Annotated in this window: 48 protein-coding genes (2 of these 48 cut by a window edge); 32 read left to right on the top strand and 16 right to left on the bottom strand. The window is 39.3% G+C overall.

Going from position 1 to position 57,671, the window contains the following annotated elements:
• The 5 genes from DC498_RS10185 to DC498_RS10165 form a co-directional block, all read left to right on the top strand.
• Nucleotides 1-1,759 carry the 3' portion of a PAS domain S-box protein gene (locus tag DC498_RS10185; RefSeq protein WP_116874036.1) on the top strand. It extends 1,748 nt beyond the left edge of the window, so only the last 1,759 of its 3,507 coding nucleotides appear in the window; the start codon falls outside the window, past its left edge; the stop codon is at nucleotides 1,757-1,759.
• Nucleotides 1,760-2,071: 312 nt separating this feature from the next.
• Complete coding sequence (hisC, locus tag DC498_RS10180; RefSeq protein WP_116874035.1) at nucleotides 2,072-3,175, top strand: histidinol-phosphate transaminase; 1,104 nt, start codon at nucleotides 2,072-2,074, stop codon at nucleotides 3,173-3,175.
• A 650-nt stretch (nucleotides 3,176-3,825) separates the two neighbouring features.
• Nucleotides 3,826-6,522 (top strand): TonB-dependent receptor, encoded by a 2,697-nt coding sequence (locus tag DC498_RS10175; protein WP_165813809.1) that lies wholly within the window; start codon nucleotides 3,826-3,828, stop codon nucleotides 6,520-6,522.
• Between the two features lie 10 nt (nucleotides 6,523-6,532).
• Complete coding sequence (locus DC498_RS10170; RefSeq protein ID WP_116874033.1) at nucleotides 6,533-7,279, top strand: GLPGLI family protein; 747 nt, start codon at nucleotides 6,533-6,535, stop codon at nucleotides 7,277-7,279.
• 209 nt (nucleotides 7,280-7,488) lie between these two features.
• On the top strand, nucleotides 7,489-8,505 hold the full coding sequence (locus tag DC498_RS10165; protein WP_116874032.1) for a zinc-binding alcohol dehydrogenase family protein: 1,017 nt from the start codon (nucleotides 7,489-7,491) through the stop codon (nucleotides 8,503-8,505).
• A gap of 77 nt (nucleotides 8,506-8,582) precedes the next feature.
• Here DC498_RS10165 and DC498_RS10160 read toward each other — a convergent pair whose 3' ends face one another.
• Nucleotides 8,583-9,269 (bottom strand): Crp/Fnr family transcriptional regulator, encoded by a 687-nt coding sequence (locus DC498_RS10160; RefSeq protein WP_116874031.1) that lies wholly within the window; start codon nucleotides 9,267-9,269, stop codon nucleotides 8,583-8,585.
• A gap of 243 nt (nucleotides 9,270-9,512) precedes the next feature.
• On the bottom strand, nucleotides 9,513-10,265 hold the full coding sequence (cobA, locus tag DC498_RS10155) for a uroporphyrinogen-III C-methyltransferase (RefSeq protein WP_116874030.1): 753 nt from the start codon (nucleotides 10,263-10,265) through the stop codon (nucleotides 9,513-9,515).
• Nucleotides 10,266-10,454: 189 nt separating this feature from the next.
• Between cobA and nirB the strand changes: the two genes are divergently transcribed.
• The 4 genes from nirB to DC498_RS10135 all read left to right on the top strand — a co-directional run bounded on the left by nirB (nucleotide 10,455) and on the right by DC498_RS10135 (nucleotide 15,790).
• Nucleotides 10,455-12,974 carry a nitrite reductase large subunit NirB gene (gene nirB, locus DC498_RS10150; protein ID WP_116874029.1) on the top strand — a complete coding sequence of 840 codons (2,520 nt, stop codon included), beginning with the start codon at nucleotides 10,455-10,457 and terminating at the stop codon, nucleotides 12,972-12,974.
• A gap of 49 nt (nucleotides 12,975-13,023) precedes the next feature.
• Complete coding sequence (gene nirD / locus DC498_RS10145; protein ID WP_116874028.1) at nucleotides 13,024-13,383, top strand: nitrite reductase small subunit NirD; 360 nt, start codon at nucleotides 13,024-13,026, stop codon at nucleotides 13,381-13,383.
• Nucleotides 13,384-13,507: 124 nt separating this feature from the next.
• Nucleotides 13,508-14,332 (top strand): formate/nitrite transporter family protein, encoded by an 825-nt coding sequence (locus DC498_RS10140; RefSeq protein ID WP_116874027.1) that lies wholly within the window; start codon nucleotides 13,508-13,510, stop codon nucleotides 14,330-14,332.
• 93 nt (nucleotides 14,333-14,425) lie between these two features.
• Nucleotides 14,426-15,790: an alginate export family protein gene (locus DC498_RS10135; protein WP_116874099.1), complete on the top strand. Its 1,365-nt coding sequence runs from the start codon at nucleotides 14,426-14,428 to the stop codon at nucleotides 15,788-15,790.
• Nucleotides 15,791-16,048: 258 nt separating this feature from the next.
• Here DC498_RS10135 and DC498_RS10130 read toward each other — a convergent pair whose 3' ends face one another.
• Nucleotides 16,049-16,399 carry a GIY-YIG nuclease family protein gene (locus DC498_RS10130; protein WP_116874026.1) on the bottom strand — a complete coding sequence of 117 codons (351 nt, stop codon included), beginning with the start codon at nucleotides 16,397-16,399 and terminating at the stop codon, nucleotides 16,049-16,051.
• Between the two features lie 406 nt (nucleotides 16,400-16,805).
• On the opposite strand from DC498_RS10130, the gene DC498_RS10125 reads away from it, so the two are divergent.
• The 3 genes from DC498_RS10125 to DC498_RS10115 all read left to right on the top strand — a co-directional run bounded on the left by DC498_RS10125 (nucleotide 16,806) and on the right by DC498_RS10115 (nucleotide 19,784).
• Entirely contained in the window at nucleotides 16,806-18,191 is a 1,386-nt protein-coding gene (locus DC498_RS10125) for a sugar porter family MFS transporter (RefSeq protein ID WP_116874025.1), read from the top strand.
• Between the two features lie 125 nt (nucleotides 18,192-18,316).
• Nucleotides 18,317-19,369, top strand: coding sequence for a polysaccharide deacetylase family protein (locus DC498_RS10120; protein WP_116874024.1), 1,053 nt, complete (start codon nucleotides 18,317-18,319; stop codon nucleotides 19,367-19,369).
• 190 nt (nucleotides 19,370-19,559) lie between these two features.
• Nucleotides 19,560-19,784, top strand: a complete 225-nt coding sequence (locus tag DC498_RS10115) for a hypothetical protein (protein ID WP_133176817.1) — start codon at nucleotides 19,560-19,562, stop codon at nucleotides 19,782-19,784.
• Nucleotides 19,785-19,822: 38 nt separating this feature from the next.
• On the opposite strand, the gene DC498_RS10110 is transcribed toward DC498_RS10115, so the two are convergent.
• The 7 genes from DC498_RS10110 to DC498_RS10075 all read right to left on the bottom strand — a co-directional run bounded on the left by DC498_RS10110 (nucleotide 19,823) and on the right by DC498_RS10075 (nucleotide 25,163).
• Complete coding sequence (locus DC498_RS10110; protein WP_116874022.1) at nucleotides 19,823-20,224, bottom strand: c-type cytochrome; 402 nt, start codon at nucleotides 20,222-20,224, stop codon at nucleotides 19,823-19,825.
• A gap of 319 nt (nucleotides 20,225-20,543) precedes the next feature.
• On the bottom strand, nucleotides 20,544-20,759 hold the full coding sequence (locus tag DC498_RS10105) for a hypothetical protein (protein ID WP_133176816.1): 216 nt from the start codon (nucleotides 20,757-20,759) through the stop codon (nucleotides 20,544-20,546).
• A gap of 148 nt (nucleotides 20,760-20,907) precedes the next feature.
• The gene (locus tag DC498_RS10100) at nucleotides 20,908-21,564 is read right to left on the bottom strand and encodes a MarC family NAAT transporter (protein ID WP_116874020.1); all 657 of its coding nucleotides are present in this window, start codon (nucleotides 21,562-21,564) and stop codon (nucleotides 20,908-20,910) included.
• Between the two features lie 107 nt (nucleotides 21,565-21,671).
• Nucleotides 21,672-21,917, bottom strand: a complete 246-nt coding sequence (locus tag DC498_RS10095; protein WP_206197583.1) for a hypothetical protein — start codon at nucleotides 21,915-21,917, stop codon at nucleotides 21,672-21,674.
• Nucleotides 21,918-22,677: 760 nt separating this feature from the next.
• On the bottom strand, nucleotides 22,678-23,505 hold the full coding sequence (locus tag DC498_RS10085; RefSeq protein ID WP_116874018.1) for a TlpA family protein disulfide reductase: 828 nt from the start codon (nucleotides 23,503-23,505) through the stop codon (nucleotides 22,678-22,680).
• A gap of 106 nt (nucleotides 23,506-23,611) precedes the next feature.
• Nucleotides 23,612-24,004 carry an SWIB/MDM2 domain-containing protein gene (locus DC498_RS10080; RefSeq protein WP_116874017.1) on the bottom strand — a complete coding sequence of 131 codons (393 nt, stop codon included), beginning with the start codon at nucleotides 24,002-24,004 and terminating at the stop codon, nucleotides 23,612-23,614.
• Nucleotides 24,005-24,167: 163 nt separating this feature from the next.
• Nucleotides 24,168-25,163: a nucleoside hydrolase gene (locus DC498_RS10075; protein WP_116874098.1), complete on the bottom strand. Its 996-nt coding sequence runs from the start codon at nucleotides 25,161-25,163 to the stop codon at nucleotides 24,168-24,170.
• A gap of 308 nt (nucleotides 25,164-25,471) precedes the next feature.
• Between DC498_RS10075 and DC498_RS10070 the strand changes: the two genes are divergently transcribed.
• The 6 genes from DC498_RS10070 to DC498_RS10040 all read left to right on the top strand — a co-directional run bounded on the left by DC498_RS10070 (nucleotide 25,472) and on the right by DC498_RS10040 (nucleotide 33,303).
• Complete coding sequence (locus DC498_RS10070) at nucleotides 25,472-26,587, top strand: lipase family protein (RefSeq protein ID WP_116874016.1); 1,116 nt, start codon at nucleotides 25,472-25,474, stop codon at nucleotides 26,585-26,587.
• Nucleotides 26,588-26,796: 209 nt separating this feature from the next.
• The gene (locus tag DC498_RS10065; protein ID WP_116874015.1) at nucleotides 26,797-27,819 is read left to right on the top strand and encodes a sensor histidine kinase; all 1,023 of its coding nucleotides are present in this window, start codon (nucleotides 26,797-26,799) and stop codon (nucleotides 27,817-27,819) included.
• A gap of 41 nt (nucleotides 27,820-27,860) precedes the next feature.
• On the top strand, nucleotides 27,861-28,571 hold the full coding sequence (locus DC498_RS10060) for a LytR/AlgR family response regulator transcription factor (protein ID WP_116874014.1): 711 nt from the start codon (nucleotides 27,861-27,863) through the stop codon (nucleotides 28,569-28,571).
• A 96-nt stretch (nucleotides 28,572-28,667) separates the two neighbouring features.
• Nucleotides 28,668-31,238 (top strand): TonB-dependent receptor domain-containing protein, encoded by a 2,571-nt coding sequence (locus tag DC498_RS10055; RefSeq protein ID WP_116874013.1) that lies wholly within the window; start codon nucleotides 28,668-28,670, stop codon nucleotides 31,236-31,238.
• 476 nt (nucleotides 31,239-31,714) lie between these two features.
• Entirely contained in the window at nucleotides 31,715-32,722 is a 1,008-nt protein-coding gene (locus DC498_RS10045; RefSeq protein WP_165813808.1) for a metal-dependent hydrolase, read from the top strand.
• A 14-nt stretch (nucleotides 32,723-32,736) separates the two neighbouring features.
• Nucleotides 32,737-33,303, top strand: a complete 567-nt coding sequence (locus tag DC498_RS10040; protein ID WP_116874010.1) for a hypothetical protein — start codon at nucleotides 32,737-32,739, stop codon at nucleotides 33,301-33,303.
• 5 nt (nucleotides 33,304-33,308) lie between these two features.
• On the opposite strand, the gene DC498_RS10035 is transcribed toward DC498_RS10040, so the two are convergent.
• A complete protein-coding gene (locus tag DC498_RS10035; protein ID WP_116874009.1) occupies nucleotides 33,309-34,418 on the bottom strand; it encodes a hypothetical protein in 1,110 nt (369 codons plus the stop codon).
• A gap of 181 nt (nucleotides 34,419-34,599) precedes the next feature.
• Between DC498_RS10035 and DC498_RS10030 the strand changes: the two genes are divergently transcribed.
• From DC498_RS10030 to DC498_RS10010, 5 genes are read left to right on the top strand one after another with little or no spacing between them, the layout of a single operon-like run.
• Complete coding sequence (locus tag DC498_RS10030) at nucleotides 34,600-35,934, top strand: B12-binding domain-containing radical SAM protein (protein ID WP_116874008.1); 1,335 nt, start codon at nucleotides 34,600-34,602, stop codon at nucleotides 35,932-35,934.
• A 14-nt stretch (nucleotides 35,935-35,948) separates the two neighbouring features.
• Nucleotides 35,949-37,283: a cytochrome P450 gene (locus DC498_RS10025; RefSeq protein WP_116874007.1), complete on the top strand. Its 1,335-nt coding sequence runs from the start codon at nucleotides 35,949-35,951 to the stop codon at nucleotides 37,281-37,283.
• 1 nt (nucleotide 37,284) lies between these two features.
• On the top strand, nucleotides 37,285-38,811 hold the full coding sequence (locus tag DC498_RS10020) for a B12-binding domain-containing radical SAM protein (RefSeq protein ID WP_116874006.1): 1,527 nt from the start codon (nucleotides 37,285-37,287) through the stop codon (nucleotides 38,809-38,811).
• On the top strand, nucleotides 38,808-40,037 hold the full coding sequence (locus DC498_RS10015) for a peptidogalycan biosysnthesis protein (RefSeq protein WP_116874005.1): 1,230 nt from the start codon (nucleotides 38,808-38,810) through the stop codon (nucleotides 40,035-40,037). Before DC498_RS10020 ends, DC498_RS10015 begins: the two co-directional genes overlap by 4 nt.
• On the top strand, nucleotides 39,970-42,654 hold the full coding sequence (locus DC498_RS10010) for an aminotransferase class III-fold pyridoxal phosphate-dependent enzyme (RefSeq protein ID WP_165813807.1): 2,685 nt from the start codon (nucleotides 39,970-39,972) through the stop codon (nucleotides 42,652-42,654). The genes DC498_RS10015 and DC498_RS10010 overlap by 68 nt, the downstream gene beginning before the upstream one ends.
• Before the next feature lie 9 nt (nucleotides 42,655-42,663).
• Here DC498_RS10010 and DC498_RS10005 read toward each other — a convergent pair whose 3' ends face one another.
• Nucleotides 42,664-43,008, bottom strand: a complete 345-nt coding sequence (locus DC498_RS10005; RefSeq protein WP_133176815.1) for a hypothetical protein — start codon at nucleotides 43,006-43,008, stop codon at nucleotides 42,664-42,666.
• Nucleotides 43,009-43,249: 241 nt separating this feature from the next.
• On the opposite strand from DC498_RS10005, the gene DC498_RS10000 reads away from it, so the two are divergent.
• The 9 genes from DC498_RS10000 to DC498_RS09960 all read left to right on the top strand — a co-directional run bounded on the left by DC498_RS10000 (nucleotide 43,250) and on the right by DC498_RS09960 (nucleotide 53,753).
• Nucleotides 43,250-43,552, top strand: coding sequence for a hypothetical protein (locus tag DC498_RS10000; RefSeq protein WP_133176814.1), 303 nt, complete (start codon nucleotides 43,250-43,252; stop codon nucleotides 43,550-43,552).
• Between the two features lie 307 nt (nucleotides 43,553-43,859).
• Nucleotides 43,860-44,309 carry an OsmC family protein gene (locus DC498_RS09995; protein ID WP_116874001.1) on the top strand — a complete coding sequence of 150 codons (450 nt, stop codon included), beginning with the start codon at nucleotides 43,860-43,862 and terminating at the stop codon, nucleotides 44,307-44,309.
• 74 nt (nucleotides 44,310-44,383) lie between these two features.
• Complete coding sequence (locus tag DC498_RS09990; RefSeq protein ID WP_116874000.1) at nucleotides 44,384-44,590, top strand: YgaP family membrane protein; 207 nt, start codon at nucleotides 44,384-44,386, stop codon at nucleotides 44,588-44,590.
• Nucleotides 44,591-44,628: 38 nt separating this feature from the next.
• A complete protein-coding gene (locus tag DC498_RS09985) occupies nucleotides 44,629-45,243 on the top strand; it encodes a c-type heme family protein (protein WP_116873999.1) in 615 nt (204 codons plus the stop codon).
• Entirely contained in the window at nucleotides 45,236-45,424 is a 189-nt protein-coding gene (locus DC498_RS09980) for a DUF6132 family protein (RefSeq protein ID WP_116873998.1), read from the top strand. Before DC498_RS09985 ends, DC498_RS09980 begins: the two co-directional genes overlap by 8 nt.
• Before the next feature lie 335 nt (nucleotides 45,425-45,759).
• Entirely contained in the window at nucleotides 45,760-48,846 is a 3,087-nt protein-coding gene (locus DC498_RS09975) for a PVC-type heme-binding CxxCH protein (RefSeq protein ID WP_116873997.1), read from the top strand.
• Between the two features lie 371 nt (nucleotides 48,847-49,217).
• Nucleotides 49,218-51,749 carry a TonB-dependent receptor gene (locus tag DC498_RS09970; protein ID WP_116873996.1) on the top strand — a complete coding sequence of 844 codons (2,532 nt, stop codon included), beginning with the start codon at nucleotides 49,218-49,220 and terminating at the stop codon, nucleotides 51,747-51,749.
• Nucleotides 51,750-51,761: 12 nt separating this feature from the next.
• Nucleotides 51,762-52,169 (top strand): hypothetical protein, encoded by a 408-nt coding sequence (locus DC498_RS09965; RefSeq protein ID WP_116873995.1) that lies wholly within the window; start codon nucleotides 51,762-51,764, stop codon nucleotides 52,167-52,169.
• 21 nt (nucleotides 52,170-52,190) lie between these two features.
• Nucleotides 52,191-53,753 carry a PepSY-associated TM helix domain-containing protein gene (locus DC498_RS09960; protein ID WP_116873994.1) on the top strand — a complete coding sequence of 521 codons (1,563 nt, stop codon included), beginning with the start codon at nucleotides 52,191-52,193 and terminating at the stop codon, nucleotides 53,751-53,753.
• Between the two features lie 251 nt (nucleotides 53,754-54,004).
• On the opposite strand, the gene DC498_RS09955 is transcribed toward DC498_RS09960, so the two are convergent.
• The 4 genes from DC498_RS09955 to DC498_RS09940 form a co-directional block, all read right to left on the bottom strand.
• Nucleotides 54,005-54,910 carry a helix-turn-helix domain-containing protein gene (locus DC498_RS09955; RefSeq protein WP_116873993.1) on the bottom strand — a complete coding sequence of 302 codons (906 nt, stop codon included), beginning with the start codon at nucleotides 54,908-54,910 and terminating at the stop codon, nucleotides 54,005-54,007.
• A 231-nt stretch (nucleotides 54,911-55,141) separates the two neighbouring features.
• The gene (locus tag DC498_RS09950) at nucleotides 55,142-55,558 is read right to left on the bottom strand and encodes an EamA family transporter (RefSeq protein ID WP_116873992.1); all 417 of its coding nucleotides are present in this window, start codon (nucleotides 55,556-55,558) and stop codon (nucleotides 55,142-55,144) included.
• 16 nt (nucleotides 55,559-55,574) lie between these two features.
• Nucleotides 55,575-56,354, bottom strand: coding sequence for a phosphatase PAP2 family protein (locus DC498_RS09945; protein WP_116873991.1), 780 nt, complete (start codon nucleotides 56,352-56,354; stop codon nucleotides 55,575-55,577).
• A gap of 109 nt (nucleotides 56,355-56,463) precedes the next feature.
• Nucleotides 56,464-57,671, bottom strand: partial view of a TonB-dependent receptor domain-containing protein gene (locus DC498_RS09940; protein WP_116873990.1) — the 3' portion only. Its footprint extends 1,204 nt past the window's final position; the window shows 1,208 of its 2,412 coding nt (coding positions 1,205-2,412); the start codon falls outside the window, past its right edge; it ends in the stop codon at nucleotides 56,464-56,466.

Genomic DNA, 57,671 nt, shown 5'->3' with positions numbered 1-57,671 from the left:
CCGTGGTGAAGATTTTGTAATAGAAATGGCTAATACAGTGATGTTTGAAAAAATATGGAGGCGGAAAGAAGAAGAGGTTGTAGGAAAGAAAGTAACAGATGCTTTTCCGGAATTGGTTGAACAGAAGTACCCGGAATTATTGAGAAAAGTATTTACTTCAGGCAAACCACACCAGGAAGCGGAGTCTGTTGCGTATGTAATGGGCAGTGATGGTATGAGCAAATTTTATCTTGACTTTGAATATGCCCCCTTATTCGAAACAGACGGACGCGTTTCGGCTATCATGATAACTGTAAATGATGTAACGGAAAAAGTGAATGCAAGGAAAAAAGTTGAAGATGCTGAAGAAAGATTACGAATTGCGCTGGAATCGGCGGAACTGGCAACCTGGGACCTTGATTTAAGAACGAAGCGCCTTATTTATTCGCCGAGGCTTAAAGAAATATTCGGACTTGAAACATTAAATGAAGTTACCCATCGGCAACTGCGGTCACTGCTTCATCCGAAAGATCTGAAAGAAATAGTAGAAAAAGCTTTTGAACTGGCGATGACTACCGGCATTTATACTTATGAGACACGGATCATAAGGGCTGATGGTATTTTGCGGTGGATCAGGGTGCAGGGAAAAGTTTTTTATGAAGAGGGAATACCTTCTAAAATAATCGGTATCCTCCGCGATATAACCGAAGATAAATTTTATGAGCAGGAATTAGAAGAACGGGAACAAAAATTCAGGCTGCTTGCAGATTCAATGCCTCAATTGATATGGACAAGTGATGAAAAAGGAAATATTAATTATTATAACAGCGCCGTGTATGATTATAGTGGATTAAGCTTCCAGGATCTTCGCGGAGATGGTTTATTAAAAATAGTTCATCCTGATGAGCAACAGGAAAATTCAAGGCTGTGGCAGCATTCGGTTTCAACGGGTGAGGATTTTATTTTTGAACATCGGTTCAGGAGATTTGACGGGGAATACAGGTGGCAGCTCAGCAGGGCTATTCCGCAACGTGACGCTGATGGTGTGATACAAATGTGGGTGGGAACCAGCACTGATATACATGATATAAAAGAAATAGACCAGCAAAAAGATTATTTTATCAGCATGGCAAGCCATGAATTAAAAACACCGGTTACCTCGCTGAAAGGATACACGCAGTTACTACAGTCAAAGTATGAAAACAGCGGAGATAATTTCCTTATTACTTCATTAAATGTTATTGATAAACAAACCGTCCGGCTAAATAAACTTATCTCTGAGCTGCTGGACCTGTCGAAAATAAAACTTGGAAATCTTGTTTTTGAAGAAGAGGATTTTGATTTGAATATGTTTCTCTCAGAAATAATGGAGGAAAAAAGAATGATCAACCCGGGATTTGTAATAAATTATGAGTATAAGCAACCGGCATTCATTTATGCGGATAAGGACAGGATAAGACAGGTGATAGCCAATCTTATTAATAACGCGGTTAAATATTCTCCGTCTTCAAATATTATAGATGTAAAAAGTGAAATTACAGACAACGAGGTAGTAGTTACGATTAAAGACAATGGTATTGGTATCTCGAAAAAAGACCAGGTTAAAATATTTGAAAGATTTTACAGAGTGCCAAATAAAAATACGAAAACCTATCCCGGGTTTGGTATAGGTTTATATATAGCTTCTGAAATTATAAAACGCAGCCGTGGTACAATTGGTGTAACAAGTGAATTGGGAGAAGGTTCAACTTTTTATTTCTCACTTCCGTTAAAAGCCTGAGGCTTCTAATCGATGCTGGTTTGCTGTACGAAGTCTTCAGATTTCGTACAAATTATGTTCTTCAGAGACTTTGTCTCTGCTAAAAGTTACCGATTGTTTTGCAGCGGCACGTTGCTGAATAGCGTTACCGGACGTACAAGTGAGTGACACAACAGGCGCTGATAGTAGTAGCTAAGTTTGTAACATACCGGTTAAATTCTTCTATTTCCTGTTTTGAGCCGTATAAAGTAAATTTATACCGCTATGTAACATTGCGTACATTTTAACGACTTATTGCCTGCACTTTTCCCAATAATTTTAAACACTGCAATTATGAGATCAAACAGAAGAAGCTGGCTGAAACAAATAGGTTTAGGCGTAGCCGGCTTAACCATTTCCAGACTGGAAACTATAGCCTCACCTTCACATTCATTCACAAGGGAATTTATAGTTGATAAGCCCATTCGTTTGTCATCAAACGAAAATCCTTATGGACCATCGCCACTGGCACGTAAAGCAATGGCTGATCATTTGCTGGAGAGTAACAGGTATGGTGGCGCCCGCACGAATGAACTGGTGTCGGCAATTGCACAAAAGTATGATCTCACCGGTGACAATGTTTTGATGGGTGCAGGCTCAACTGAAATACTTGATATTGTTGCACGGTATTCAGCATTGAAAGGCGGCAGTTTTGTAATACCTGTGCCAACATTTGCTTTCTGGGCTAATATGATTGAGAAAACAGGATTTAAAAAAATAACAGTGCCGCTCACCACAGATAAGAAAATTGATTTGCCTACAATGATGGCTGCAATACAGGATGATACCAGGCTGGTGTATATATGCAATCCGAATAACCCTACAGGTACTATGTTAGAAAGAGATAAGCTGGTTGAATTTGTGAAAAAAGTTTCTGAAAAATCCCTGGTGCTGGTGGATGAAGCTTATATAGATTTCACGGAACAGCCTTCTTTGTGCGGCCTGGTGTCAGAACACAGGAACATTATTATTGCCAAGACATTTTCTAAAATTTATGGTATGGCAGGAGCAAGAGTAGGATATGCGCTTGCACATAAGGATACTATAAATGAAATCAGCCAGGTTACTACCTGGGCAAACGGCAGTTGCAGTGTACCATCAGTTGCTGCGGCTATCGCTTCTTTAAAAGATGAAAAATTTGTGAGGGGAACCTACGATAAAATTCATGAGGTAAGAAGATATACTATAGACGAAATGGAAAAGTTGAATATCAGGTGTATCCCTTCCAATACTAACTTTATTTATTTTACACTGGCTGATTATAAGAAAGATTATTTTGATTTGCTGAAACGCAATAATATTTTGGGAACCGGTATTTATGAAGAAGAAGGTAAGTGGTCAAGAATTACCGTAGGTACCAAAGAAGAAATGCAGCAATTTATAAAGATACTATCTTAATATTCCGGGAGTATAACCGGCGATCAGGGATGAGCTTTTAGAATAGCGTTTTATATCTCAAAAGACCAATCACATAGTTAAGCAATAAAAGAAGTTGAGGTTGCTTTTCCCGTAGGTACACGAGTGCAAAGAGCTGGCGTTGGAAATTACAAACTTTGCTTTAGTGCTGACAGTAAAATATAAAAACTCTGCCGCGTCATTTCGATCCCGCCTTATGAAGATTGAATTAAAGGTATGTTATGGCGGGAGAGAAATCTGTTAGGCAGTAATTCAAATGTTGAGCATTAGTATTATTGCCCGGCAGATATCTCACTCGCGCCAAAACGATGATAGTAAAGCCTCGTGTTGCTCGTTCGATATGACGATGTCCTCAGCCGGGTACGTCAGTAAGAAGATTTGATTTCATCACAGTATATCAGCGTTCATCACATTTTTTAATTTCATTTATGGAAAATAGCATTGGTTTGCATCACACACGATATGATGCAGAACGGATATTTTTTAACGTAATATTATCACCATAAATATTTATTTGGGTAGTATTTATTACACTTTTACACCTTCAACCAATGCTTTAGCCACTAATGCTCAAACCAATAACCTGCTTATTGCTTGCTATATGTTGTATGCAATGCATTAAAGCGCAAGATGTGTCTATAACCGGAACCGTTACCGACACTGCTAACAACAAAAAACTCCAACATGCTGTTGTTGCTGTAATCAACAAATCCGATTCTACCTTTCTTAAATTTACCCGCACAGATAAATCCGGGAATTTTAGTTTAAATGATTTACCGGTTGGAAATTTCCTGCTGATGATATCTTACCCATCTTTTGCAGATTATGTGGATGATATACAACTGGAAGCGGGAAAACCGCTTGCTCTTGGCAATATCAATCTCATCAATAAAGCCACTTTGCTTAAAGAAATTGTGATAAAACAGAATAATGCGATGAGGATTAAAGGAGATACCACAGAATTTACAGCAGATAGCTTTAATGTTCGCCCTAATGCCACTGCGGAAGATTTATTGAAAGTATTGCCGGGTATACAGGTTGATAAAAACGGGAAAATAGTAGCCCAGGGACAGGAAGTGCAGAAAGTGTTAGTTGATGGTGAAGAGTTTTTCAGTGATGACCCTACCGTTGCTACGCGTAATATAAGAGCAGATGCCGTTGACAAAGTACAGGTGTTTGACAAAAAAAGCGACCAGGCAGCATTTACAGGCATTGATGATGGAGAGAAAACAAAAACCATAAACCTCAAATTAAAAGAAGATAAGAAGAATGGCTATTTCGGAAAAGTGAGCGCGGGTGGAGGCTTAAAGGATAAGTACAACAATGAGGCTATGATCAATTTCTTTAAAGGTAAAAGGAAGATTGCAGCGTTTGGTACAATGTCTAATACCGGGCAGACAGGTTTGAACTGGGAAGACAACAGGAAATACGGAGGTGAAGACGATGATATTGAGTTTGATGAGAACAGTGGTTTTTTCTATTCCTTTGGTAATAACAATGATTTTTATTTTAATGGTAACGGGTTACCGCAGGCATGGACCGGCGGCGCTCATTTTTCTAATAAATGGAATGAAGACAAGAACAACTTTAATGTAAGCTACCTGTATAAAAAACTTAATATAAACGGTATTGACCAAACCAAAACACAGTATATCCTTCCTGATACATTGTATTACATGAACCAGAGGAATAATAATTTTTCCCAACGCTTACGCAATACCTTAAGCGGGAAATATGAAATACAACTCGATTCTTCCTCTTCTTTAAAATTCACTTTTAGTGGTTATAAAGGAAAGTCGGAGAACAACAGTGACTTTTATTCAGAAGCATTAAACGATAAATCACAACCTGTAAACCAAAGCCACCGTAATACTTCTTCGGAGTCAGATGAAGCATCATTCAACAGCAGTATACTATGGCGGAAAAAATTTAAGAAAGCCGGACGGACTATTTCGGCTCGTGTTGAACAAAAATTCAACGATAATGATTCAGAAGGATATCTTGATGCCGTTAATGATTATTATAATACTAATGGAGATATTTACCAGGTTGATACCATCAATCAAAGAAAATATAACCACAGCAAGTTGTTTACATTAAACGCCAAAGTAACCTATACCGAGCCTTTGGGAAAAAATAATTTCCTGGAAGTAAATTACGGCTACTCCAACACAACCAGCAGCGCAGACAGAACTACGTACAATTATGACGATGGTAAATATGATAAATTAGACAGTTTACTTACCAATGATTATGATTTTCTTATCAACACAAACGCCGGAGGCGTAGCATACCGTATAGCAAAGAAAAAATATAATTTTTCTTTTGGGGGGGATGTGGTTAACCAGGCTTATCGCCAGGTTGATAACCGTAAGGATTCTACCATTCGTTATAATCGTGTCAATCTTCTTCCGAAAGTAAATTTCAGGTATAATTTTAAACCGCAAACAATGCTGTCTTTAAGTTATAATGGTAATACACAGCAACCCACTATACAACAGATTCAGCCTGTTCCTGAAAATAATGATCCGCTGAATGTTTTCATTGGTAATCCTGATATTTCACCTGCATTTAACCACCGTTTCTTTATGTTCTTTAATGATTATAAAGTGCTTAAAGAAAGAGGGATGTATGTAAACGCGAGCTTTAATCTTACTGACAATACCATTACCAACAGCAACACAGTTGATAAGCAGGGACGCAGGGAATATCAATCTGTAAACGCGGGCACTACTTATAATTACTGGTCGTACATGGGATATAATATGAAAATTGCTCCTATCAAAACAAGGATTGGGCTTAATCTCCAGGCTAATGGCAGCAGGTTCACCAATTTTGTAAATGAAGTACAGAACATTACTAATAACACTAATTACGGTTTAGGCTTAAATACATATTATTCTATTGACAATAAACTGGGTATAAGCTTAAGGGGAAATGTAAATTATAATACTTCTGTTTCTTCTATAAGAGAAGATGTGAAAACCCGGTACTGGACGCAATCCTATAATGCAGATATTTATATCGCATTGCCTTATAAATTTGATTTTAATACAGACGCGGATTTTAATGTGCGGCAGGCAACCAGTGTGTTTGATCAAAACAGGAATGTATTACTGTGGAATGCCTCAATAAGTAAAAGATTGCTTAAGGAAAAATGCAATTTGAAATTTTCAATCAATGATATTCTTAATCAAAACATAGGTTTCAGGAGAGATATACAAAGCAATTTCGTGAGTGAAAATACTTATACAACATTGCGCAGATTCTGGATGCTGAGCTTTACCTGGAACTTTACAAAGAATAACGCTGAAGTGAAAAAACCATAAATCGACAGTTATGAAAAGAATTTGCCTTGTATTATTTGTATGCATTGGCTCCATACAATTTGCCGGCGCTCAATTTATCCTTAAAGGGAAAATTGAGTTTGAAAAAACAGTTAACCAGCATAAGCAATTAATGTCGTCTGTTGATGAAGAAGATATGGACTGGATAAACACGATGAAAAAGCAGATCCCGGAAAATAAGCATACTTATTTTAACCTGCTTTTTTCTGATGGTAAAGCAAGATACGAGCCCGGGCGTGAAAGCAATGATAAACCTACTCCGTTTGGAGAACCACCGGCAAATGATAATATCATCTATTCTGATTTTAATACCGCGCATACTACTGCCGCCAAGCAGGTATTTGATGAATCGTTTTTAATCCAGGACAGCCTGAAAAAATACAAATGGCGTATTACTAATGATACCAGGAAGATAGCGGGTTTTGAATGTCGCAGGGCTACCACAGTGATCATGGATTCTGTTTTTGTTGTTGCTTTTTACACAGATGAGATTGTAGCGCCTGGCGGCCCTGAATCTTTTAACGGGTTACCGGGAATGATATTGGGAGTAGTTATTCCCCGCTTGTACACCAGTTGGTATGCTACAAAAGTTGAACTGTCTGGGATAAAGGAAACAGCCATTGCCCCTCCCAAAAAAGGCAAAACCACTGATTATAAAGGAATGGAAAAAACGGTGCAGAACAGCCTGAAGCGTTGGGGCAAATGGGGCGCAAGATATATCTGGCAGATCATGATCTGATAAAGCTCAATAGTTGAACTGTTCTTTCGATCCCGCCTCATGAAGATTGAACAAAAAGTATGTTGCGGTTGCATTCCAAATTTTGCATATAGATACTCCTGTTACGGCATCTGCACATGATTGCCCAACACGCGAAAATTTAAATGCGTCCTGTACCAGTGTTTTCCATCCGCTATATTCGTTTAATAGTTTGGTGTAATATTGCGGGCATGAAAGCATTGGTATGTTTAAAACCCGGTGAATTTGAGTATACACAAATTGAAGAGCCCCGGTTACAACCGGGATACAGTATGCTAAAAATTAAACGCATTGGCATTTGTGGTACTGATCTGCATGCCTACCGCGGCACACAACCTTATTTTAATTACCCAAGAATTTTAGGTCATGAGCTTGCTGCTGAATTTGTAACCTCCAATGATGACACAGGCTTTTCTCCCGGAGAATCACTCACTTTTATTCCTTACCTGAGTTGCAAAAAATGTATCGCCTGCCGAAGCGGTAAAACAAATTGCTGTTCTTCAATACAGGTTATTGGTGTGCATACTGATGGCGGAATGACCGATTATATATCTATCCCCAACGACTTGCTATTAAAAAGTAAAGGATTAAGCTATGATGAGCTTGCACTGGTTGAGCCACTGGCGATTGGCGCACATGGTGTACGGCGTGCAGATATAAAAGCCGGAGAATTTGTTTTGGTATCAGGCGCCGGGCCAATAGGATTGGGTACGATTGCATTTGCAAAAATTGCCCGGGCTAAGGTAATCGTTACTGATATGAATGAAGACCGGCTGAAATTCTGTAAAGAACAATTGAATGTTGAGCATACCATTAATGCCTCAACCGAAAATGTAACGCAGCGTTTACAGGATATTACTTCTGGGGACATGCCAACGGTAATTTTTGATGCCACCGGCAACCAGGCAGCTATTAATAATGCTTTGCAATACCTTGCGCACGGCGGCAGGTATATATTGATCGGGTTACAAAAAAATGAGCTCATTTTCAGTCATCCTGAATTTCATAAAAGGGAAACCACATTAATGAGCAGCCGTAATGCTACCAGACAGGATTTTGAGTATGTGATTCAATGCATCAGTAATAAAGGAATTGATCCGCTTGCATTGATTACGCACAGGGTGAAATTTGAAGAAGTAAAAAATGTATTTGAGCAATGGCTTGATCCGGCATCAGGAGTAATAAAAGCTATTGTTGAAAATGATTAAGCGTTTTTAAAGGTTTTCGGCACCGCGATGCAGCCCGGTACCTTATAGATTTGGAATACGTAAAGCCCGCATTATTTTTATCTCGTCAGTTGCAGTAAAGCATCGTTATTAAGAATAGCGATGCGTTTACCATCCGTTTTTATATAACCTGATTCTGTAAATTCGGTAAGCAGTTTATATACTGTTTCATAAGCAGCGCCTGTATATGCCGCTATATCCTGCCGCGTAATCGCAAAACCTATAAACCCTTCCTGGTCTTTCCCGAACTTATCTTCTATTACCAGCAAAGCCCTGGCAACCCTTCCTTTAACCTGCATATGAGCCAGGTTCCGCATTCTTTGTTCCGACAACAGCAGCTCGTCTGCAAAAAACATCATGAAATCATACATGAAGCCGGTATTTACGGTAAGGGTTACCCGAAAAAAGTCAAGCGTTAAAAAAAGTATCGTAACATCCGATAGCGCGGTTGCAGTAATAGGGTAGGTGATTGAATGTGTAGAGAGTCCCCTGTGCCCTAAAATATCATCTTCCGCAGCAAATCGTATAATCAGTTCTTTATCATCTGTCCAGTGCTTATGCACTTTTACTACTCCGTTCAGCATAAAAAAAACACCTTCCACGGTATCACCTTCTTTAAAAAGTGTTTCTCCTTTTTTATAATGTATGATCCTGCGGTTGGAATCAAGCGCCGGCCACCATTCTTTTAAACATTTTCTGTAAATAAAAGACTGCGTGGCATCGTAGTATCCTTTCTCTTTTTTCATTGGGATAAAGATAAAGACTCGGAAACAATTCTGCGATATGTCTTCGCTGCGATAATTCATTATATCATAAGTATGCCACAGTCCCCTCGTGCCTCGGGGTGACAAACTGTAGCGCGGTTGTTCAGCATTTGTACAAGTGTTCAGCAGGAGTACCTTTGCTAAATATAGTTCCTATTGCTTGTCACCCCGAGGCACGAGGGGACTGTTATGAAGAATCTCGTGAATTTCCGAAAGCGGTGTACATCAAATCATAGCAGCCTGATTTAGGTATTGCTTCACCGCCAAAGATTGCAGGTTCACCACATCACCTATAATAATAATAGCAGGGTTTTCCAGTTCTGCGTGTTGTACCCTGAAATAAATGTCTTTTACTTTGCCGGTTACCATTTTCTCATTCGGCAATGTACCATTCTGAATAACTGCAGCGGCGGTCTCCGCTTTGCCGTATTGGGCAAATATTTCGGCAATGGTTTCGAGCTTACTCATGGCCATTAATATTATTACCGTAGCAGATGATTGGGCAGCCAGGTAAATATCTTTGGAAATATCGCCTGTTTGGGTGGTGCCGGTTACAACCCAAAAGCTTTCATTAATTCCCCTGCAGGTTACGGGTATCATTTTAGATGCAGGAACAGCAATAGCGCTGGTAATTCCCGGAACAATTGCTATATCCATACCTGCCTCAGTAGCGGCAACAATTTCCTCATGCGCTCTTCCAAACACAAAAGGATCTCCTCCCTTTAAGCGTACGATATTATGGTAGCGTTTTCCAAAATCAATAATAAGATGGTTGATTTCAGATTGACTTAATGCGTGGCAGCCAAATCTTTTGCCTACAAATTGTTTTACGGCAGCCTTGTCTGCATATTGGAGAAGCGCTTCGTTTGCCAGCGCATCATATAATACCACATCAGCTTTTTGCAGTGCTTTTATTGCTTTTAATGTTATTAAATCCGGATCTCCGGGACCTGCACCAACCAGAATTAGTTTTGACATTTTAATATTATTAAAATATATATGTAATATTATTTAGATAAAAATAGAAAAATTTAATTCTTAAACATTTATATTTACAATATATTTTTATTTATAATTAATTTTATTGATGAATTATTAATTATAATAAACATATTTTATATTTTAATTTGATTGCTTGCCATTTTTCCTGACACTTAAAATCATTATATGAAAGTAGTTGTTGTTGGAAATGGCATGGTAGGCTATAAGTTTTGCGAAAAGCTAATTGCAAAGAAATTACCTGATCTTGAAATCATCGTTTTTGGTGAGGAACAGTATCCTGCTTACGACCGCGTTCACCTCAGCGATTTTTTTAATGGTAAAAATGCAGATGACCTGGCACTTGCTCCTGCATCCTGGTATAAGGAAAACGGGATACAACTGCACCTGGGTGACCCGGTTCAATATATCAGAAACTCCATAAAGCTGCTGCAAACCTTTAAAGGTTATGTATTGCATTACGATATACTGGTAATGGCAACAGGTTCATCACCTTTTGTTCCCCGTATAGATGGCATTGAAAAAGATGGTGTGTTCCTGTATCGTACAGTTGAAGATCTGCACCTCATTAAATCTTATGCAAAAAAAGCAAAACGAGGCGCAGTGATCGGTGGCGGATTACTTGGGCTTGAGGCCGCCAAAGCATTGCTTGATCTTGGCATTGAAAATCCTGATGTAATTGAATTTGCGCCACGGCTGATGCCCAGGCAACTCGATGAAGCCGGCGCGGAAATGCTGGCGTCTACATTAACCAATATCGGTTTGAATATTCATACCAATAAAAATACCGCTAAAATAACCGGTGATGAGTGTATAACAGGCATGCAGTTTACAGATGGAACATCTTTGCAAACAGATATACTTGTGGTTTCTGCAGGTATTAAACCCCGTGGCGAACTGGCTGCTGAATGTGGTTTGGAAACAGGGATGAATGGTGGTATTGTGGTAAATGATTATATGCAAACCAGCGATGAGTTTATTTATGCCATAGGCGAATGTGCTTTATATAATGAAATGATTTACGGTTTGATAGCGCCGGGTTATGAAATGGCGGATGTAGCAGTTCATGAAATCTGTCGCATTCATTCTGCGTCTCCGGTAAAAACAAAAGCTTTCACCGGCTTTGATATGAGCACAAAATTAAAATTGGTGGGCACAGATGTGGCAAGCTTTGGCGATCCCTTTGCCAATGGAGATAATGTGCGCAATATTATTTTAAGAGATACCGCTAAAGGTGTTTACAAAAGAATGAATGTATCTGCCGATGGTAAATACCTGCTCGGCGGTGTTTTGGTGGGAGATGCGACGCAATACAATATTTTATTGCAAACCTGCAAAAACAAACTCATTCTTCCGCCCAATCCTGAAGATATGATCTTGCCTGCCCGTGAGAGTAAAAAAGAAGAAGGCGCAGGTATAGTAGCACTGCCTGATGATGCGTTGATATGCAGTTGCGAAAGTGTTAATAAGGCGGCTATTTGTAAAGCTGTAAGTGAACAGGGTTGCGAAACCGTGGATGCTATAAAAAAATGTACAAAGGCTGGTACAGGTTGCGGCGGTTGTTTGCCAATGGTTAAAGACCTGATGGTATATACCATGAAGCAGCAGGGTAAATACATCAGGAATGTATTGTGTGAGCATTTTGCTTACAGCAGGCAGGAGTTATTTGATCTTGTAAAACTGCATGAATTAAAAACATATGATGATGTGCTTGATCAATTGGGTAAAGGCGACGGATGCGAGGTGTGCAAGCCTGCCATCTCATCAATACTGGCAAGTTTGTGGAATGAGATGGTGCTCAAAAAGGGGAATGATACTTCGCAGGATAGTAACGACCGCTTTCTTGGCAATATCCAGAGAGGGGGCACTTACTCCGTTGTGCCACGTATACCCGGTGGAGAAATTACGCCTGAAAAACTGATTGTTATTGGACAGGTGGCGCAGAAATATGGATTATATACCAAAATAACCGGCGGGCAGCGTATTGACCTGTTTGGTGCACATGTAGGTGATTTACCACTGATATGGAGTGAACTGATTGCGGCTGGTTTTGAAAGTGGTCATGCTTATGGTAAAGCGTTGCGTACGGTAAAAAGTTGCGTGGGCAGCACCTGGTGCAGGTTTGGTTTGCAGGATAGTGTAAGCTTTGCCATACAGGTGGAAGAAAGGTATCGTGGATTGAGAGCTCCGCATAAAATCAAATCTGCAGTATCTGGTTGTATAAGAGAATGCGCTGAAGCACAGAGTAAAGACTTTGGTATTATCGCTACAGAAAAAGGATGGAACTTATATGTATGCGGAAACGGTGGAAGCAAACCACAGCATGCATTGCTGCTGGCAACAGATGTTGACAGTGAAACCTGTATTAAATATATTGACCGGTTCCTGATGTTTTATATACGCACTGCAGATCCGCTAACCCGCACCGCTACCTGGCTTAATAAAATGGAAGGTGGTATAAATTACCTGCGTAATGTAGTGGTGAATGATAGTCTTGGAATGGCCGCGCAATGGGAACTGGAAATGCAGGGTTTGGTAGATGCTTATGTGTGTGAATGGAAAGTAGCGATAGAAACACCTGAAATAAGAAAAAGGTTTAACCACTTTATTAATGCCCCGGGAGAAAAAGATCCTACTGTAAAATTTGATGCTCTGAGAGATCAGAAAAAAGCTGCCAACTGGAAGTAAGCAGCTATACGATTGCCTGCCATTTTTCTACAATTACAATTCTGCAAGTATGATAAAACAAAACGACACTGCTGTACAAAACGCTCATTGGTTTGCCGCCTGCCGTGTAGAGGATGTGGTGGAAAATGGAGGTGTATGTGTAAAATATGGTGATGAGCAAATCGCGCTTTTCTATTTTACACGCCGCAATGAATGGTATGCTACACAAAATGAGTGCCCGCATAAAAAACAGATGGCGCTGAGCCGCGGCATGATAGGAACAAAAAATAATGAGCCCAAAATTGCCTGCCCGTTTCATAAAAAAACATTTTCATTAACTACAGGTGAATGCCTGAGCGGAGATGAATGCAGTATAAAAACCTATCCCGTAAAAGTAGAAAACGGGAATGTGTATATCTATGTTGAATAGCGCTATGTTAATCGTGAGAAGAGAGGAGGTAAACGTGAGCTTTCACCTCTGATGTCTCACTTCTCACTATTGTAATGCGTCCTGATAATCTTTTTTATAATAACCAACACTTAAAATCAACTGTATGGACTACGTAACTCCAAAAGAAGTAGCAGGCAATATGCTGAATGCTGCTGTAACAAAAGCTTCATTAGGTACAAAAGACCTTTTAATACGCGGAATACTTTCCGGCGCGTTGCTTGCCATTTCTGTAACACTGGCATATGCGGCAGTTACGCAAACCAAAATTGCATTAACAGGCGCAATTGTTTTTCCTGTTGGATTTGTGATTATCGTTATTCTGGGGCTGGAACTGGTAACCGGAAGTTTTGCATTAATACCCCTCGCTTATTTTGAAAAGAAAATAAGCAGGGCAACCATGCTTAAAAACCTGTCATTAGTGTTCTTAGGTAACCTTATCGGAAGTTTGCTATACGCGGTATTGTATTGGGCGGCAGCTTCAGAAGTAGGAACAATCGCATCCGTTGGCGCTATAGATCAAATGCTGGTTACTGTTGCAGAGAAGAAAACGATCGGCTATGCGCAACACGGGGCTCCCGGTTTATTTGCGGCATTTGTAAAAGCTATTCTTTGTAACTGGATGGTTTGTATGGGCGTGGTAATGGCAATGACATCTAAATCAACGCTCGGAAAAATCCTTGCTGCAGGCATTCCCATTTTTATATTTTTTGCTTTGGGATACGAGCACGCTGTTGTAAATATGTTTGTTATTCCAGCCGGAATGCTGTTTGGCGCTAAAGTATCTATCACAGACTGGTGGTTGTATAACCAGCTTATTGTTACTGCCGGAAATATAGTGGGCGGGCTGCTCTTTACAGGCATGGCTATATATTATACTTACGGCCGCCAGGCAAAAACCGAATTAAATGCTTTGCAGAAAGTAGCATAGTCTCACAAAACTTATCTCTTATTTTATCAAAAAAACATGGTGCGCTTTTTCTAAAAAATGCGCATAGGGGAATCTTTATTCAATACAATTTATATGAAACTAACATTAAGCGGCATATACTGCATCATATTATTGCTGGTATGTCATACCGAAACTACTGCACAGGTTAGCCTGTCGGCTCAATTGCGTACACGAACTGAATTGCGGGACGGACAGGGTGCTCCACTTCCCGAAAGCTCAGATCCTGCTTTTTTTACTTCACAACGTACAAGGCTAAGTGCAGGGTTTGCTACCTATCGCTTAAAATTTGGATTAACCGTACAGGATGTGCGTATTTGGGGGCAGGACGCATCTACCATAAATAAAACAACCACCCAGGATAACAATGGCATGATGCTACACGAAGCATGGGCTGAAATAGGGTTAACAGATACTACCAACAAGCGGTATAATCTTGCATTAAAACTTGGCCGGCAGGAACTGATGTACGATGATCAGCGGCTTATTGGCAATCTCGACTGGCTGCAGCAGGCACGCCGCCATGATGCCGCGGTAATTCAATTTAGTTCGCCTGGTTTAGTGGTGCATGGCGGATTTGCCTATAATCAAAATAAAGAAAATGCCAGCGGCACAAAATATAATCAAACACCCCCGGGCAATTATACAGGCAATACCAATGCCGGCAGCATGTATAAAAGCTTTGAATACCTGTATGCCAACCGGAAATATAAAACCGGAAATGTTTCATTCCTGTTTTTCGCCGACCAGTTTAATAAATATCATATCAATATAGAAAACAACGTTCCGGTTAAAACCTGGGACAACGGTGCGTGGAGCAGGTTTACAACCGGCTTGCATACTATGAATAATTTCGGTAAAACAGATATTACTGCCTCAGTGTATTACCAAACCGGGCATACATCAGCCGGACAAAAACTTTCCGCAGCATTATTAGCAGCCAGCCTGTTGTATAATGTAAATAATAAGTGGAGTATTGGTCCCGGCATTGATTACACAACAGGAGGGGCGTCAGGAAATATCAGCCACGCATTTGATCCTTTGTATGGAACAGCACATAAGTTTTGGGGATTTATGGATTACTTCTATGCCGCAAGTGCTTTTGGAAATAAAGGTCTTACAGATTGCTATGTTAAGACAAGGTTCAAGCCTTCCCCATTATTACAACTATCCGGGGATGTGCACCAGTTTTTTAGTGCAAGTGCAGTGTATAATAATACAGGAAATACATTGACAAGAAATTTTGGAACTGAAGTAGATGTGGTAGCCAGCTATAGCCTGACTAAGATCATTGGCTTTGAAGCCGGGTATAGTCATTTTTTTAGTACAGCTTCTTTGTCATCAGCCGGCGTAAAAAATATTACGGACGCTAAAAAAAATAATAACTGGGCATATATAATGGTGAATATTAAACCTGCATTTATATTCAATGCGCGGTAATGAAGTTTTCAGGGATGGCATCAATAATGAGTATACCCCCACCGCAGTCTGCCATGACGAGGCACGAAGCATCTGAATTGTCCTTTGTTATGGTTTGTATATAGGTGTCATGTTCTAACAGATTCCTCCTTTAGTCGGAATGACAGACTGTGGTGCAATGCCGGGCTAAATACAAATGATGGACAGTAGCAATACTGCTGGGTATTATCCTGCAGTTTGTCATGTCGACCTAAGGAGACATCTATTGTGCAAACAGCGTTATAGCATATCTTTTCTATGATGCATTTCTTTTGGCGGCCATTCATCAAAAAGTTCAGTATTCAGAAATTTCATTTCGGAATTAAATGAACGGATTAAGGCCATCTTCTTAGCCCTGCGCCATCCTTTAATTTCTTTTTCCCGCATAATAGCATCATTTACATATTTAAAATCTTCGTAGTAAAGTAAATAGAAGCAATTGTATTTACCGGTAAAACTACTTTGATTTCCCCTGGCTAAATAATGTTCAATAATTCTTTGTGGAAGATTATTTGTTATACCTGTATACAAAACAGTTTTTGTAAAATTGGTTAAAATGTATACATAGTATAAAGAATTTGCTGCTGGCATAGGAGGTTAGCTTTAATGTGAAATTAATTCATTTGAGAAGAATTGATTCCTTCTTAGGTCGGAAGGGTGCATCTCAAATTTCCTGTATATGGTAATCTTATACGGATGCCTCGTGCCTCGGCATGACAGGCGGAAGAATGTATTTGAATAATAGTACCAATGTCAACAATAGTCCTGATACCGAACACAGCACTGCGGTTTGTTATGCTGAGGCACGAAGCATCTGAACTGAGTTTTGTTACGGTTTATATATTAGGTGTCGGGTTGTAATAGACTCCTCTTTTGGTCGGAATGACAGACTGTGGAGCAGTGCTGGAAAAAATACAAGCATAAACAATAGCAATATCACTGAAATACACAATTTCAACATAATCCCAAAAAACAACTATATTCATTACAAAAAAACATGCAACTGTCCTCTAACGATGCTTCAGCCGCAAAAGGCGGTGTTAGTTTATTTGGTATTTCATTGATCGCTGCTCTTGCCGGTTTTATTTTTGGATTTGATACAGTAGTTATTTCAGGCGCCAATCTTCCTATTAAGGAGTTGTGGCCATCTTCTCCTTTATTTCATGGTTTTTTTATTATGTCGATGGCATTGTGGGGCACAGTAATTGGTTCAATTTTCGGAGGCATGCCCACTGAGGTATATGGCAGAAAGAAGGTTTTATTTTGGATAGGCATATTATTTTCGGTTTCAGCCTTTGGCTCAGCATTGGCGCAGGATCCCTATACATTTTCATTTTTCAGGTTTATTGGTGGGGTAGGTATTGGCGTTTCATCCGTAACGGCTCCTACCTATATATCAGAAATTTCAACCCCGGCTACAAGGGGCAGACTGGGGGCAATGTACCAGTTCAATATTGTACTAGGTGTTTTGATTGCCTTTCTCTCAAATTATTTTTTTAAAGGTGTGGGAGGGGAAAATGACTGGCGCTGGATGCTTGGTATTATGGCATTGCCTTCTCTTATTTATACTGCAATGGTTATAAAAATACCGGAAAGCCCCAGGTGGTTGATAGCAAGAAAGAAGGATAATAAGACTGCCATTACAATAATGCAAAAACTGGGTATACAAAATCCTGAAGAAGAAGCTTCCGCCATCTCAGAAAGCCTTCGGCACGAAAACCAGTCAAAAGGAAAAGGCTTCTTCAGCGCGAAATACAGCAGGATTATATGGCTGGCTTTTATGGTAGCTTTTTTTAATCAATGGTCAGGAATAAACTTTGTATTATATTATGCACCTGAAATTCTAGAGCGTGCGGGTTTAGGGGCAAAAGAATCTCTTTTTAATTCAATAGCTATTGGCGGTTCAAATCTTCTTTTCACCTTCGTTGGACTGTATCTTATTGACAGGGTAGGCAGGAGAATGTTGCTTATCATTGGTTCTTTCGGGTATATTCTCAGCCTTTCGATGGTTGCCTATGCTTTTTATGTAGGCTCAAGCCCTTCTTTTTTACTTTTTTCTTTACTGCTTTTTATTGGTGCACATGCTATGGGGCAGGGCGCTGTAATATGGGTTTTCATTTCTGAAATATTTCCCAATAAAGTGCGTGCGCTGGGTCAATCATTCGGAGCGAGTGTGCACTGGGTGTTTGCTGCTATTATTACGCTTATCACACCGATATTTCTTGATGAAAAAGATGGTATTTTCGGTCAAAACCCATGGCCCATTTTTGCATTTTTTGCATTTATGATGGTGTTGCAACTGGTATGGGTACTAACCGCTATGCCTGAAACAAAAGGAGTATCACTGGAGGAACTTGAAAAGAAATTGGTGAAAGAAGAATAGTAACATCCGCGTATTCCGTGTGCTGGTTAGTGTGCAGATCTGAGTTATTCTGGTTATATCTAAATTACAGATATAATGAGTATTCGTTTTTTGCTAATGCCTCTTTTTTGTAACATCTCACCATTATGAAATACAGTTTTCTTGTTTTATCACCCCTGCTCATAAGCATAATATCATCAGCCCAGGAACCCACGTATGCCGAAAAGCTCGGCTGGCCAAAAGGCGCTAAAGTAATAGTACTACATGTAGATGACGCAGGTATGTCATTCGACTCCAATGAAGGTGTTAAAAATGCTATTGATAAAGGTGTTGCATCCTCCTTCAGCGTAATGATGCCATGCCCCTGGGTACCGCAGGTGGTAAAGTATATCAAAGCAAATCCTAAGCACGATGGCGGATTGCATCTTACCCTTACCTCAGAATGGAATAATTACCGTTGGCCGCCGTTGATGGGTAAACCTGCAACGCCAGGCCTGGTAGATGAGGAAGGCGCTATGTGGCATGAAGCGGAAGACGTTGTGCAACACGCCTCGCCTGAAGAAGTGGATAAAGAAATAAGGGCGCAGTTAGACAGGGCTATTACCATGGGTTTTATACCAACGCATATGGATTCGCATATGGGAACATTATTTGCCTCTGAAGCATTCCTGGAAAAGTATATAAAGCTTGGCATTGAAAAGAAAATTCCGGTCATGTTGCCAGCCGGACACAATACTTACCTCCGTGCAGATTATATAGAACGGCAGAAAAATGAATTGCAAAAAGCGGGCAAATGGAAAGAAGGCATGGAGTTGAAAGCGCCGGCAATATTAGACAGGGCAGAAGCCATTGGCAAAATGGTTTGGAATGCAGGCTTGCCCGTACTGGATGATCTGCATAATAACAGCGGCACCTGGGATATACCCGAAGAAGCTAAAAAATCAGACAAAGCCTTGCAGGCATTTTACACAAAAAAATATTCAGAAACTATTGCTTCCTTAAAGCCCGGGCTGACTATGGTATTAATGCATTGCACCAATCCTTCTGATATCTTTCAGCATATATCAGGCTCGGGTACCCGAAGAAAGGGAGATATGCTGGCGATGATGGACCCGCAGTTTAAAAAGAGCCTGGAAAAAGAAGGTATTATTATTACAACGTGGAGGGAGATTATGGAAAGGAGGGAGGAGGTGAAATGAGAAACCAGCTTGCGTTTGTATTTTTCTGTCATTATACATGCAACGATCTCATTTTCCGGGAAGTCAACATTTAAAGCATAGAGAAATGCAAGTCAAACAATTCGGCTTGTTTTCCATATTACTACTGTTAATATTTTTTCTCTCTTGCAAAAAGCATAACACATATTTGCATAATGCTGAAATAATTGGTATGGACGGAAGATATTGCGGTGGCTGTTGTGGTGGATATATGATCGTGATAGATGGGAAACAACCTTCTAATGGAGATTCGTTCTTTTTGATTTCTGAAATGCCTTCCGCTTATAATATCACCAATAACACAATATTTCCTGTTAAAGTAAAAATTGATTTCTCTATTGACGAAGGGAGATGTTCGAATAATTTCGTCAAAATTTCAAGAATTACTGCTATGTGAGTTTGTAACTTCCGCAATGCGTAATGTATTATATCCCACTATCGCAAATATGCTATCAGGTCATCAAGTTCTTTTTTTGAGTATTTAAAATTGTGGCTATTTGCCATTTTGTATTCTTCCTTTAACTGCATTGCATAAGGGTCTTTAATATTTGTAAGAGAGTCTTGCCTGGTGATATAAAGTCTGAGATAGTTTTCTCCTAATCTATCAACTATTCCGGCAAATTTATAATGTAATTGCGTTTTTGTTGAATGGCATACATTACAATTTTTTTTGAATGTTGTCATTCCTCTTACAATAGCAGAATCAACAGGCGGAGGTTTAATTACAAGAATCGCCGGAGGAGTATTAATTGTTTTAATAATGAAGATGGTAAGCACGGTAATTAAAATCATTACTGTAATAACAATTGCATTAACCTGGCTTTTTAAATTCAGCATACGCGTGGAAAATTATTGCCAATAAAACCGACCGTCAAAATAATTTCTCCTTGGGAGGTTTTACACCTGCAAGGCAAATGTATATGATAGTTTGCCTCTGTAATGTGTTTGGTGTTTAAAGGCATTGTTCAATGCCTGTGTTCTGCTCATTTCAAACCTGCCGTCAAAAAGTTTTTTTTCGGCTAATTGATTGCTGACTGAGCCCTTACAAAAAAGAAAAACCAAATGTAAAGCAAATTATGGAAGTAGGTTGTTTGATGTTCATAGCTTCTTTTCTTTAAGTATATAATAATCGGGTCACCTCCTCCTTAGAACTTTCTCACACCACATGCTGATACACTGCAAACAATTTCCAGAAAGTCATCTGCTTTTTAAAATCAAACTTATGTTTTTTGAAATCATTTAATACCAGGTCAACAAGCACGTTCTTTATTTCGTACCTGCCAATCATGATCTCTCTTTCTTCCGTATATAATCCAAATTTCTGCTGACAGAGATGAATATTCTGTTGCGTAACTTGTTCAAAAATCAGCACATCATGAATTTTGAGTAGGTGATCATGGGAAAGCACTTTTTGGATTACTATACAGTAAGATACAAAATGTAAAATATTTTACAAGTTAGGCTATAAAGAATATATTAACATGATTTCTGAAATTGGAATTTATTGCTATAAAAGAGCCTTAACGACTCTGCCCAAAAGACTGTATAAACGTCTTTACCTCTTCACCCGTCAATACTCCCAGCACACCGGTAACAACAAACTGCACACCAACACAAAGGATGATGAAGCCCATAATTTTCGTCATGGCGTGCAGGCCGTTTACGCCTAATAATTTTACCAGCCTGTTTGATGAACGCAGTGTGAGATATACAATTGCTGCTACTACCAATATACCTATGGCAATGTATACATAATCCATAAATGCTCCTTTGGCTACAGAGCTCATGCCAATAACAACAGAAATAGCACCGGGACCGCTGAGGCTTGGCATGGCAAGCGGCGTAAATGATATATCTCTTTTTGCAACGGCTTCCGCCCTTTCAGCATCGGTATGCTCACTGTCTTTGGGTTTTAACATGCCCATGCCCACACCGGAAACCAATATACCGCCGGCAATACGCATGCCTGGCAATGAAAGCCCGAAAAAATTCATAATGAATGTGCCGGCTATCAGGAACACCAGTAATATACAGGTCATATATATTACACCTTTCTTAGCCTGGTTATTACGCTCTGCGTTGCTATACCCTTCGGTAAGTGAAATAAACATTGGCGCTGTACTGAAAGGGTTGATAATTGGCAACAGGGCAGCTATGGTTCCGAAGATTAATTCCATGCATTAAAGTTACGATTTACGTAAAGCATAAAGATAATTATATCTGGCATGTAATTATTCTGGTTTGGAAGTGCAGAAAAAGGAAGATGCAACTATGACATTTAGTTTTATCTCGTGAGATTTTTATTAAGCAATTCAACCGGATTTAAGTAAAACATTTTTTTCCATCCCTGTTTGCTTTTATCTATTCTCCAGGGATAGGGAATAATTGTTTTTATAGTATAGTGCAGGTGTGGCGGCTTTCCTGCAGCATTGCCTGTAGCGCTTACAATGCCAATGATTGTTTTGTAGGAAACTAATGAAAATGCATTTGTTTTAATACTATCTAAATGACATAATAGTGAATGCACCATTTAGGACCGGGTACCATCACTACATTTCCTCCCATTTTAATATTGCCTTTGTAAATATGGAATGATTGAGGGAACAAATATCAATTGTCAGGAGTATGAGTATGAAAAGAGCAAACCTTCTGAATTTTTTTCTCATGGGCGATCCTGTTTAACATTAGATGCCCATTAACAAGTTTTTTACGCAGTTTATGTTGTTTGGAAATTGCTGGCCTGACTAAATTTCTAAATAGTGATTTACGATCCTTTTATTCTTAATCTCTTCAATGCTGGCGATAGATGATTTTTGGTTTGAAAAGTTGCTTCATTTTCATTTATATATTGTACAAGTGTTTGATTAACTATATCGCCCAGAAATATAACTGACGTTTTTCTTTTGTTTTGCCACTTTGAAATACCTGTTAAAATAAAAGTAGTATTTGTTGTCCATACAACATCTTCAATCCATTGAACGGAAGAACTACAAAAATATATACGGTTCCAGTACTTATTTTTCGGAATGCATAACAACACAGCCTGATCTGATTATAATTTCTAAAGTCCTGTTGAAGATCGTTTTCAAAAATTAAAGTACCCTCTGGCTTGAAATCAGGAAGATTGAAATTGTTAAATGTGTTTATCCACGTTTTTAGTTTAAGTTCAAAAAGCGGTTTGTATTGCAGGAGCGTGTTTTTTTGACAATAGGTATATTGTGCTACAATAGAGAAAAAGAATAAAATCCGGTATCTCGTTACTGTTGCATGATTGATTTATAGTCCGGTAGCTAAATCGTTTCTTTTTCTGCCTCCTTTTTTAAGAAAGGTTTCAATTCTTTAAGTGAGTTGACCACTTTTTTTATTTTCCCGCTTTTATCAACAAGTATATGGGTTGGATACATGCTGATAGCTAACTTTTCAGTTATATAATCCTGCACTTCCGGAATTGTTGCATATTTAAATCTTTTCTTTTGCAGAAAATTTTTAAGGTTGCTTTTTTTATCGCTGGCAAGGCTTATAAAAAGTATATCGTCTCTGCCGGAGTATTCATCAACTAATTTATTACAATCAGGAAACTCCTCAATGCAGGCATGACAGGCAATAAACCAGCATTTTAATACCATTATTTTACCTCTTACAGATGTTTCATTATATTTTACGCCTTTCAGATCAATAAAATCAAATGAAGGAATTTGCATACCCTCCATCTTGTAGTAATTCATTTCAATTTCGGCAAGATGGGCTGCTGTAGAAGCGATATTTTTGTTTAACGTACTAAGTTTATATAATTTATACACCGCTGTTCCCTGATACAATTTCACTTTCAGGGATATTACATTTCCTTTCATCAAATTTTCCAGGAATCTTGTTTTATCAATCACGGTCGAGTCAATATCCAATCCTATAAAATCCTGTGATAACGGAGCATTGAAATAAGTATAATTATACCAAGTTTGAAAATCCTTTAATATAACGGCAGGATTAATATTGAAGCTTTTATTCAGGCTATCTTCATTAATGCCTGTTGAATGTCCGGCCTTATCTGATTTATTATTGTTGGGGCTTGAGCAGGAGAGTAAAACCAAAGAAAAAAATATTGACAGGACGAGTTTCATACAGCAATCAATGTTCAGGTTTATTCTCAGATCCAAAAAAACAGATATTCCATAAAAATAAAAAACTCCGGCATTACCGGAGTTTTATGTTGCAATTTAGATGGGTTTATTTCAGATGTTTGTTGATGATTTTTGCAAGATCAAACATGGATACCTGGGATTTACCATCAAATAATGCTTTCAGCTTACTGTCGGCATTAATATTTCTTTTGTTGGTAGCATCCTGTAATTTGTTCTTCTTGATATAATCCCATATTTTTTTGATTGCTTCAGTACGTGCAACCGGTTTAGCGCCGATTACTTCTCCGAGAGTAGCGCTGGGAGTGAGAGGAGCCATGAAGGCTGCATTTGGTTTACGTGCTGATTTCTTTTTAGGAGCCGCTTTTTTTGCTGCTTTCTTAGGAGCTGCTTTTTTGGGGGCTGCTTTTTTTGCTGCTTTCTTAGGAGCTGCTTTTTTTGCCGGAGCTTTTTTTGCTGCTTTTTTTGGTTTGGCAGGCATGTGTGCTGAATTTAATAGTTAGGAAATTTGTTTAGATTTTGTTTAATGTACAAAGTAAGCGAATAGTTTTATACAGTTATAAGCAGTTATGCACACTTTGTGGAGAACCTATGCGTTTTTCCCTCTGAAAATTGCTGAAAATGCTGATTTTTCTCTCGTAAGGCTATTTATTGTTCTTTGGCTCATGCATCATCATATTATTGATCAGCTCTTCAACCACGGCAGATGGTGTTTTTTCTACCAGTTTATAGTGTGTTCCCCGGGTATTTCTAATCCAGGTATTGCTTCCGTCCGCAGCGTTTACGGTTAATATACCCTGTTCAAGATCATACCATGGCTCATATCCGGCAATGGCAACAAGCACGGCTGTTTCATCCCAACTCATTCTGCCGGCACTATCCTGCGGGGACAAAGGGATAGATATGCGAAAAGCATCTTTGACCGGGCTGTTTTGTATTTTTTCACTGCGGATGAGGGGGATGCCTGTCTTGATATTCTTGCCAATTTCAAATCCGCTTATGATAATTTTGGTTGGCCATTGCTCAAATACATACCTGGCAGCTTCTTTATCCCTTACTACATTGAATTCAATTCCCGTGGGAAACATACCCGCCATACTTACCAATTGTTTTACTTTTTGCTGAACAAGCTCCCGCCCGGTAAGCAATGAATATTCATCAGGCTTACTCCGCAGCAATCCGGACAGGTTGGTAAAGAATCCAACCGTTACTATAGTTACACTTTTGTTCTTTTGTGCTGATAGTATTTTCCTGTATAGCTTAACAGCGTCTTCTGCCTCATCATTATTTTTAATATGGTGGGGGTATTTACTGATCAATGAATCTGTCCAGTGCTGGAAATCCCTCATCGTATCGGCCGGGGCTTTGGGAACACCAACAGGTATTTCCGGCCTTTTAAAATACGTATTTAATACGCTGAGTGTAGCAGCAATATTGCTATGGCTGCTGCTTGCCATTGTTGCTAAAATTGTTGTATTGCCCTTGTCTTCAAAATAATGCAGTAATGCAATCGCACCAACATCATCATAGTCCGGCCCCATATCCGTATCAAATATTACCGGTATATTTTTAGGTCTCTGTGCATGCAGTAATGAAGTAAAGCTAAGAGAGAGCGTAAGAAGCAGGATGATTTTTTTCATGTTATCAGTAATACAGTTTTTTGCAAAATATGTAATTGCAGCCGTTAAGCCATCCTGCCTGTACCGGGGTAGTAACATAAAAGGCTCCATTGAAATGGAGCCCCGTAAGGTTTATCCCTAAACCCTTTTGAAGTAGGGCGCAATTTAAGGATGTCACAAGGTTTTTTCTATCGTAGAAATACTCAGTATTTATCAATGTGAATAAAAAATATCATGATAATTTTCTGTTGACATACTATTTCATACATTGTTGTAACATCGTTTTGCCTCATCTTTGTTGCATGCTGCCTTTACTTTAAACGTATGATATGAATTTTTCAAAAATTGCATTCATTCTATATATATGTTTTTGCTGCATTATCTGCCGGGCATTCAGCCAGCATTTGCAGCCTGGCTTTGATAAGCAGGAATATATTGAGACCTTAAAAATTAACCAGAAAGTACATTTAGATACTGCAAAATGGGCCGCAGATTCCGTTATTGCTTCTCCTGAACATTATCACCTGGTTTACCGCTCTCCTAAAATTGCTTTTGATAATGCATGGGATTTATGGATGAATAATGAAAAGCCTGTAGCGCTTATTGCTGCAAGAGGTACTATAGCCACAGAGGCGAGTTTTCTTGCCAATTTTTATGCTGCAATGATACCGGCTAAAGGTCAGCTGGAATTAGATACTAACCTCACTTTTGATTATGAGTTAACAGATAATCCTAATGCTGCTGTGCATGTGGGATGGTTTGTTGCAATGGCATATATGTCATCCGGAGTGGTGCATAAAATTGATTCCTGCTATAAAGCCGGTATTAAAGATTTTATTTTAACCGGACACAGCCAGGGTGGAGGTATCACTTATTTATTAAACGCTTATTTGCACAGTTTGCAGCAGCAGCAAAAGCTGCCGGCAGATATAACTTTTAAAACTTATTGCAGTGCCGCTCCTAAACCGGGAAACTTATTCTTTGCCTATGCGTATGAAAATATGAACAGCGGAGGATGGGCGTTTAATGTAGCGAATACGGCAGACTGGGTGGTTGATGTACCATTTTCCGTACAAACGGTTGATGATTTTACAGAAGTGAATCCGTTTACAAATGCAAAGACAATTATTAAAAAACAAAAATTTCCTAAAAATCTTGTTTTAAGGCATGTATATAACCGGCTTAGCAAACCAAGTAAAAGGGCTCAGAGAAATTACCAGCGATACCTCGGGAAAATGGTTTCAAAGACGGTAGGAAAACAATTGCCTTCTTTCCGCATTCCAGAATATTATAAGAGTAACTATTATGTGAGAACAGGAAATACCATTGTGCTTTATGCAGATAGCGATTATTATTCAGCGTATAAACCAGAAACCGGGCAATTTGCAATATGGCAGCATCATCAGCCATACCGGTATTTGTACTTGGCGCAGAAGCTCCCGTAAGGATTTTGCTGCAGTGTGTAATGAAAGTTGCATGCTGGTAATACCTATTAAGTATTTAGAAAATTAAGCAGGAACTTAAGTATACTTAACTTCTTAATGGTTTACAAGAGCAAGCAACTATAATCCATTTTGTATCAAAAAAATCCCTGTTTATCGCAGCATTTTTGCCTGAGTGCCTTATACTGCGGATTAGTTGCTACTTTTCCGGAATGAAATCGGTTTGGTATACAAAAAGGGGATGGATAGTGTTGATACATGCCATTGTCTGGATTGCCTTATTTTCTCTTCCGTTTTTACTTAGGCCGGATAAACACGACTATACATTGCGGGATATTCTCTCGTATGTAGCAGGTAATGCTGTTTGGATAATTTTTTTTTACTGCAATGCATTATTATTTATTCCCCGCCTGCTCAATAAAAATCTTTATGGAAGGTATATAGTAATGCTGTTGTGTGCTTACCTGTTCATTTTGGTTATACAGGCTGTTTTGTTTTATTATAAGTCAGGAGAAGTACAACGCCTTCAGTTAAGAACACATCTTATTTTTAATTTTCTTTTATTCCTGTTTTTTGCCGCCAGTAGCCTTGCGTACAGGCTTATTGTTGATAAAACCCGCGCAGATAGTCTTGCAAAAGACAGGGAAAATGAAAATCTTAAAACAGAATTATCGCTGCTGCGCTCACAGGCAAGCCCTCATTTTATGTTCAATGTGCTGAACAATATGGTAGCGCTGGCAAGAAAAAAATCTGATCTTTTAGAGCCTTCTCTCATTAAGCTCTCATCACTCATAAGATACACTGTTTATGAAGCTGATGAAGAAACCGTACAGCTGGATAAGGAAATTGAATACCTCGAAAGCTATATTGACCTTCAGCGGCAGCGTTTTGGCAACAACGTTCTGTTCAATATCATTTTACAGGAGCCATCACAGCCTTATGCAATTGAGCCAATGCTGCTGATACCTTTTGTAGAAAATGCGATTAAACATGGAACCGGTTTTGTGGAAAACGCGCATATTATTGTAGATTTAAAAGTGGAAAAGAATACATTATTCTTCTACGTTAAAAACAAGTATAGTGAGGTAACGGAAGAAGTGAAAGATAAAACATCGGGAATAGGGCTGGCAAATGTGCAGCGACGCCTGAATTTATTATATAATCATAATCATGATTTGCAGATTGAGAAAAAAGACGGTTGGTTTTCGGTGTTGCTTACATTGAATTTGCATTAACAAAAATGCCATATGCCTTACACCTTATACCATTATAAATTATGCTGCGTTGCCTTGCAATAGATGATGAACCACTTGCGCTTGAATTATTGGAAGATAATATCAGCAAAGTGCCGTTTTTGGAGTTAACTGCCACATGTAGTAACCCGGTGGAGGCTATGAAGGTTTTGCAGGAAAAGCAGATTGACCTGATATTTCTTGATATACAGATGCCGAGGCTTACCGGTCTGCAGTTTTTGCAGAGTCTTGTGCAGAAGCCGATGGTTATTATGATTACGGCTTACGAAAAATACGCGCTGGAAGGATTTAATCTTGATGTGGTGGATTACCTCGTGAAACCGGTATCATTAGACAGGTTTATAAAATCGTGCAATAAGGCGTGGGAACTGCATCAGCTTAAAGAAAAAGCAAAATCCGCAACTGCTGCACAGCTTGATTATATTTTCGTAAACGCGGATTACAGCCTTATAAAAATAGTGTTATCAGATATTACCTGGATAGAAGGGCTTAAAGATTACCTGAAAATCAACCTGCACAGTACCAATAAACCATTTATTGTAAGAATGGGCATGAAAAATATAGAAGATATGCTGCCTGCCGCCCAGTTTATCCGTATTCACCGCTCCTATATTATCTCAAAAAAATATATAACAGCGGTTCGTAAAAACTCCATATTTCTTGGGCAGATTGAGCTGCCCATCAGCAGTAATTACCGTGATGCCGTTTCCGCCATTACCGGTTTTATAGGCTGATTTTTCCGTTTGTCGCTGTTTTTTTTGATCTCATCTCATTTATATAATAGTTCGGTTTTTACAGATTTATTTTGCAGTCGTTTTAAAGTTAATTACATGAAAAAGTTATTACTCCTGGTTTTATTGATGAATGGTTTATTTGCGGTAGCACAAGTGCCGGGTGGGCAGATGCCACGTGGTGGCGGAAAGCCTGCTAATATTGGTCATTTGTACGGCAAAATTATAGATGCTGACGGCAAAGGCATTGCCGAAGCGTCTGTTTTGCTCCTTGTGGCCAAAATGGATTCAGTTTCAAAAAAGAATAAAGACGTTTTACTGAAGGGCATGACTACCAAAAGCAATGGGGAGTTCAACCTGGAAGAATTACCCATAATGGGCAAATTGAAGTTAAAAATTTCTGCAGTAGGTTATAAAGTATTTGAGCAGGAGTTTAATAACCTTGCAATGGGGGGCAATTTTGACAGAGATCTTGGCAATATTAAATTAGAATCAGATGCAAAGCAGTTGGAAACAGTAGTAGTTACTGCTACCAAGCCAATGATGCAGATGGATATTGATAAAAAAACATTTAATGTAGAAAAGAATATTGTTACCGCAGGCGGTACTGCGGTAGATGTAATGCGTAATGTGCCTTCTGTACAGGTTGATATTGATGGCAATGTAAAACTCCGTAACGCAGCGCCGCAGATATATGTGGATGGACGCCCTTCTACATTATCGCTCGACCAGATACCTGCAGATGCTATAGAAAGTGTGGAAGTAATTACCAATCCTTCCGCGAAATATGATGCCTCCGGCGGTAATGCGGGTATATTGAACATTGTATTGAAGAAAAACAAAAAATCAGGGTATAACGGAAATATAATGGCCGGGATAGACAGGAGGGGTGGATGGAACCTGGGTGGAAATATTAACCTGCGCCAGGATAAATTTAATTTTTCGGCTGCATTGATGAGCAACCAGATGAGAAACAGAACTACCGGAACCGTTGACAGGTATAACCTTGGGGATATTCCTGTAAATGTTTTCCAGGATAACCTTAATAAAACTAAAGGTGGATTTTTATTTGGAAAAGTAGGGCTTGATTATTTTGTTTCAAACCGTACCACTATTTCAGCAAGTGTAATACGTGTGCATGGTAAATTCAAACCCAGCGAAACAATTGATATCAGAACAGACAGTCTTTTGCAGGGTGAAACTATAAGCAGGTTATCTGAGAGAATATCTCAGTCGAGCAGGGAATTTAATGCATTGGGCTTCCAGGGTGGTATAAAGCACAACTTTAAAAGGCAGGGTGAAGAATGGACAGCCGATTTCAATATGTTCAACGGAAAAAATGAAGGCGATGGATTGTATACTACCAACTATTACAACAGCGACAAAACAATTGCCGGAACACAAATTCAGCAAAACCTGGGCGATGGTAAAATGGGCTTTATGACTATCCAGACGGATTATGTAAGACCATTTGCAGGCGCAACAAAACTGGAAACAGGGTTGAGGGCGCAGATCAACAACACGGAAAATAATAATGAAAACCTCATTAAATATCCCGGTGCAACAGATTATATTAAATTATCAAACGCCAGTACCAATTATAAAAATACCAGCAGCGTGTATGCGGCTTATGTTTCTTTTGCCAGCACTATTAAAACAAATTTTGGATACAAAATAGGATTGCGTGCTGAGAGTTCGAATTATAAGGGAGACCTGTTGAGTACAGGTCAAAAGTTCAAGAATAATTATCCTGTCAGCCTGTTTCCTTCTTTATTTCTCAGTCAGAAGCTGGAGAACAAGCAGGAACTGCAATTCAGCGTAACGCGTCGCGTCAATCGCCCAAACTTCTTCCAGCTGATTCCATATACTGATTACACAGACAGCTTAAATATCACAAAAGGCAATCCTGATCTTGTGCCTGAGTTTACCTATTCTGCTGAGTTTTCTTATAGTAAAACTTTTAAAGGAAGCAATTCTTTACTGGCAACCATATACTATAAACATACTACAGATCTTATCACCAGGTATTATGATACTGCAGTGAATGAAATATCTGGTAAGCAGGATTATATCAGCACTTATGTGAATGCCAATTCAGCGGTTTCTTACGGTTCTGAAATTACCTCTATTAATAAGCTGACACCCTGGTGGGATATAACGCTGAACGTGAATATTTATAATTCAAAAATCAATACGGATAATGTCTCCGGCACATCGCAGGATGCGATGTGGAGCATGTTTAGCAAGTTCAATAATAATTTTAAACTGCCTGCCAATTTTAGCATTCAGCTCTCTGCTGATTACCAGAGCAAAACAAACCTGCCGATAAATACAGCACAGCAATTTGGTCCTCCAATGTCGCAGGCGCAGAGTGCATCACAAGGTTATATCAAAGCATTTTATGGCGTTGATCTTGCTATCAAAAAAACATTCCTGAAAGACAATAAAGCATCAGCAACCCTCAGCTTTAATGATATTTTCCGCAGCCGTAAAACTGATCAGTATTCCCGGGGTATTGGGTTTGAGCAATACTATTACAGGTTGAATAACCCGCAGATGGTACGCCTGACCGTTAGTTACCGTTTTGGTAAAATAGATATGTCGCTCTTTAAGCGTCAGAATATGAAGAGCCAGCAGGAAGGCATGCAGAATGGCATGCAGATGCAGTAAAAGGAAGGACAGCAAGGGTAATATAGATTTTGTATTTCGGATAAGGTCAAAGGAAAAATTTCTTCCTTTGACCTTTTTTAATAAAGAGTGTAAACAATCGATAAACCATGTTGCAAGCATTGGTTTAATTGAGACCTTCTGTTTCTACAGAAGGTTTTTGAAATTTTATATTTTGCAGAAGAATTTCAAGTAAATTTTTATTCATTCTTTATGTGATTTTATGGGGTGCATTTTAAATTTCTGTATGTAGGTACTACGGCTATGTCAGACCCCTCGTGCCTGGGGGCGACAGGCTGCGGTGCAATGACGAACTATGTTACTATTGCCAGGCATTTGTATCAATGCTGAACAACGCACTGCTGCTGTCATGCCGAGGCACGAGGCATCTGGACTATATTACCATATACCCGAAAATTTGAAATGCATCCATCTCATGAACGGAAAATTTCATGTACGTTTGATAATAAATTTGCATTTTGGATTCTCTTACACATATAGTTCTGGGCGCGTGCATTGGTGAAGCTGTCGCTGGTAAACAACTTGGTAAAAAAGCAATGCTGTTAGGCGCTGTTGCTCAAAGTATTCCTGATATAGATGCTATCGGTAGTATATGGCTGAATGAAGTAGATGATATTGTTGCCCATCGCTCGCTTACACATTCAATAGTATTTGCCATAGTAGTGAGTTGTTTATTGGCATGGATAGCCGGTAAAATGTTTCACAGGCATAATGCGGCAAAGCGAACATATGTGCTGCTGTTTTCGGTAAATATATTTGTGCATGTTTTTATTGATGCATTTAATGCGTATGGTACTGAATTGTTTTACCCGTTTAACGATACCAGGTTTTCTTTTAACCTGGTTTTTGTAGCTGATCCGTTGTTTTCCATCGGGCCGTTGATTGCTTTTGTATGGTTATTACTGGCAAAAAGTAAATACGTACACCGAAAAAAAATTGCTGTATACGCTATTGCGCTCACTACTATATACATAACCTATGCCTTCGCAAATAAGATGAAAGTAGAGCAGGTAGTAGCAAATACTTTGAACCGGCAGCATATTGTTTCGGAAGGACATTTTACTACCCCAACTATTTTAAACAGTTTATTGTGGTATGTGGTGGTTAAGCAGGAGGACGGATATAAAGTTGGCTACAGGTCGGTATTTGATAAAACAGGCGAGATTGTTTTTAATGATGTGGAGAGAAATGACAGCCTGCTAAACAATGTTACTGACAAAAATGATGCGTTGAAACTGATCCGTTTTTCATCCGGGTATTATACTGTAGAAAAATGGAGTGATACGTTGGTGTTGAATGTATTAAGGTTTGGCCAGATCGGCTGGCAGGATCCTGCTGCAAAATTTACCTTTCATTATTTACTCAATAAGCCCGAAGGTAATCAACTGGTAATACAAAGGGGACGGTTTAAGAATATGAACAGGGAAAGGGTTTCCAGCTTTATAAGAAGGGTGAAAGGGATATAAACTTAGTATACAAAATGTCTGAACGTATAATCAAAATATTTACAATAGTAGGAATACTTTCATTCATGTTCCGGTTGCTGAGCTTACTATGTAATTATTATTATGCATCATATACCATTGCCATTATTGCCGATGTAATTGGGCAATTGCTTTTTCTGTCTTTATTTTTCTTTATTGCAAAAGATTTAAAACAAAATTATGGAAAGAGAGTCAGGCTGATATATTTGTTTGTATGCTCTTCCTTGGTAATTACCTTTTCTAATATTACGGACATGCTATCGCGTAATATGATGCTTTTTATTCAGTTGCTTGTTTTGGCTGTGGTTGCCGCTTTTATTGTATATCTTTTTAAAACCGTTTATCGCTTATTTGCAGTAGCATACATCATTACCCTATTAATGATTTTTGCGTTTCAATTTATAGTGAGAGAATTAGTTCCCAACATAAGTTATAGCTATTTGCTGGTGTTAAACGCTTTGCCAATATTATATCCTCTGGTGCTCATTTATATTGTGCGTATCAAAAAGAATTATATACCAGAGGAAGAGATTAACAGCATCGGCCGTGATGTAGAAATATAGTTCGTTTATACGTTAAACCGGTAAACAACATATTTTTTATAAGGCTCCGCTCCAATACTTTCTGTAATTTTTTGCATTTTATTATTTTCTCCTGCAATCCAACTGATTTCTCCCTGCAGGTACCCTGCCTTTTTTGTTCTTGCATTCATTTCACTATACAATATGCTCCCCAACCCGAGTTCCTGGTAGCGCTTACGGATAGCCACAAGCATCACCTTGGCCGAATCAATTTTTCTTAACCGGTAAATAAATTTTATAATGCCCCACGGCGTTAACCTGCCCTTATGCAATTGTTTAACTGCCGGGTTTATGTTGGGGATGGTAAGCATAAATCCTGCTGTATCCCCTTTGAGTTTAACTTTAAACAATAGTTGCGGATTTAATATCTGTTTCAATGCTTTTGCCATAAAGAGAAATTCTTTTTCGGAAAAAGGAATAAAGCCAAAATGCCCTTTAAAAGCATCATTGTATACCTCACAGAGTTCATTTGCTTCAGCTTCAAACTTTTTGAAATTGATGTTTTCAATGCTGATGTTATACCTGTTTTTTAACAGCCCGCTCACTCTTTCTATTTTATCTGTTTTTATTCCCTGCCGGTAATTATATGCCAGGAATTCCATCGCGACTTTTCCTCCTTCCTTTTCTATTAAAGCAGGGTAGTAAGGAGGATTATAGTTCATCATAAAAAAAGGATCACTATCAAAACCTTCGGTAAGAATACCCAGTTCATAATTAAGGCTGGGATTGAGCGGTCCGATTAATGTATTTACTTTTTTTTCCGAAGCAAATTTTTTTACAGCGCTAACAAGCTCATGTAATAATCCCGGATCGTTTTCAAAATGGAGATATCCAAAATAAACGGCATCTTCAGGGTTATACTGCTTATGCTGGGAGTGATAAATGGCTGCAATTGTTCCTGCTGCTTTACCTTTTTTTAATGCAACAAAAAGTTTTCTTTCTGCAACCTGCCACAGTGGATTTTTTTTTATGCTCAGCGTGTCCTTTACGTTTGATAGAATAGGGGCGATGTAATGAGGATAGTTTTTCAGGATGTTTCCCGGAGCATCCAGGAAGAGATTCAGCAAGCTTTTATTGGTAACTTCTATAATTTCCATTTTGCCTGTCTTAATTAAAAATAATAAAACTACATCAATGCTTTGCTAATATCTTTTATGATCCTGCAGTGGAATTTTTACAATTCCTGGTTTTATATTCATTATAATTAAAAATAATATTTGCTATTTGCGTGGAAAGTTTGTAGCTTAAGTGAGGAATCTGGAGTTCAAAATACCGGGTATGAAGAAAAAACGGATTCTTTTAATAAGCCCCACGGGGCTGGACAACGATGGGAAACCGATTGTTCAGCGCAAAACCTATTTGCCCGGGCTAACATTACTACAATTAAGCGCAGTTACTCCTAAAGAGCATTTTGAAGTAAGAGTTGTTTCAGAAACATCCGAGCCTATTCCCTGGAATGAGCAATGGGATATTGTTGGACTTACGGGTATGGGAGGTGCCGGTGTTGTGAGAGGCTATCAGATAGCTGATATATTCAGGAAAAAAGGTTCCCTGGTAGTAATGGGTGGTATCGCTATTTCTTTGTTTGATGATTCATGGACGAGGCAGCATGCGGATGTTATTGTAAATGGCGAATCAGAAGATGTATGGCCGCGTTTTCTTGATGATTACCTCGCAGGTGAAGTAAAGGAAACATATACGATGACCCATGTACCTGATGTTAAATTATTTCCACCTCCTGACTATAATGCTTTTAATTTAAAATATTATGGATTCTGGCGCCCGGTGCAGGCCACGCGGGGCTGCCCTTTTCCCTGTACATTCTGTTCTATATCAGAATTTTTTAAACGCAGCTATCGTAAGCGGCCTGTTGAGCAGGTGATAAGGGATGTACGAGCGGCAAAAGCATCAGGCAGCAGGTATATCGCTTTTATTGATGATAATATAGGTGTTGATTTTAATTATTGCAAAGAGTTGTGGACTGCGTTGATCCCTGAAAATATTATTTGGGTTAGCCAGTGCAGTCTTCATATTGCCAAAAACGATGACATGCTTGCGCTTGCATACAAAAGTGGCTGCCGTATTCTTTCCTTTGGTGTAGAAACCATTAATCCTGAAAGTCTTGAACATGTGGAAAAGGAATGGAATGAACCGCATAATTATGAAAAGGCTTTTTTGAATATTAAAAAACACGGTATTGAAATATCAACCGAAATGATCCTTGGCTTAGATGGTGATAATGAAACAGTGTTTGAAAAGACTTTTGAATTTTTAATGAAAAATAAAATCGCCCTGCCGCGCATGTATATACTTACACCTGTGCCGGGTACACCTATGTACAGGCAGTTAGAAGAACAGGGTCGCATTTTTGATTATGATATTCAAAAATATGTTGGGGGCTCTGCAGTATTTCATCCCAAAAATATGACGGCAGAACGCCTGCAGCGCGGCTATTGGGACTTGTATAAAAAGCTGTATTCCGTAAAAAATATTTATAAAAGATTAAGTGGGAATGATGCGGGATTAAGTCCATTTATGCGGTTGTTTGTATTAGGAACAAATATGGTTTACCGCAATCATATTAATCGTGGCATCACTCCCGGAATTGTTTAAACAAGCAAGCTTATATGCGAGTAGCCGAACCAACATCATATAACATCAGGTCTACACCTTATTATCTTTTTCCTGCTTTCATAAAAAACACTGCTGTATTCATTTCCGAAAAAATGGATACCTATGGCGATTTTTTTGAGGTAAAACTTCCTGGACGAGAAATATTGGCTGTTGCCAATGCTGATGTGTTGCAGCATATACTGGTAAGGAATGAAACTAATTATATAAAGAGCAGGTATTACTGGCAACAGCTCAAGGCAATTATAGGTAACGCACTTGGTACATTGGAAGGAGATGAATGGTTGCTGATGAGGAAACTTCACGCAAAAGCACTGGGTAATGCTAAAACAACTACATACCTGTTTAATATAAATGCTGATATTCATAACTATCTGCACCAATGGAAAGCTTATAAAAATTCAACAGTTGATATTATTGCGCTTTTTGCTGAAATGAATGTAGCCATTTTGCTTCAGGCATTATTCGGGTATGAAAACAAGGCTATTTGTGCAACCATAGCATCACTTGTTGGAGCAGGACAAAAGCATATACTGTGGCGTTCCAAATATCCCTGGCGGCCTTTTTTATCCAATTTTTCCGGTAAAGACAGGAAATATGACAGCAGCCTTATTTTTTTTGAAAATCTTGCAATAGATATACTTAAAAACAGAACAAACTCAACCGGTGATATTGAAAAGCTGATTGATATACTTATTGAGAAGTCAAATCACGCCGGCTCAGTATCATTCATTAAAGAACTCCGCAGTGAACTGATTGTTTACCTGGGTGCAGGAACTGAAACAGCAGCGGTGGGGTTGGGGTGGATCATATATCTTCTTGCAAAAAACCGCGATAAGCTGGATTGTTTGCGTGCAGATATCTTGAAGGTAACCGGTGGTAATCCTGTTGGGGCAGATCATTTAAGTGATCTTGTATATGCTGACTATGTTGTTAAAGAAGGATTGCGATTATATTCTCCGAGTCATACAATAGCTCGTGATGCACTTGAAGATGATTATATAAATGGCATTACAATACATAAAGGAGCATCTGTTTTTATTAGTAGTTATGCGCTTCACCGCAACCCAGCCTATTGGAGGGCCCCGCTTGATTTTATACCGGAGCGTTTTGAAGCAGCGCCAGTGAAATACAGCTATATCCCTTTTGGTGCAGGAAGGCATACCTGTATAGGACGATACCTCGCTACCCCCATGCTTGTGCTTACATTAGCATCATTTGTTCAGCAATTTGATTTTGAACTTGAAGATGATGAAGTACCGCTACCAGAATCCGGCTCAACATTAAAACCCCATAAACCCATATTGATCACGCTAAAAACTTTGAACTGATATGAAAGTTTTATTGGTTCGTCCACCGGTGCCAAAGCATACCATAGGGTTGAAACATATTATGATATGTGAACCGCTGGAGCTTGAATATATTGCCGCGGAACTGCTGCACCACGAGGTGATGATATTTGATCACCTGGTTGAAAAAAAATTTTTAAACAGGATAAAAGCCTTTAACCCTGATGTGGTGGTTAGCAGTTGTTATAAATCAGGAACGAATGAAGTAGTTAAGCTATTCAGAGAAATTAAGCATCTGGATAAAAATATAATTACCATAGCAGGTGGTGTGCATGCCACATTGAACCCCGAAGATTTTGCAGATGCTGCTGTAGATATTATTGGCATAGGTGATGGCACATTGCTGCTTGCGGAAATAATAGATGCGCTGGATAATAAGCAGCCCTTAATAGAAGTTCCTGGTATTGCTATTCCTGTAGGCGAGGGGTTACTTGTAAAAACAGCACAACGAAAATATATGCCGCCTGCTGATACGCTTCCTTTACCAAGAAGGGAACTTGTCAGTCATCTTGCTCATAGATATTATTACCTTATGCATAAGCCGGTTGCTACCATCAAAACAACATGGGGCTGCTGGTATCGTTGCAATTTTTGTTTTACCTGGAGAATAACTGATGGTATGCCTTATAGCAGATCTCCTGAATCGATTATTGAAGAGTTGTTAACCATTAAAGCTAAAGATGTTTATATCGTTGATGATATCTTTCTTATTAATAAAAGCAGGTTGCGAAAACTGGCTGACCTTATCCGTGAACATAAAATTGAAAAACATTATTTATGCTATGCCCGTGCAGATTTTATTGCAGAGAATGAAGAGGTTATTAAAGAATGGTCGGAGCTGGGGCTCAGAGCGGTATTCATAGGTTTGGATGGAGTTACAGACGAAGAGCTGAAACATATGAATAAGCAATCATCTGCGCATTATAACAGGAAGGCGGTGGAGGTATTGCGGAAATATGAAGTTGACACCTACGGATCGCTGATACCTGGAGCAGATTACGAAAAAAAAGACTGGGACAGACTCTGGCAGTTTATTGAAGACGCCAAATTATATTACGTAAATATATCTCCTGCTACGCCGTTGCCCGGAGCGATGGATTATGATGCCCAAAAAAGCAAATTAACTGTTCCCGTTGATGCGCATGGTTTATTTGATTTATCGCATCAGCTTATGCCAACTAAAATGCCACTGAAAGCATACTACCGGCAATTGCTCTACCTGTACTGGAAAACGATTATGAATTTCAGGAGAGCGCAGAAGAATACTTTCAGAACATTGCCAACTATATGGCACAAGGATTACTGGAATATTATTATAGGCGGATTAAAAATTGGCCGCCAGTTCTATTTTGCACATACACATCACAGTCCTAAGGAAATAGCGATTGCAACGTACAAAGGCAGAATCGTGCCAGGACTTACGTATGAAGATAAATTCCGTCACCCTTCATTTAAAAACTTCAGGGAACAACCCTTGCAAAACCGTATTGCTGCGCTTGAAGCTGTATGAAAACAGAAATATATGATGATATAGAAGCTATTGATCCGCATGAATGGGATTCTCTAAACCCGGAGGCAGAGCTTTTTCATACATATCATTTTCTTAAGGCATTGCAAAAATCACGTGTAGAAGATGCTGATATGTATTTCCTGGTTATAAAAGATGAGGATCGCATGGTGGGTACAGCTGTACTGAGCGCTTTTACTATCCATCTCGATTTGTTTATAAATGTGCAATCCTTGACAAGATTGATAAAAAAAATATTTCCGCATATTTTTAAAACCAGGGTGCTTTTTTGTGGTACGCCTATTTCAGCAGCGCATAAAAACATACAGACAATACAATATGCCCGAACAAGTGTATATAAAGCCGTTGCTGCAACTATGGAAGGCATAGCCGTAAAAGCAAAAGCTAATACCTTAATATTTAAAGAATTTTTACCCGGTGATCTGCAATATTCAGATACTTTACTTCAACAGGGGTACTTCTGTGGATACAGCATTCCTTCAACATGGATGCCGGTTAAGTATGAGCAATACAATGATTATTTAAAAAGCATGCGTCATAATTTCAGGCGGCAAATCATTGCATCGCTGAAAAAAGCAGGAATGGAACTTCCTGTTGTTTCAAATAACAGTTCAGCATTATTTACTGCAGGCAAACCTGTTATCAGGTATATCAGCAAAGAGGAAATCACCGGAAAGGAATTTTACATATACTATTTAAGTGTGATGTCGAGAACTGCTGTAAAGCTCGAAACGCTGAATGATGTTTTTTTTGAAAACGTTTTTGAAGTGCTCAAAGATGAATTGAAGCTTATTGCATTTATGTATAACAGTGAAATAATCTGCGTATTTGCGTTTACTATTCACAACGGGGTACTAAATTTTTTATGGACAGGGAAAAAGCATAACAAAGATGCGTTCGACAGTTATCATAATTTACTTAATGCATTGGTTGAAATTGCTATAGAAAACAGGTGTGAAAAAATTGTGCTTGGGCAAACTTCTTATTATCCGAAGCAACGTATTGGCGCCTGCACAGAGGACCGGTTTATTTATGTAAGGAGCAGAAGACCTTTAATCCATGCTATTTTGAAAAAACTTAATCCATGGATATTTCCTCATACAAAAATTCCCATGCTTAATGTATTCAAAAATCAATCCGATGTTTACAAAGGAGAAACAGTCAGCGCACGAGTTGGAGCATATGCTCCGGTTTCTGAAAATAGATAAGTATTATGAATCCGGGCAGGGCGATTGGTTGACTTATACGGATGAGAATGGCGTTAAAATAAATGTACTGGATGTGGTTGGCTCTTATGGCATCAACCTGCTTGGGCACAATAATCCATCTGTTCAAACATTATTACATTCATTTAATGAGCCTTGTTTTGTACAGGCAAGTAACCAACCGGGTAAAACCAGGTTGTCACAAAAACTGGCTGAGCTTACTGAAGCACAAACAGGGGTTAAAGGCTGGCATGTGGAGTATGCAAACAGTGGTGCTGAAATTATTGAAGTCGCAATAAAGCTTTGCTGGCTTCAGTATGAAAGAAAGATTGATCTTATCCGGCAGGAGATATACTATTCCATTAATTATCTTGAAAAGAAAAATACATGTGCTGATGAAATAAAATTTTTTACCGGCCAGTTAAAGCTTACAGATGCAGCACCGGCTGTCGCGCATTTGGAAGGAAGCTTTCATGGAAAAACATTAGGCGCTTTATCTGTTATGAGTAATGCCTGGTTGAAAAATACTTTCCCGGTAGCTTTAAAATCTTTGACGTTGCCCAAGGATGTGGAAGCATTAAAAAAGAATGTAGAAGAATACGTTATCAAATACTTTGTTATTGATGAAAAGACAGATAAAATTGTTGAAAAAAAACACCTGCCTGTTATAGGTTTGTTTATAGAGCCTGTTCAGGGGGAGGCAGGAGTGCTATGCCTGAGTGATACATTATTATCGCAGGTAAGTGAACTAAAAAAAATATGGGGGCTACCAGTTATTGCCGATGAAATTCAATGTGGTCTTTACAGAACGGGTTATTTTTCCTGTCTTGACCGGAAAATACTTGTCGCAGATATGTATTGTTTTGGTAAAGCGCTCGGCGCAGGTATTGCCAAGCTTAGCGCCTTATGTTGTTCGGATAGAATATATACGCCAAACTTTTTTCAATTTCATTCATCAAGTTTTGCCGGTGATGCATTCAGCAGTAAAGCAGCGTTACTTTTTTTGAAATTATTTGAAGAAAATAATATAACAGCGCATATAAAGGAAGATTGGTTATTCAGGCAGTTATCAGTTTTGAAAAATATTTTTCCCGGGTATGTGGTTGATGTAAGAGGAAAAGGCCTGATGTGCGCTATAGAACTTAATGAGGACAGGCTGCACAATTCTTTTATCACCAAATTTCTTAAAGATATAGGCATGCTGGGCTACTGGATTGCTTCTGTATTATTAAACAGGGAGCGTATCCGGATTTTGCCTACGCTTTCAAATCCTTTATCATTCCGTATTCAGCCTTCCATACAATTTTCTGAAGATGATGCCTGCTTTTTGATAAATGGTTTCAGTAAGCTCTTCAATGCGATTGAAAGCCATGATTTAAATTACCTGTTTGGTCACATACTCAAATTCCCGGCTAATGCTGTTTTAAAACATCTTCCCCCGGCTGTAAAGCACAATGAATTTCCGGAAAATGCGGCTGTGTTTATTTGCCACCCGATTGATAATGTGCATATCCGCCGTATAGTTGATCTTATAGATGATTATGATGAGCAGGCGTTAACTGCGATGCTGGAAGAATTAAGTATTTACCAGCAATTTACGGTTTATCATATTGATACACTCATCAATGCTGAGGGTACAACAATTCCTGTAGTATTCCTGGGTATTCCGCTCACCAGCCTGTCTTTTTTTCATTTACTGCGTCGGGGCAACAGGCACGGATGGGTAAAAAAAATACAGGATGCTGTTAATCTTGCAAATCAGAAAAATGCAAAAAGCATTGGCTTAGGACAGTTTACAAGCATCATTACAAAAAGTGGAATGCACCTGCATTCGCCACATGCCACGCTTACTACAGGCAACACTTATACAGCGATACTTGCTATGCAGGCAGCATTTCATCAGTACAAAGAGAGGAATCCAAACAGGTCGAAGCCTTGTGTTTGCCTTGTAGGCGCAAAGGGCAATATCATTTCCTCTATAGCTGAAGAGATGATACAATCTGCACAAAAACTTATTCTTGTTTACAGGCATGCTCTTGAAAAAGATAATGATACATGGCATCATTACCGCTCATTGCTGCGTAAGGTGTCGGGAAGCAGTGAACTTGCAAAGAAAATAATAGCATTGCTTGATATATACAATATTGATATAAAATTTGATGATATTATTGCTCAGCTGGGCAATGATATTATTGTAACGGATTCACTTTGTCATGAAGCAATAAGCAGCGCTGATATAATTTTTACTGGCACTAACGATACCAATGCATTATTACAGAAAGAGCATGTAAATAAAGGCGCTATTATTGTTGATATATCTGTTCCATCTAATGTTTGCAACGAAATACAGCACGATAATAATTATGTATATATAAAAGGTGGTATAGCCTCGCTTCCCCTGTACGCAGGTATAACGCAAAACCTGGAGTCTGTTATTCTTCCTTTTGATGAAGGGGAGTGTTTTGCCTGTATGGCAGAAACCTTTGGGCTTGCTTTCTCTTTACCACGGTCAGCAAATTTTACTGGCGAAATAAGCACCGGAAACATCAGGAAGATATCCTGTATTATGGAAAAAGAAGGTTTTGGGTTAAAAAGGGCAAAAGTAGAAGATAGTGTTTGATTTAAAATGCTAATCACGATAGCGCGAAGTATACCTGTAAATACCTTCAAGAAACAGCATTCCCATTTCAATTTCGCAGCGAAGCCAATTCATAAGATCTTTGGCTTTTGACTGGTCAGGTTTGCGATTAAAGCTCATAATCTCTGCAAGCAGTTCTTTGTAAGATGAGATCAGATTTTCCTCTACCAGGCTACGCATTTCACTTTCCAAAGGCGTTTGCTCTGAAATGGCAATGAGTTTTTTGAGTCTTGCCGGAATGGTAAGCTGTAATGCCATTATATTATCAGTATAGTTTTCTTTGGTGAGGGTAGAAGAAATAGAAAGGATCTGTTGCAGGTTGGAGATTGTTGTCATGGCTTTCGTTTTAATTTTATCAGGCTTAAAAATTACCATATGGTATTTTTATGTCCTGGTTAATAACGGCATCTTCTGGAAATTAGTATGAAGAGCCAGCTAAAAATCCCCTGAATGCCTTAAGTGTTACCCTGTATGTTAACATCTTTTTAAAAAAACAATAAGATTAGTGAAGCCAATTTTGGGTAAATTGCAGTACCTGCCATACGAAATGTACATGGTGCCCACAAATCTGATATGTATGGAATGGACAAACTTCATCCTCATTACTTTAGGTGCTTTAATAGTTGTTTACACCTGTATCCAGTTTTGGAGATTTTCCTATTTGTGGAAAAAATTAAATCACACAAATCTTGATGGGTATAAAAAAATACTTGGTGAAGGTTACCGGTCAAGGCCAGTTGATATGAAAACCCGTCGTTATAAATGGGATAAGGGAATTTTTGTGGTAAGGGCTCATTTTGATGATAAGGGAAATCTTATCGGTACTCAAAATATCAGCACCCGTTTTTCCCGAAAGCGGAAAGAAATAAATCTGAATTAAAGCAGTGTCTCAAAAAAATGATTGAGCGTTTGCTTTTGCTGCTTAATAAAAAGCGCTGTTAACCGGTCTTAAAACAGTGCACATCACACATGAACATTTGGTTAAAGGATTGGAAACTGCCCGAGCACAGCTTTCCAGGTAAGCGGAAGGTCAGCTTATCTTACAGTCAGGGAGAAATAAAATTACCCTAATGTGACTTAAGTAACATTCTATCTTATTATTCTGCCTCAGCTTTGTACTATCAATAATTGCAGATAACTTCTGCTGTTTATTGATGAATATATTATTGACTTCAACCTAGAATGTTATGTCAAACGAGGAACATTATTATGAAGTAAATGTAAAATGGAAAGAGGGTAGGATCGGGCATCTGTCTGCTCCGGGATTAAATGAAAATATTACCTGCGCAACACCACCTGAATTTTCAGGAGGTGTGCCGGGTATCTGGTCTCCTGAACATTTATATGCTGCTGCTATTAACAGTTGTTACATGGCTACATTTCTTGCCATTGCTGAAAATTTTAAGCTGGCTTTTGAAAGCTTTGAATGTAAAACAACCTGTAAGCTGGAAATGATAGAAAACAGGTACCAGATACCCCATGCAGTAATTGAGCCTGAGGTTAAGCTAAAAGATCCTTTAGCAGATACAGAAAAACTCAACCGTGTAATGGAAAAAGCAAAATCTGCCTGTCTCATAACAAATTCAGTTAAAACGGCTGTTTCACTAAAACCAAAAACGGAATATGCATTTCAGTAGTAGGTAACAAACGTAGCTAAACGCAGGGAAATATTTTTTTAGCTTTATTATTCAAATTAAAATAATCTCCGGTTATGAAAAAGAACATGGGTTCAATGGATAAGGCGATCCGCATTTTTATTGCGGCTGCTATTGCCGTTTTATATTTTGGAAATGTTATTTCCGGTACCCTGGCTATTGTACTGGGAATTATTGCCATTATTTTTGTTGTTACTTCTTTTATAAATTTTTGCCCTTTGTATGTGCTGTTGGGCATAAATACTTCTAAGAAAAAAGAGTAACTGATTTTTCGAATATGTAAAAACAAAACGCATTGATCATGGCGGGTATAGATAAAATATTTAAAAAGGGTGTGAATGTTGCTGCCGCTGTTTTTTTAACAGCAGCCTGCCATAATACTGATACGGCAGTAGCTGATAACAATGATGAATTGTATTTACACAAAGGCGATAGTATAACAAGCTTAGCCCAGCGCATATTGGTATCAAATGTTATGCAGGCTATTCAAACCAAAGGAGTTGCAGGTGCCGTTTCGTTTTGTAATGAGAGGGCGATGCCGCTTACGGATTCAGTTGCAATGGCAGTACATGCGGGCATTGCAAGGCTAAGCGATAAAAACCGGAATCCTGCTAATGCAATCCAAACACCGGGTGATAGTTTGGCCTGGCAAAAGCTGAAGGCAATAATTACAGATACGCTTGCCACAAAAAAGCATTTTGTGTTACAGCATAGTGATGGTAATATGTATTATTACAAGGCTATTACTATTGCCATGCCAGCATGCCTTAATTGCCATGGCAGTAAAGACGCGGGTATAGCGCCGGATGCGCTGGCGGCTATTAATCAAAAATATCCTGCTGATAAAGCAACAGGTTATAAAATGGGCGAACTTAGAGGCATGTGGAAAACTAAAATGAGTAACACAAATGAGTAGTCTTTTAAAGAAAAATTTACTGGTTATCATAGGCATAATAGCCGGCGCTATCGCGGGGTTTTTATACTGGAAATTTGTTGGCTGCACTTCCGGCACATGCCCCATTACTTCAAAACCTTTAAACAGTAGTGTGTATGGCGCGGTTATGGGCGGATTGCTCTTTTCTATGTTAAAAAAGTAAGACTGCGGATTCAGCAATTCTTCAAATACGGAATGCCTGTTTTTGTTTTTAATGGACTTGAAAAGTATTTATATATTCCCGGCAGCTTTGTTTAAACTATCCTGTAGTATGCTGCTGTCTTCACTTATATTCCCGGAAAGCATACCTGGTGCATATACGCTCAATGCCTTGCCTGAAGTGTATTCTGTTCGATTTATAATATAATGTTCAGTATACAGGCAGGGAGGATATTTATTTTTTAATTATTCTGTAAAGTAAATCCTTTGCTGTTGCGGTTTTTCATTTTATATTCATCACTTATTGATAAATGATTGCTAAAACCGGATTTATCCATTATGAATATAAAAAGAATTATCGTGGCTTCTGCCATATGCTGCTTCCTGCTGAATAGTGCTTGTAATAACGGCTCAAATGAAAAACCGGCTGACGGACCGGATACCCTCTACAGCGGTTTAAAATTTAATGAACATATTCGTTCCACGGTTGCCCGCACTCCTGAAGAAGAACGCCGGGGATTTAAATTACCTGAAGGCTTTGAGATTCAGTTATACGCTTCAGAACCTGATATAGGCAAGCCCATCAATTTTGCATTTGATGCCAAAGGAAGAATGTGGGTTACACAATCTTTTGAGTATCCTTTCGCTGCTGTTCCGGGAAAAGGAAAAGACAGGCTGAGCATACTGGAAGACACCGATAATGATGGTAAGGCAGATAGGTTCATTCACTTTGATGATACATTGAATATTCCTATTGGTATTTTACCTGTAAAAGATGGCGCAGTTGCATATTCCATTCCGAATGTGCTGCATTTTACAGATGCTAATGGCGATGGAAAGTTGGAAAGCCAGCAAAGGATATTTGGACCGTTTGAATACAAAGACACGCATGGCATGGTGAATAATTTTACGGATGGATATGATGGCTGGATATATGGATGTCATGGCTTTACCAACAGGTCAAATATAGCAGGCGCAGATGGTGACAGCATTCACCTGGTTTCAGGTAATACCATTCGTTTTAAAGCTGACGGCAGCCGCATTGAACATCATACTGCCGGAAGGATTAACCCGTTTGGTCTTGCCTTTGATGAGTTGGGTTACCTGTATTCAACAGACTGTCATACTTCGCCTTTATATCAATTGATCAGGGGCGGCGATTATTCTCAATGGGGCAAAGAAGAAGGAATGGGTTTTGCTCCGGATATGAAGCCGTTTGAAAATGAAGCCACCGCTTTAGCCGGACTTGCCTATTATGCAGATGTATTATTCCCTGAAGCATATCGCAAAAACCTATTTATGGGTGATGTGGTAGCATCAAGGGTATACAGGAATTCATTTTCATTTAAAGGTTCTACGCCGGTAGGTAAACGCGAGGCAGATTTTGTATTAAGTGAAGATCCCTGGTTCAGACCTGTAGATGTAAAGCTCGGACCTGATGGCGCCATTTACATTGCAGATTTTTATAACAGTATTATCGGTCATTATGAAGTACCGCTCGATCATCCAAAACGCGACAGGATACGAGGAAGGATATGGCGTATAACCTACAAGGGGCAATCCAATAAAAAACAGGATCTGTCAACCGCCACAGCAAAAGAGCTCTTTGCCGCATTGAACGCTGATAACATTAAGATAAGAATAGAAGCTGCTAACCAACTTACCGACAGGATAGGAATAGATGCGGTTGAGCCTGCAAAAGCTATGTTGCAAAAGAAAGATGCTACCACCAGGCAGTACGTGCATAGTTTGTGGGTATTGCACAGGTTGCATGCCTTGCCGGATGATATTATAAGATCTTCGGCTACTCACGCTGATCCTGTTATACGATTACATGCTATGCGTGTATTAAGTGAACAGAAAGATACTTTATCCGCGTTATATCCCTTAATAACTGCTGCGCTTGATGATAAAGATGTACATGTGCGCAGAGCAGCCGTAGAGCTAATGGGCAGGTATGTGAATGCTGATGCTGTAGGCAGGTTGATCGCTTTCAGGAAGAAGGTAGAAGACTCTGATACGCATATGATCTACACGATCAGGCTTTGCCTGCGTAATTTATTGCGCCATGAATTTTTGATGAAGGAGATGGCGGGAAAACAATGGAAAAATGAAGACGCGGCGGTTTTGGCTACTGTGCTTGTGGGTGTGCAAACGCCTGCATCAGCCAGCTTCCTGTATAACTATATCAGGGATAATGATGTATCTAAAGATGAGTTCCCTAAGGTATTTATGCATATGTCCAGGTTTATTCCTGACACTCAGCTTGATGCTGTTATTACTGCGGGAATAGAAAAAGGAAATAAAGACGCTGATCTTGATTATACCATTTTTAAAAGCATACAGGATGGTATAGTGCGAAGAGGAGGAAAAGAAACTGCCCAGTTCAATGAATGGGGTAAAAAAATGGCGATCAGTGTTTTGGATAATATAGAAGGCAGTAAAATTGCAGGTGATGGTTTGCAGATCAATAAGCAAAAATTTGCAATGGATATGGCAGGCAGGTATAAGCTGCAGAGCGTAACGCCGAAACTGGTTAAAATTGCAAAAGATACTGCCAATAAGAATGATGTAAGAACAACTGCACTTCGCGCCTTATTAAAACTAAATATGCATAAAAACGCTCCATTAGCCGGGGTGCTTATTCAAAATGCAGGAACCGATATAGATTTTAAAAGAGATATTGTTAATACGCTGGGAGAATTCACAGAAACAACCTCAGCTAATATACTGGCGGGAATAAAAAATCCTGAGCCTGAATTACAGCAAAGCATAGCGGTTGCACTTGCAGGCACCGGTGCGGGAAAAGATATGCTGTTTGATAAGGTAAGAAAAGGTGAAATATTTGCACGGGTGCTGATACAACCAAAAGTAGAAGAGCGATTGCATTTAAATATTTCAGCCAGGCAGCAGGCTTTGCTTAAAGAACTTACCGCTAATCTTGAAGATGTAAATAAAGAAAGGCAGGCGTTGATTGCGGAAAGGGTAGCGGCATTTCATGCGGCAAAACCAGCGCCATCACCTGAGGTTGGCAGAACCGTGTTCACGAGAAATTGTTCGCCCTGTCATAGCATTGGTGATGATGGTGGCGGAATGATTGGCCCACAATTGAATAGTGTAGGCAAATGGGGTGTTCAGTCTCTTTCAGAAAAAATACTGGATCCCAACAGGAATATCTCTGAGTCATTCCGCAGTTATAATATTAAATTGAAAGACGGCAAAGTATTGACCGGTTTATTCAGACGTGAAGAAGGCGCTGCAACCATATATGCAGACGCGTCAGGCAAAGAATTTTCTGTAGCCCAGAAAGATGTAGCGGAAAAAAAGGCGTCAAAATATACATTAATGCCGGATCAGTTTGGTACTATTCTTCCGCAGGATGAATATAATGCACTGATCGCATACCTGCTTACGGTGCAGCAATAAGAATATGCTGGTTGTTGTAACAGGCAATTTATTAATCCAGCGCCCATACAATTTGTGGGTTAGATATATTTTATTATCGGCTATGCCTAACCCGCTGAGCACGTTTTGAGCTTTTTGCGGTTGCCCTTTGTATTATCTCTTCACTTTGCTTAACAGCAGCGATCCGGCATTGTCGGTATGTATCCAATATATCTCCATAAAACCGCCTTTTACTTATTGTTTTGTCAGGAAGTAGATTATTATGCAACAGGTGTGTATTGTAGTGCCGTAAATCCTGCGACAAATATTTCCAATTTCATAAATTTTTTTCCCGATAGAGAAATTGACAGGATATGTTTAGCGGCAATTTTGCAGCATAAATTGACTGTTTTATGCCTGTTAAACAAATCCTTGTTATTCTTTTCCTGAATATTTCCGTTATCAGTTTTGGTCAGAATGCCTCATTATATGGTAGGGTTACCACCGAAGATAATCAACCCGTAAGCCTGATCAGCGTTACATTATTAAATACCCGGTGGGGAACACTCACCAACGAAAATGGTGAATACCGCATACAAAATATAAAGCCCGGCAATTACACCCTGCAATTATCTTTTACAGGAGATATCCGCAAAACGCAGCCGGTTACATTAGACGCGGGCAGCAGCGTACAACTTGATCTTACCGTAACAGAGGCTTCCAAACAACTGGAAGAAGTTGTAATTGAAACCAGTAAGATCATGAACCGGGCTGCCAGCACCGCCAACAAAATGCCGCTGAATACGATGGAGACTCCTCAGGTTGTCCATTCTATTTCCAACGTTATCCTGCGAAAACAAAACGCGATGACGCTCGAAGACGCGATGAAAAATGCGCCCGGTATCAGTAAACTTTGGGATGCCACCAGCCGGCCTGATGGCGGTTCTATTTTTGTAAGCCGTGGATTCCAGACAACTACCAAAGTGCGCAACGGCTTACCCAATATCGTAAATACCAATGTGGAAATGGCCAACCTCGAACGGATTGAGGTGATCAAAGGGCCTTCAGCCACCATGTTTGGCAGTATCGTATCTTCTTATGGCGGATTGATCAACAGGGTCACTAAACGGCCTAACTTTCATAACGGTGGTTATGCTGATGTTTCTTATGGAAGCTATAATTTTTACCGCGCTTCGGCAGATGCCAACTTTGTTATTCAGCAGGATAAGATCGCGGCACGTATAAATGTGGCGGGACAAAACCAGGATAGCTGGCAGGACGCCGGCTTCCAGAGAAGCTATATCATTGCGCCTTCATTACTGTTTAAGCCCAACAATAAGTTTTCATTGAACATTGATGCTGAAATTGTGGGAAGCAAAGGCAATAGCAATGGCGGCAATTTTATGTTTGTGCTGGCGCCAGGCACTATCAATGGTGCAATAAGCAGTTTATTGCTGCAGCAGGGGTTAAATGAACAGCAGGTAGGCGCCATCATGTCGCAGGCGCCACAAACCTTTAAGCAGGCCTATGGTACGGATAAAGTGGATGAATTAAAAACCAGCTATAACCGTTCTTTCCTGTCCAACGATATTTATCCTACCACGCAATCCAATGCTTTTTTCGCAGAGGCATCTTATAAAATATCGCGGCACTGGACATCACAAACGGCCATCACCTACAGCAACAGTCATAATAAAGGATATTCTCCCTACCAGTACCTGCTGCCCAATTATCTCGGGCATTTTATAAACTCCATGATGACCACCGGTGTTCCTGATTTCGGAACGCCCGGGCATGACAGCATCGGCAGGATGGTTTGGAACCCGGTAGGCACAACCAATACATTTGATGTGCAGCAGAACTTTATTTCCGACTACCAGATAGGTAAAGTAAGAAACCGTGCTATCATTGGAGTAGACTACGCTTACTACAAATCGTATGTAACCTATAACCGCTTTTACGGAACCCTGTTTGGTGTGGTTCCTTATCCCGATCTGTTTGATGTGGTTGATATCTATGGCGCTTCTGCCAAAATGCAGGATCTTAACAAGCCAAATGTGCTTGATGCCTTTCAGAACCGCCCACCCGGTACGTTGCCTTATAATCATAAATCAAGCGTGTTCAGTGGTTTTATCAATAATGTTACCAACATTACAGACTACCTGATTGTATCGGCAGGTATACGGATGGACAATTTCCGCAATATCCTGTTGAAGGAAGATCAAACCAAATGGTCGCCCAAATTCGGTTTGATCCTGATGCCGGTAAAGGACAGGTTCACTGTATTTGCCAACTACCAGAACAGCTTCACCAATAAGTTTGGAGCAGACAAAAACAATAAACCTTTTGTGCCGGAAGAAGCCAATCAAAAAGAAATAGGTATTAAATACAATCTCTTTAACAATAAGCTGACAGGCAGCATCAGCTATTACGATATCCTTGCGAAAAATATTATCCGTGGAGATATCAGCGATCCTATGTTTAACGTACAGGACGGTGAGCAGAAGAGCAAAGGCGTGGAATTGGAAATTGTTGCCAACCCTGTTATCGGCTGGACGCTGTTATTGGGTTATGGTTATAATGACAGCAAATACCTGAAAGCAGATGCTGATGTTGAAGGATTGAGACCTGTTGGATCAGGACCTGCAAATATGCTCAACTTCTGGACTAATTATACTTTTACTACTACTGCGTTAAAAGGGCTGGGTGCAGGTCTCAGTATAAACTATGCAGGTAAATCCTATGCCTTCAATCAAAGACCTGATGGCGTATTGATTCTTCCTGCGTATACGATTGCGGGCGCTCATATTACGTATGATACAAAGCGCTACCGTCTTGGTGTAAAGATCAACAATATCACCAATGAAAAATACTGGATGGGCTGGAGCAATTATATTCCGCAAATGAAAAGACAACTGATCGGCACTGTTGCCATTAAATTCTAAATTTTAATCCCTATGCAATCTCAACTGCGCGTAGCTATACTCTGGTTTTTACTGGTTTTCTGTTATCTTATTCACGGGTATTATCACCTGGCCGAATTATTTTTTGGTGTAGACATTAAAGTGCCGGATGCAAAAGGAGCTGTACCTGTATCTGCACATCTTTTTAGTGTATTTATTGAAATACTGCCACTGGCATTAGGGCTTTTAAGTCTTTACAAAACTGCAAAGTGGCTGCAATGGGTGAGCTTTATTTTCGCGATATTGCTTGGATTGCTGAACCTGGTGCATCTTGGAGGAACCATAGCCCAGGAAGCCGGGGAGATAAGACAGCTGGTATTGCTCACTTTCATACTTGTTGTAAATATCCTGCTGATAAAGGAAACCAACCGGCAAAGAAAAGGTATTGCTGTTGCAGGATGAATTGCAAGACCTGTTTCCGAAGTGCACAAGCCACCGGAAAAAAATAATAGCAAAAGCAGGAAAGGGCTTCGGTGGGCGCTGCATCAAAAAAGATGGTTTGGAAAATGGCACCTGTATCTTGGCATTATTGCCGGCGCTGTTTTATGCATAGTAGGACTAACAGGCAGTATTCTTGTTTTCCAGGATGAAATTGATGTGGCGCTTAATAAAAACCTGTTTGAATCTTTAAAGGGACAAAAAAGGTATAGCATTGATGAGGTCATACCGGTGGTGCAGCAAAAATATCCAGACAGGAAGTTTGATTATGTTTTTCAAACAGATGAGGAAAACCCGAATGCCACTTACCGCTTTTATAATTTCACCACTGAGGAAGAGTTTTTTGTTAATCCTTATACAGCGGAGCTGTGCGGCAAAAGACTGATCAACAGTTCGTTTATCAGGATAGTGATGAATATTCACCGCACCCTGCTGATACCTGCGGCCGGGAGATATATTGTAGGGTTTGCTACACTGGGCATGCTGATACTTACCATCAGCGGACTTCGGTTGTGGGTGCCGCAGCAATATAAAAAATGGAAACAGTGGAAAGCTGTGCTGACTGTGAATTTTAAGGCAGGCTTTAAGCGCCAGAATTACGACTGGCATAATGTGTTAGGTTTTTATTCGGCGCCGGTTATCATCCTGCTTTCCATTACAGGATTTGCCATTACATTCAGCACTGTATTTATTGCTTTTCTGTTTATGCTTACCGGGCAGTCGCCGCAATCTGTTGCTGGTATTTTCGGACAGAAGTCGGAATACACTCAGGGCGCAAAAAGACTTTCTGCAACAGATGTAGCAAAGATCGCTTCGGAGGAAATGCCCAAAGCTCAATTGCTGGGTATAGCTGTTCCGGCAGACAGCAGCATGGTATACAGGCTGGATCTTAAATCAGACGGTCCTGCAAGAAGCGGTAACAGGATCATGCTGATGGTTGACCAGTATACCGGTAAAATAGTATTGAACAGCGAAAAAGATTTTCCGGATATAGGCAACTCCTACCTGTCTTGGCTTACGCCTATTCACTATGGTACTTTTGGCGGTATGCCTACACGCATACTGGCATTGCTCGGAGGTTTGATGCCGCTTCTGCTATATATCACTGGTTTTATTATCTGGTGGCCGCGCTATAAAAAGCAAACCGCTAAAGCTACCTATGTAGCACCTAAGCCTAACAGGGCGGAGCAGCAGCTTAATGCCATCCGCGAAGGAAAACTTAGCAGGTATTTCGGGTTTTATTTTAAAAAGGGTATCAGGTATGCGTTGCTGTTATTGGTGGCTGCTTTTGTTGCCGGCGCCTTATATGGACTGATATCAGGAATAATTATACAGCCGGCTTTGTTTGCAGTGCTTTATACCGGCATCTGTATTATCGTCAACTTTATTATAGCGTTGCTGATATTTATCATTAACCTGCTTTTCCTGGCTCCATTCAAAATGTCCAAAAGAAATACATTCAAATATTTTTCTCTTTCGCTGGCTTTCGTTTTGGTTTTTCTGCCGGTAATTATTGCTGTTGCCAAACTAAGCAGAAATGTATTTTAGGGAAGAATGTCCGAAAGATATAGCGGTGTGTGTATTCTTTATTCATAGAACAACAGCATCCTGTTTTACAAGATGAACGCACTTGTCTTTTTAATAAATTTAAAAGATGGCAGAGAATGAGCTTTACGCTGACAACATTGAAGAGCTTTATGCTTTTTACCGTCGCTTATCCGAAATCGTTAGTTACTATGACCTCTGGTAAGGATGCTGATAGTTTAATTAATAGTACTCAATAAACGCGGAGTAGTATCTTATTTTTTCTTAGGCTTGATAGTGAAATTTTTAGGGCTTGTGCCAAACTTTTGCTTAAACTGGTGGGAAAAATGTCCCACCGTACTATACCCAACTTTCAATGCTACTTCTGTAACAGGATACCCTTCGTCTAATAATTTTTGAGCAGCCAGCATTTGTTTGTGTAGATAATATTGATAAATGGTGGTGCCGGTTACTTTTTTGAAAGCCTGCTTTAAAGTTGTTTCATTAGTGCCCAGGCTTTCAGCCATTGCCTGAAGTGTAAAATCCCTGCTGGTTTTAGCGCTGTCAAGTATTTGCTTTGCTTTTAGAGCCAGTGTATGATGCTTGTTATATACAGAGGTTTTTGTTTCTGTAGATGACAATAATTCGTGTATAAGATGCAGCAGCATTTCCTTTATCTTAACGCCAAAATACTTTTCCTGGAATAAAGGTTCGGCGAACTGGTCATTCAGAAGTGCGTAAGTAATATCTTTCAGAGCTGCACTGTAGTATAGGTTTGAGGTAGACAGTACCGCGGGCTTACGTTTTGCCACGTTATTCATAAATAAGTCCCAGGTTTTGCATACAGAAACCGGCAACTCATCCAGTAATGGCGTTGATAATCTTATTTCAAAAAACTCCCATTTTTCAGTTCCATTGAAAGTGAGTTTCGGGTTGATTTTATCTTCAAAAAAAAGCTGGAACCTGTCGGGATATATTTGAACAGGGAGCGTGGAAACACCTGTTTTTACAAAGATTTCAGATCCCTTGCTTACTAAAAAAAGTGCGAGCGGAAAATTTTTGGGATATTGGTAATGAATCGAAAATGGACCAGATCCTTTATGAAAGAAAATTGAAAAGAAAGACGTTGACACAATATTAATCTCATGTCGCGTATGGTTCAGATTTGGTTTTGTTTTCATCCAATATTAATCCGCCTTTTTATATTATCGGGAAAATCCTGCACAAAACAAAAGGGCAATTTTGAATTAATTTTGAATTTTTGAAAAGCAATCGTTCCTATTTACTTTCAGGACGAGAATTCTTCCTGGAGTTCTCTTTCGAAGTATGACGGAATATTTATTGCATAAACAACTTACAGTGTTATAAATAAAATTTTAGGAACAGGCTGCGTAGATATTAAACAGCTCCAATTACTTTATCGCCAGTACTATAGCGCCCGCAATAATTAATCCTGCGCCTGCCATATCTTTGAATGATATGCTTTCTTTTAAAAATACCACTGATAAAACAATGGCAATTGCCACACTCAGTTTATCCACAGGCACTACCTGGGATACTTTGCCCACCTGCAACGCTTTGAAATAAAACAACCAGGATAAGCCGGTTGCCAATCCTGATAAAACAAGGAATATGATATTCTGTTTTGTTAATGCGCCGATACCTTTTGTTTCATTCTTAACTAATATGATGCTCCATATCATTATAAGAATAACAACAGTTCTGATGCCTGTGGCCAGATTTGAATTGATATTAGCCACACCGATCTTGGCAAAAATGGCAGTCAGCGCGGCAAATAACGCGGATAACAAAGCATAATAAAACCACATCACTCAAAGGATTTGATTAAAAATTTTTTATCAAACCAATACCAAAAGTTTTGTTTTGATATAAAGGCAAGATCAACGTTGTCGCTTTTTTGTTTTTGCTGCTCAATAAGGCATTGATCTTAGGATACAGGCAATATGCCAGTTCTGTTGACAAAATACCGAAACCTGCACCTGCAACTACATCACTTACCCAGTGTTTATCATTCAATGTACGATAAACGCCTGTAAATACAGCAAAAGAATACCCGGAAATGCTTAACCAGAAATGGGTATCCTTATATTCCCTGAACATAAACTGTGCAGAGGAGAAAGCTGTTGCCGTATGTCCTGATGGGAAAGACAATTTATTGGAACCGTCCGGTCTTTCTTCTTTTACAATATGCTTTAAAGGAACTATAAACGCGGCTGATATTAACTGGGATGTTGCATAAATGATCGTTCTTTCCTTAAAATTATGCTTACCCTTCACCCCGGCAGCATTTAAACCATATACCATCAGGGCAGGTGCGTATTGTGTATAATTATCTAACCTTATATGGTCGGGCTGATGTTCCCATATTTCATGCCTGGTAGAATGGTCGAGCTCCCTCAGTTCGTCTATTCTCAAACTTGCTAAGCCATAACTTATAAATAAGGAAGGAATGATAAGCTTTTTGTAAGTAAACCTGTAAGTATTATGAGTATTATTTACAGCAATAAAAGTACTGCCTGCATAAACACTGTCCTGCCCGTTTGATTTTTGAAAACAGGAAAGGAAGAAAAATATTACTGCTGAAAATAAATATCTGTTGGTCATTTTTTTGAGCTTTGAGCTGTCAGGTTTCAGCTATCAGCAATCAGTGTTTCAGGTTTTTGGAAGCTAACAGTAATCATTTACGGCTGATAGCTGAAACCTGATACCTTTCTCACAACTTATAGCTATATCCCAGCCTCACCACCTGTGTTTCGTAATAATCATTGCTGGTATAGCTGAATCCCATACCCTGTACCTGTCTTCTTATAACCATTGTGTTCAGCAAATCAGTGGCATTGAGGAAGATCTCACCTTTGCCTTTCTGAACAGCTTTCTTCAGTCCGGCATCTATTGAAAATCTGGATAAAATTTTTCCCTGCGGTATAATATCTGGTGCTAAATAAACGGCTGTAAGTTGTGCGTCCCAGCTTTTTGCAAAACGGAATACATTATTCAGTTTCAGGTTACCCGAAATTGCCGTTTGCTTTTCCGCAGAAAAGGTATTGGGCTGAGGGTATAAATTTTTCACAGTAAAAGCATTGATCTGGTTCCTGTATATATTACCGTTGATATTGAAAGAATAGCTGCCGGATACTTTTTGATTCCAGGTGATTTCTATACCTGTATTATAGCTTTTGCCTGCATTTTGAAATATGGCATATACCGGTGTGCTTCCCGGAACAATGCTTGATATTCTTGTAATCGTTCCATCCGCAAAACGGTGGTAAAAGGCAGAAAATAGGTAGCCGTTGCGCCAGTTATATTTATATCCTAATTCAACGGAGTTGGTAAACTGCGGACGTAATGCCGGGTTTCCTACTTTGATAATTTCCGCATCATCATATTTCGGGAAGATACGGATGTCCACTTCATTCGGTCTGTCCACCCTGCGGTTGTAGAATACTGAAAGTTTATTGCTATCATTTAGCTTGTAGGCTAACCTCAGGTTAGGGAAGGGCTGGGTGTAATTATATCCATCACTTTTGTAAGTACTATGGCCGGGATTAACATCGTACCGGATTTTTACATATTCCAAACGCAAACCCAGCTCAGTCTCCCATTTTTCATTTTCAAAAACATAGTTGCCATATAAGGCAGGTATCAGTTCTTTATAAGTTGCCCAGCCACCGGCATCGGTATCCAGTACCGAATTTTCTCCCGGAATAAAGTTCATGTTGGTAGGTATGCGCCTGTCGCGGAGCTTAATACCTGTCTCAACCCGGCCATATTTCAGCGGTCTTGTATAGTCTATATTAAAATCATACACTTGTTCATCAGAAATTAATTTAAAAGCATCTGTTCCTTTTGAAGACGGCAAATAATTATCATAGAAGTACTTCTCATTTTCCCTGTGAAAGGTGTAATTAAAGCCGGCATTCA

Source organism: Terrimonas sp. (assembly GCF_003075435.1).
GTDB lineage: Bacteria > Bacteroidota > Bacteroidia > Chitinophagales > Chitinophagaceae > Agriterribacter.
The sequence above is the reverse complement of the archived record's forward strand: the minus strand, read 5'-3'. Positions and strand labels throughout refer to the sequence as shown.

Coding starts and splice junctions, on each gene's coding strand:
- hisC (WP_116874035.1), top strand. CDS start 2,072: ATGAGATCAAACAGAAGAAGCTGGCTGAAACAAATAGGTTTAGGCGTA.
- DC498_RS10170 (WP_116874033.1), top strand. CDS start 6,533: ATGAAAAGAATTTGCCTTGTATTATTTGTATGCATTGGCTCCATACAA.
- DC498_RS10165 (WP_116874032.1), top strand. CDS start 7,489: ATGAAAGCATTGGTATGTTTAAAACCCGGTGAATTTGAGTATACACAA.
- DC498_RS10160 (WP_116874031.1), bottom strand. CDS start 9,269: ATGAAAAAAGAGAAAGGATACTACGATGCCACGCAGTCTTTTATTTAC.
- cobA (WP_116874030.1), bottom strand. CDS start 10,265: ATGTCAAAACTAATTCTGGTTGGTGCAGGTCCCGGAGATCCGGATTTA.
- nirB (WP_116874029.1), top strand. CDS start 10,455: ATGAAAGTAGTTGTTGTTGGAAATGGCATGGTAGGCTATAAGTTTTGC.
- nirD (WP_116874028.1), top strand. CDS start 13,024: ATGATAAAACAAAACGACACTGCTGTACAAAACGCTCATTGGTTTGCC.
- DC498_RS10140 (WP_116874027.1), top strand. CDS start 13,508: ATGGACTACGTAACTCCAAAAGAAGTAGCAGGCAATATGCTGAATGCT.
- DC498_RS10135 (WP_116874099.1), top strand. CDS start 14,426: ATGAAACTAACATTAAGCGGCATATACTGCATCATATTATTGCTGGTA.
- DC498_RS10130 (WP_116874026.1), bottom strand. CDS start 16,399: ATGCCAGCAGCAAATTCTTTATACTATGTATACATTTTAACCAATTTT.
- DC498_RS10125 (WP_116874025.1), top strand. CDS start 16,806: ATGCAACTGTCCTCTAACGATGCTTCAGCCGCAAAAGGCGGTGTTAGT.
- DC498_RS10120 (WP_116874024.1), top strand. CDS start 18,317: ATGAAATACAGTTTTCTTGTTTTATCACCCCTGCTCATAAGCATAATA.
- DC498_RS10115 (WP_133176817.1), top strand. CDS start 19,560: ATGGACGGAAGATATTGCGGTGGCTGTTGTGGTGGATATATGATCGTG.
- DC498_RS10110 (WP_116874022.1), bottom strand. CDS start 20,224: ATGCTGAATTTAAAAAGCCAGGTTAATGCAATTGTTATTACAGTAATG.
- DC498_RS10100 (WP_116874020.1), bottom strand. CDS start 21,564: ATGGAATTAATCTTCGGAACCATAGCTGCCCTGTTGCCAATTATCAAC.
- DC498_RS10095 (WP_206197583.1), bottom strand. CDS start 21,917: ATGGTGCATTCACTATTATGTCATTTAGATAGTATTAAAACAAATGCA.
- DC498_RS10085 (WP_116874018.1), bottom strand. CDS start 23,505: ATGAAACTCGTCCTGTCAATATTTTTTTCTTTGGTTTTACTCTCCTGC.
- DC498_RS10080 (WP_116874017.1), bottom strand. CDS start 24,004: ATGCCTGCCAAACCAAAAAAAGCAGCAAAAAAAGCTCCGGCAAAAAAA.
- DC498_RS10075 (WP_116874098.1), bottom strand. CDS start 25,163: ATGAAAAAAATCATCCTGCTTCTTACGCTCTCTCTTAGCTTTACTTCA.
- DC498_RS10070 (WP_116874016.1), top strand. CDS start 25,472: ATGAATTTTTCAAAAATTGCATTCATTCTATATATATGTTTTTGCTGC.
- DC498_RS10065 (WP_116874015.1), top strand. CDS start 26,797: ATGAAATCGGTTTGGTATACAAAAAGGGGATGGATAGTGTTGATACAT.
- DC498_RS10060 (WP_116874014.1), top strand. CDS start 27,861: ATGCTGCGTTGCCTTGCAATAGATGATGAACCACTTGCGCTTGAATTA.
- DC498_RS10055 (WP_116874013.1), top strand. CDS start 28,668: ATGAAAAAGTTATTACTCCTGGTTTTATTGATGAATGGTTTATTTGCG.
- DC498_RS10040 (WP_116874010.1), top strand. CDS start 32,737: ATGTCTGAACGTATAATCAAAATATTTACAATAGTAGGAATACTTTCA.
- DC498_RS10035 (WP_116874009.1), bottom strand. CDS start 34,418: ATGGAAATTATAGAAGTTACCAATAAAAGCTTGCTGAATCTCTTCCTG.
- DC498_RS10030 (WP_116874008.1), top strand. CDS start 34,600: ATGAAGAAAAAACGGATTCTTTTAATAAGCCCCACGGGGCTGGACAAC.
- DC498_RS10025 (WP_116874007.1), top strand. CDS start 35,949: ATGCGAGTAGCCGAACCAACATCATATAACATCAGGTCTACACCTTAT.
- DC498_RS10020 (WP_116874006.1), top strand. CDS start 37,285: ATGAAAGTTTTATTGGTTCGTCCACCGGTGCCAAAGCATACCATAGGG.
- DC498_RS10015 (WP_116874005.1), top strand. CDS start 38,808: ATGAAAACAGAAATATATGATGATATAGAAGCTATTGATCCGCATGAA.
- DC498_RS10010 (WP_165813807.1), top strand. CDS start 39,970: ATGTTTACAAAGGAGAAACAGTCAGCGCACGAGTTGGAGCATATGCTC.
- DC498_RS10005 (WP_133176815.1), bottom strand. CDS start 43,008: ATGACAACAATCTCCAACCTGCAACAGATCCTTTCTATTTCTTCTACC.
- DC498_RS10000 (WP_133176814.1), top strand. CDS start 43,250: ATGGAATGGACAAACTTCATCCTCATTACTTTAGGTGCTTTAATAGTT.
- DC498_RS09995 (WP_116874001.1), top strand. CDS start 43,860: ATGTCAAACGAGGAACATTATTATGAAGTAAATGTAAAATGGAAAGAG.
- DC498_RS09990 (WP_116874000.1), top strand. CDS start 44,384: ATGAAAAAGAACATGGGTTCAATGGATAAGGCGATCCGCATTTTTATT.
- DC498_RS09985 (WP_116873999.1), top strand. CDS start 44,629: ATGGCGGGTATAGATAAAATATTTAAAAAGGGTGTGAATGTTGCTGCC.
- DC498_RS09980 (WP_116873998.1), top strand. CDS start 45,236: ATGAGTAGTCTTTTAAAGAAAAATTTACTGGTTATCATAGGCATAATA.
- DC498_RS09975 (WP_116873997.1), top strand. CDS start 45,760: ATGAATATAAAAAGAATTATCGTGGCTTCTGCCATATGCTGCTTCCTG.
- DC498_RS09970 (WP_116873996.1), top strand. CDS start 49,218: ATGCCTGTTAAACAAATCCTTGTTATTCTTTTCCTGAATATTTCCGTT.
- DC498_RS09965 (WP_116873995.1), top strand. CDS start 51,762: ATGCAATCTCAACTGCGCGTAGCTATACTCTGGTTTTTACTGGTTTTC.
- DC498_RS09955 (WP_116873993.1), bottom strand. CDS start 54,910: ATGAAAACAAAACCAAATCTGAACCATACGCGACATGAGATTAATATT.
- DC498_RS09950 (WP_116873992.1), bottom strand. CDS start 55,558: ATGTGGTTTTATTATGCTTTGTTATCCGCGTTATTTGCCGCGCTGACT.
- DC498_RS09945 (WP_116873991.1), bottom strand. CDS start 56,354: ATGACCAACAGATATTTATTTTCAGCAGTAATATTTTTCTTCCTTTCC.